The sequence below is a fragment of the Maricaulis sp. genome (assembly GCF_048270265.1).
In the GTDB taxonomy this organism is placed as follows: domain Bacteria; phylum Pseudomonadota; class Alphaproteobacteria; order Caulobacterales; family Maricaulaceae; genus Maricaulis.
Genome location: NZ_JBLWTD010000019.1, coordinates 1 through 56,638, shown reverse-complemented (window position 1 = coordinate 56,638; position 56,638 = coordinate 1). Strand labels below are relative to the sequence as shown.

Here is a 56,638-nt window from a genome sequence, read left to right as displayed (position 1 = left end):
CAAGCCGGGCGTCAGGACCTGGGTGACAGATGGATCAGCGTTGCAAAGGTGACGGCCACAAAACCAAGGAAAGAGAGTCCGAGGGTCCATGGAAGCCAGCGCTCGCCGGCCCAGAACAGGACCACCACCACCCCGACGAGCAGCAGCAAACCCAGGCCATAGGCCAGAATAACCTGCAGTGCAGCGCGCTCAGCCCGCACCAGATCCGGCGGGATCTGCCGGCGTGGCTCCGGGGGAATACTGATCGGTTTCCGGCTCATGATGCGAAACTAGCGCGATCAGAGCCGTCGGGCATGAGGGATTGCTCCGGGCCGCATCCCCTGCGGGACAGGGTCCGGAGCACAAACCCTACATGAACAGCGTCGCCGGATTCTCCAGCAGACCCTTGACCCGCTGGATCAGCATGGCGGCGTCATAGCCGTCGACGATGCGGTGATCGAAGCAGGAGGAGAGATTCATCAGCTTGCGCGGCACGACCGAGCCTTCGGCATTGTAGCGCGGCAGGGTCTGCATCTTGTTGACGCCGATGATCGCGACTTCCGGGGCATTGAGGATCGGCGTGGTGACCAGGCCGCCAACGGCGCCGAGCGAGGTGATGGTGATGGTCGAGCCGGTGAGTTCGTCCTTGGAGGCCTTGCCGGCCTTGGCGGCGGCGGCGAGACGGGCGAGCTCGGCAGCGATCTGCCAGATATCGAGCGCTTCGGCGTGCTTGATCACCGGCACCATCAGGCCATTGGGCGTCGCCGCGGCGATACCGCAATGCACACCCTGATATTTGGTCAGCAGCATGGCCTCGCCGTCGAAATGGGCATTGGCCTGCGGCGTCTCCGGCAGGGCCTTGGTCAGGGCCATGACGAGGAAGGGAATGAAGGTCAGCTTGGTCTGGTCGTCGGACTTCTTCGCATTGAGATGGGCGCGCAATTCTTCCAGCGCCGTGACGTCGATTTCCTCGACATAGGCGATGGAGGGAATGGTGCGCTGGGCGTGCGACATGTTCTCGGAAATGCGCCGGCGCAGGCCGATCAGCTTTTCCTCGGTCACCCCGGTGCGCGGGGCCCGCAGGCTCGTACCGCCGCCGGAATGGGCAACGAGACGGCCGCCCGAGGCGATGAAATCATCGAGATCATCATGGGTGATGCGGCCGGCCGGGCCGGTGCCGGGCACGGCGGCCAGATCGATTTCAGCTTCCAGGGCGCGCTTGCGCACGGCCGGGCTCGCCAAAGCGCGCTCGCCAACCGGGCGCGAGGCGACGGAGGGCGCCGGCGTTGACTTGGCGGTCTCGACCACAGGTGCGGGCGCGGTCTCGTCAATCTCAACCTTGGGGGCTTCGTCCTCGGCTGGAACGGCGCCGTCGACGGCGATGAACATGATCTCGGTGCCCACAGCGACAATATCGCCCGGCCCGCCGACCAGCTTGGTGACGGTGCCGTTGACGGCGCAGGGGATCTCGACGGTGGCCTTGTCGGTCATCACGTCGAGCACGTGCTGGTCTTCGGTGACGGTGTCGCCGACCTTCACATGCCATTCAACGATTTCGGCCTCGACAATACCTTCGCCGACATCGGGCATCTTGTAGCGGTATTCGCTCATGATCAGGCCTCCAGAACTTCGCGCATCGCGTTGATGAAACGCTGCGGACCGGGGAAATAGGACCATTCATGCGCGTGCGGATAGGGGGTGTCCCAACCGGTGACGCGCTTGATCGGAGCCTCGAGGGCAAAGAAACAGTCTTCCTGGATCTGGGCCGCCAGCTCGGCGCCGAAGCCCGAGGTGCGCGGGGCTTCCTGGGCGACGATGCAGCGCCCGGTCTTGTTGACCGAGGCGGCGATGGTCTCGATGTCATAGGGGACCAGGGTACGCAGATCGATGATCTCGGCATCAATGCCCGCCTGTTCCGCCGCCGCCAGGGCGACATGAACCAGGGTGCCATAGGTGACAATCGTCATCGCCGCGCCTTCGCGCACGATCTCGGCCTTGCCGATCGGCAGGCTGTAATGCGTCTCGGGGACCTCGCCCTTGGGGTGCTTGCCCCAGGCTTCCAGCGCCTTGCCGGCACCGCCGTCAAAGGGGCCATTATACAGACGTTTCGGCTCGAAGAAGACGATCGGGTCGGGGCTTTCAATCGCGGAGATCAACAGGCCCTTGGCGTCATAGGGATTGGACGGCATCACGACCTGGATGCCCGGGATCTGGGTGAAGAAGGCTTCCGGGCTCATCGAATGGGTCTGGCCGCCGCGGATACCGCCACCACACGGGGTGCGGATCACGACCGGTGCGGTATATGTGCCGGCGGTGCGATAGCGCAGCCGCGACAGTTCCGAGACGATCTGGTCAATGCCGGGAAAGATATAGTCGGCGAACTGGATCTCGGCGACGGGCTTGAGGCCATTGGCCGCCATGCCGATTGCCATGGCGACAATCGCCGCCTCATTGATCGGCGCGTCAAAACAGCGGTCGAGACCGTATTTCTCCTGCAGACCGGCGGTGACGCGGAACACGCCGCCGAAATAGCCGACATCCTCACCAAAGGTGAGCACGTTGGCGTCGCGTTCCATCATGTTGTCCATGGCCGAATTGAGGGCCTGGATCATGTTCATCTTGCTCATGGCCTAAACCCCCAGATCGCGGCGTTGACGGCGCAGGCGCCAGTCGGGCTCGGCATAGACATCCTCGAACATGGACTGCACCGGCGAAAGCGGGCCGTCATGCAGCGTGCCGAAGCTTTCGGCCTCCTTGTAGGAGGCGATCACGAGCTGATCGAGTTCCTTCTCCAGCGCCGCATGGCGCTCCTCATCCCACTGGCCCAGGCCGATGAGATGGTTCTTCAGACGCTCGACCGGATCGCCCAGCGGCCAGGCATCGCCCTCGCCCTTGGGACGGTAGCCGGACGGATCATCGGAGGTGGAATGCGCGTCGGCGCGATAGGTATAGCTCTCGATCACCGTGGCGCCATGACCGGCGCGGGCGCGCTCGGCCGCCCATTGCGTCGCGGCATAGACGGCGAGGAAATCATTGCCGTCAATACGCAGCGAGGCGAGGCCATAGCCGATCCCCTTGAGGGCAAAGGTCTGGCTTTCGCCGGCCGCCATGCCCTGGAAGGTCGAGATCGCCCACTGGTTATTCACGACATTGAGGATGACCGGCGCCCGGTAGGTCGAGGCCAGGGTCAGCGCACCGTGGAAATCGCCTTCGGCGGTGGAACCATCGCCGATCCAGCTCGCCGCGATGCGGTTTTCGCCCTTGTACTGGCAGGACATGGCGTAGCCGACGGCCTGCGGGAATTGTGTCGTCAGATTGCCCGAAATCGAGAAGAAATTGCCCTCGGCCCAGCTGTAATGCACCGGCAGCTGGCGGCCCTTGAGATTGTCGCGGCTGTTGGAGATGCAATGGCACATCATGTCGACGATATCGCGGCCGCGGGCGAACAGGATGCCCTGCTGGCGATAGGAGGGGAACACCATGTCGGCCTTGTCGAGCGCCATGGCGGCGGCGACGGCAACGGCCTCCTCGCCCATGGATTTCATGTAGAAGCTCATCTTGCCCTGGCGCTGCAGCTTCTGCATCCGCTCGTCATAGACGCGGGTCAGCACCATGTGGCGCAGGCCCTGGCGCAGCAGCTCGGGGTCGAGCTTGGGATCCCATTCGCCGACGGCCTGGTGATTATGGTCCAGGACCCGGATCAGGCCGGTCGCAAGATCAACGGTCTCCTGTCCCGCAATCGAGGGATCGGGACGCCGGGCCGTGCCGGCCGGCGGGATCTCGATATGGGAGAAGTCAGGCGTATCGCCGGGACGCGCATGCGGCGCCGGAACGTGAAATCGGGGATCAGTGTGTGCCATGAGCTCTCGCTGAAAACATCGGCATGACTTGCCTGGGAATACACGCGCATGACTGGATGCGTGCGTGGGCGTCTAACGCGGAAGCGCCTACCTTGTCTACTACTGGAACAAGGTGCCATTTCCGGGTTTGTTTTCGCAGAAATGTAGACTAATTTCCTCCAAATAGTGAAATTGAGGGAAAAATGCTCGCCAACCTTGATCTGATTGACGTCCGCATTCTCGAAGCGCTGCAGGAAGACGCAGGCCGCTCGGTCGCCGACATCGCCGAAATTGTCGGGCTCACTCCCTCGCCCTGCTGGCGCCGGATTCGCCGGCTCGAGACCGAAGGCATTATCAAGCGCCGCTCGGTCCAGCTCGACCGCCGCGCCCTCGGCCTGATGTTCACCGCCTATCTGGAAGTGAAGATCTCGCCGGCGCGCAAGGCCAATTACGTCAAGTTCGAAAAGGCGATCCAGAGCTTTCCGGAAGTCACCGAGGCCTGCATGATGACCGGCCCCTACGACTATCTGGTCAAGGTGGTGATGGCCGATATCGACGCCTATAACGAATTCATCTCCGAGCGCATGATCCCGCTCGATATCGTCGGCGATTTCCGCACTTCGGTGCAGGTGCGCAATATCAAGGACGGCAAGGGCCTGCCCCTGGGGCATATCCAGGGCTGAGACGGTTCGCTGCGCCTCTAGCGCAATCGCTGCATGCCCGGCCCGAAACCCTCGCTCGGGCGGGCTTCAAAGCCAAGGCCGGCATAAAAGCGTTCGCGCCCCTTGGCACACATCAGCATGACATGGGCATTCGGGAACTCGGCGTCGATACGCGCGAGCAGACGCTGCATCATGACTTTCCCGAGACCGCTGCCGCGCAGCTCCGGGGCGATGATCGCATCCTGGATATAGAGATAAAGCGGATCGCCGATCGCGCGAACGAAACCGGCAATGCGGCCATCACCGTCCAGCGCCGTGATGGCGAGCAGGGAGGCATCGAGCGCCGGCCCGGCTAGCGCGGGCGAGAGCTCGCCCCAGCCGCAATCGGCCCGCATCCGGATAAAGTCAGCGACCGGCGGCGGACGGTCCTCAAACCGGATTCCGTCCGCCGCCAGGCCGCTGTCGGTCTTCAAGGCTAGAGCCGCTCGATCGCCACAGCGGTGGCTTCGCCGCCACCGATGCAGAGCGAGGCGATGCCCTTGGTCTTGCCGTGCTTTTCGAGCGCGGCAATCAGGGTGACGATGACCCGGGCACCGGAGGCACCGATCGGGTGACCCAGGGCACAGGCGCCGCCATTGACGTTGACCTTGTCATGGCTGATGCCGAGTTCCTTCATCGCAATCATCGGGACGACGGCGAAGGCCTCGTTGATTTCCCACAGATCGACATCCTCGATCGTCCAGCCGGCGCGCTCGACGGCCTTGCGCATGGCAGGCACCGGCGCGGTGGTGAAATAGGCCGGCTCATGGGCATGGGCTGCGGTGGCAACGATGCGGGCAAGCGGCTTGAGACCGCGGCGTTCCGCTTCCGACTTGCGCATCAGCACCAGGGCTGCGGCGCCATCGGAGATGCCCGAGGCATTGGCGGCGGTGACGGTGCCGTCCTTGCCGAAGGCGGGGCGCAGGGACGGGATCTTCTCCGGCATGGCCTTGCGGGGCAGCTCATCGGTGTCGACCACGACATCGCCCTTGCGGGTGGTCAGGGTGACCGGGGTGATCTCGCGCTTGAAATCGCCATTCTTGGTCGCGCGCTGAGCGCGGGCCAGGGTTTCCAGCGCATAGGCATCCTGCTGTTCGCGCGTGAACTGGTGTTCCTGGGCGATCATGTCGGCATAGACGCCCATCGGCTTTTTCTCATAGGCGTCTTCCAGACCGTCCTGGGCCATGTGATCCTTGAGCACGTCATGGCCGTATTTCATGCCGGCGCGATGGGTCGGCAGCAGATGCGGCGCATTGCTCATCGATTCCATGCCGCCTGCGACGATGATATCGGCATCGCCGGCCAGCAGGGCCGAACGGCCCATGATGGCGGCCTGCATGCCCGAACCGCACATCTTGTTGAGCGTGGTCGCCTCGACCGATTTCGGAAGACCGGCCTTGATACCCGCCTGGCGCGCCGGGGCCTGGCCCTGGCCGGCACCGAGAACATTGCCCATGAAAATCTGGTCGACATCCTCACCGGCAACGCCGGCCTCTTCCATGGCGGCCTTGACTGCGATGGCGCCGAGTTCATTCGCCGACAGCGTCGTCAGTTCGCCGAGCAGGCCACCCATAGGGGTACGCGCCATACCGACAATGACGATTGGATCATCAACTGCACTCATCTGAAGTCTCCTCAGGGGCGGGTTCATGTGTAATTCTGGCGCGCATGATCAAAACATGCGGCACCGCGTCAAGTCTTTTCGCAGATGCAACATTGGCGTTGCGGACGCGGCCCCGGCGGCGAGCCTGGCTGGAAGCCCTGTGTCTGCTCACAGTTTTGATGATTTTCGCACTCGTGATTGGCACCGGCGCCGGTCTGTTCACATTTGCACGGCCCGCCGATTGGCCCGCCCTGATCATCACCGCGCTGATCGCCATCATCATTCCGGCGCTGGCCGAAGAGATGGTCTTCCGGGTCCTGATCGCCGGCCGGCGCGGCCGCTGGCGGGCGGGCCTGGCGCTGATCCTCTTCGTCCTCTGGCACCCGGCCCAGCTCTGGCTCGGCCTGCCCCTGGCCCAGCCCGTCTTCGCCAACCCCGCCTTCCTGACCATCACCGCAGCGCTCGGCCTTGCCTGCACGCTCAGCTGGCGCCGCTCCGGCTCGATCTGGCCGGCGGTGGCGATGCACTGGGCCGTGGTGGTGGTGTGGAAAGGGCTGGCGGGGGGCTGGAGCGGACGACCCGCAGCCGTCACACCGCCTCCCGCGCCGGCCGGCGCTGCAGCAGCAGCCGCAGGCAGAACGCGGTCTCGGCCAGGATCGTCAGGGCATAGGCCGGAGCAAAGGCTGTCGACCATTCCGGCGCGAGGAAACGCAATGTGCTGCCGGTGAGATAGACCAGGCCGGCCATCGCCAGCCCCGCACCAAACAGCTTCCCGAACAGGCCTGAGCGCCAGACCAGCACACCCATCATCACGCTGTTGACGCCGAAGAAGACCAGGCCGAGATCATAGCCATGGCCGTGCAGGTCAAGGAAAACCAGCGCGAGCGCGGGGGCATCGGCCATTCCGCCCGCACCGGACAGGATCAGCCATGCCGCCTGCAGGGCCATGAGATTGGCGGCGATCAGAACGGTCTGGATCAGCCGGAACACCATGGCCGAGAGCGCCAGCCCCGGCGCGGCCGCGCGGAAGATCAGATAAAGCAGGATCGCCAGCCCCGCATCGCAAAGCGCCATGACGAGATCGGCCGCGATCGCCAGCCGGAACTGGCCGGGCGCCGCCAGGATCGCTGCGGCGGTGCCATTGGCGTCGGTAAGATCGATCAGCGGGCCGCGCAGGCCGAGCTCGGCGCCGAGGCCGGCGATAATGATGATGAGGTAGAACAGGCCCGCCAGGCGCGCCCTGCGCGCGAGGTCGGGGGTCAGGGTGAGATGGGCCACGCGGGATATCCTTTCTTGAGCACTGGTCAGGCAGGCTTTGCCGGGGTTGAAACTGTGTGGACCGGGCCGGGATTGTTGGCACGCTGGCCGGCCCAGACCGAGCCGAGGACGATGGCTGCACCGAGCCCCTGCAGCAGTGACAGCGACTGGCCCAGCGCCGCCCAGCCAAGGATCACCGCCATCACCGGGCTCATCATTGCGAGCATGGAAACTGCGCCAGGGTCAAGCCGGGCGAGGCCGCGAAACCAGATCGCATAGGTCGCCGCGGCGCCGATCAGGCCCAGCCAGGCCAGACCGCCGAGATTGGCGAGGGTGGGCGGTGGCAGCGGCGGCTCCAGGATGAGGGCCAGCGGCAACAGCACCAGCCCCCCGGCAGTGAGCTGCCAGGCGGTGAAACTGAGCGCCGGGACAGGCGGCTGCCACTTCCGGCTCAGCACGGTGCCCGCCGCCATGGATGCCGCACCGCCCACCCCCGCCGCGATCCCGACCGGATCAAGCGCCGCCTCCGGGCCGATGAGCAGGAAGGCCACACCGAGAATGCCGCTCGCCGCCGCAGCAACGGCCCCCGCCCGCACCGGTGTGCCGAGCCAGCCACGAGCCATGAGGATGACCATCATCGCCTGCAGCGAGCCCAGCGTCGCGGCAACCCCGCCGGGCAGGCGGTAGGCGGCGACAAAGAGCAGCACCCAGAAGAGCGCGAAGTTGAAACTGCCCAGCAGGAAGACCCGCCCGAGCCAGGCGCGCGGCGGCAGGCTGCGTGTGACGGCCAGCAGCAACAGGCCCGCCGGCAGGGCGCGCAGTGCCGCGATGGTCACGGGATAGCCGGCGGGCATGAATTCGGTCGTGACGAGATAGCTGCTGCCCCAGACTGCAGGGGCCAGCGCCGTCAGTAGAATATCTCTGGTGCGTGACATGGGCCACATCTCCTGGTCAGGGTTCAGCGCAGCGCGTGACGCAGCTGCACTGCCAGTTCATCGCGCGATCCGTTGACGAGGCGGGTGCCGGTCTCGCGGATGATGAGGGCCGGGACGGAGCGGATCTGCTGCGCGCGGGCGAGCTGGCGGTCGGCCTCGACGGCGCGGGCGGTAGCCGGGTCGCTGAAGAAGCGGGCGAAGCCTCCCGCCTCCAGGCCGGTCTCGCGGGCCAGCTGGAGCACGGTATCGGGGTCGGCGATATTGCGGGCCTCGGCGAGATGCGCGCCCTGCAGCCGGTCAAACAGGTCCCAATGGGCACCCTGCCCGCCAAGCCGTTCGGCAGCCTTGCATGCCAATGCCGCCGTCATCCCGTGGGGATAGTCGAACGGGGCCGCGCGCATCGCCCCGATATCGATGAGTTCCGGCCGGTCACTCGCCTGGCGGCAGGCCGACCAGTGCCCGAGAATGGTCTCGCGGGCCTGAGCCGGCGCGCCCCAGCGCGCGGTCATCTCGGCCCGGCTCGCCTGCAGGACGAAGGTGTGGTGCCGGATATCGAGTTCGAATTCCGCCGCCAGGCTGCGCATCCGCGACGAGATGTTGAAACACCAGCAACACACCACGTCATGAAAGAAATCGATGGTCAGGGGGGCCGTCACGCCGCGTCCTCCTTCAGACTGACACCGGCCAGGCGCGCGGCGATCCGGGCGACATGCGCGCCCTGGAAGCGGGCACCGGCGAGGTCGATCCGTGTCGGTGCGCGCGAGCCGTCGGCCCCGGCGATTGTCCCCGCGCCATAGGGCGCACCGCCAATGATCCCGTCCGCCGAGGTCTGGCCGGCGAAGGTGTAGGGCATGCCGGCAATCAGCATGCCGAAATGCTGCAGCGGGATCTGGGTGGAGAGCAGGGTGGCCTCGTGACCGCCATGCTGCGAGCCGGTGGAGGCGAAGACCGCCGCGACCTTGCCGACAAGCGCGTTGCGCGCCCACAGCCCGCCCGCCTGGTCGAGGAAGGACTTCATCTGCCCGGCCATCATGCCGAACATGGTCGGCGTGCCGAAGATGATGCCGTCATAGTTTTCCAGGTCAGCGGGCGTGGCGAGCAGAGTGTCGTCGTCGATGAAGCCCGCCTTGCGCCGGATCTCCTCGGGGACGGTTTCGGGGACTCGGCGCAGATCGACCCGGGTGCCGGGCACGCTGCGGGCACCATCGACCTCGGCCTGTGCGAGGGTGCGCACATGGCCATAGCTGGAATAGTAGAGAACAAGAATCCGGGTCATCGGAATGGACCTTTTTGTTTCGGGGATCATTGGATCGGCAGCGCGATCGGCCGCATCGGTGCGGCATCGGCGCCGCGCAGCTTCAGCGAACCGCCGATGAAGGCGAACTCGTAGCGGCGCGCCTCGGCGAGGCCTTCAAGATTGACGAGCTCCATGATCGGAACTCCCATCTGCGCCAGCAGATAGGTGTGGACGGGCACGTAATTGCCGTCGATCTCGGAGGGGAAGACCTCGAAGCTGAGATTGTCGGCCCCGACGATCATGGCGCGCGAGTCCTCGGCGAGGAAACGGGCGGCCTCGAGCCCGAGGCCCGGCGGGTTGTCCATATAGCGGCGGGCGTCTTCATAGAGCGCCATGCGCCCGGTCCGGATCAGCACGACATCACCGGCCTGGAGCTCGACGCCCTGGCGCGCGAGCGCACCCTCGAGGTCCGCGCGGATCACACGGTAGCCGGCGGGCAGCATGTCGACACCCTTGAAGGCGGCGACATCAATCATCACGCCCCGCGCCACGATCGGCGGGATGGTTTCGGCACCCGTCACCTGCCAGCCCGTATCGCCGAGATGCGCGTCAGCGCTGAAATGATTGTAGATCTCGCCATCGAGGCCGAAATGATTCAGCGCGTCGATATGGGTTCCCGTGTGGGTGTACATCGAGACCGCCGAGCCGCTGTAGCTGACATGGCGATTGGCCGCCTCGCCCACCTGCAAGGGGTCGTCATTCACCGTCCCCCGCGGCGTGTGGGTCATCCAGATCTGGTAGCGGGGATCGCCGGCGGCATGCCATCCGGGCATGCCGATGAAATACTCCACGGAGAGGTCATAAACGGTACCACCGGTAATCCGGGACAGGATGGAGGCGCGCGAGCGCTCCGTCATCAGATTGAGCGCGCCGAGCTGGTCGCCCGGGCCCCAGGGGCTGGTTCCGACCGTGGCCGGCGTTTCGGCGACGGCGGCCGGAAGGGACAGGGCCAGGCCCAGAGCGAGGGGCAAGAAGGGTCGGGTCTGCATCGAAATCTCCCTGGCAGGTTTGACATGCCCGGGAGCGTGCAGCGGCAGGCGGCCGGGAATAACCGGGCCGCTTTGATTTCATTCTTTACGCTGGTTGAATAATCTCAGGACCGCAGTGCGGCGCGCAACTGGTCGAGAAAGGCCGTGACCTTCGCATCCATCCCGAGCCGCGAGGCGGTGACGGCGAAGACCTGCGGCGCCGGCAGCTCCCAGTCCGGCAGCACGCGCACAAGCTCGCCGCGCGCTTCGGGGGCGTTCGAGACAAAGTCCGGCAGGGTGCCGATGCCCTGCCCCGCGATCAGCAGGTCGCGCAGCACGAGACTGTTGCCGACCCGGACCTTGGGGTCGAGTTCGACGGTGTCCGTGCCCGAAGGCCCATGCAGGGTCCAGGAGGTGAGATGATCGGCGAGCAGGAAGCCGATCACTGCGTGCTGCGCAATGTCCTGCGGCGCCTTGGGGTGGCCGGCCCGTTCCAGATAGGCGGGGGCCGCGAAAATCCTCTGCCGCACCGTGCCGAGCTTGCGTGCCACCAGCGCCGAATCCGGCAGGGCGGCGCGGATACGGATCGAGACATCAAACCCGCCCTCGACCATGTCGACCACACGGTCATCAAGCGAGAGGGTGAGCGAGAGATCCGGATAGCTGTCGCGAAAGCCCGGAAGCATGGGGGCAATGACCGTCTGGCCGAAGGAGGCCGGGGCGTTGACCTTGAGATGGCCGCGCACGGCACCGGTGCCCTCGCGAATGCGCGTCTCGACCTTGGTCACGGCGTCGAGAATGCTGATCGCCTCGTCATAATACAGCCGGCCGGCATCGGTCAGCGACATGGAGCGGGTCGTGCGCGTGAGCAGGACACTGCCAAGGCTTTCCTCGAGCAGCTTGATCTCGCGGCTCAGAAGCGCCGGCGAAACGCCAAGATCCTCCGCCGCGCGGGCGAAATTGCCGCGCTCGACGATGCGGCGGTAGGCGTGCATGACGGAAAGCTTGTCCATTGCGGGCAGACACTCGGTCAGATTGATAGCCAGTCCCGTCGGGGCAGGACTTCGACCGGGTAGCACAAATCCCGATGCTCCGCGAATGGGTTGGCCCCAGCGGGCGTGACACCTACCCGATCAGCCGGTACCCGCTGCTCGCCGCTGCTGTCGCACTCGTCTTCGCGATCCAGCCGCCGCCCAGAACCCGGCCATCATCCTCGACCGAGTAGAAGACGCAGGCCTGGCCGGGAGCCACGCCTTCCTCGCCGCCGGGCAGGACGACACCGATCTCATCACCATCGACCGAAAAGGCCGCATCCACCGGCGGGCGGGTCGAGCGGACTTTTACCCGCACGGGGACGCCGTCTGCCAGGGCTTCATCGCCGAGCCAGTTGATGTCTTTCAGCGTGATGCGATCAACCGCCAAAGCCTCGCGCGGGCCGACCACGACCCGGGCCGTGGCGGCATCGAGCTTGACGACATAGAGCGGATCACCGATCGCGATCTTGAGACCGCGGCGCTGGCCGACCGTGTAGTTGATCACGCCTTCATGCGTGCCCAGAACGGTACCGTCGACATGGACGATCTCGCCGGGGCGCGAGACGCCGGGGCGGATTTTCTCGACGATATCGACATAGCGTCCCTGGGGCACGAAGCAGATGTCCTGGCTGTCCGGCTTGTCGGCAACGATCAGGCCGAAGGCCTCGGCCAGCTGGCGCGTCTGGTCCTTGTCGAGATGGCCGAGCGGGAAGCGCAGGAAATCGAGCTGTTCCGGCGTCGTCGCAAACAGGAAATAGGACTGGTCCTTGCCGGCATCATGGGCACGGCGCAATTGGGCGCCATTCGGCCCTTCGACGCGCTGGATATAATGGCCCGTCGCCATGCAGACGGCACCGAGCTCGCGCGCGGTCGTCAGAAGGTCGGCGAACTTGACGGTCTGGTTGCAGCGCACGCAGGGGATGGGCGTGAAGCCGGCCAGATAGGTATCGGCGAACTCCTCGATCACCGCTTCGCGGAAGCGGCTTTCATAGTCGAGCACGTAGTGGGGGAAGCCGCATTCCTCGGCGACGCGCTTGGCGTCATAGATATCCTGGCCGGCGCAGCAGGCGCCCTTCTTCTTGATCGCGGCACCATGATCATAGAGCTGCAGCGTCACGCCGACGACATCATAGCCGGCGCGGTGCAGTACGGCCGCTGTGACGGAGCTGTCGACCCCGCCCGACATCGCCACGACGACCCGGTGATCGGCGGGATTGCCGCCCAGGCCGAGCGGATCGCCGGCGAGGTCAAAATCGGAAAGAAGCGCATCGGCGCGCGCCATGGCGCGGCCGGTATCTGTTGCAGTCATATTCGCCTCCAGCGGGGTCAAGGCCCGCAGCAAACGGTTGAAGTTGGCGGAGGCTTACCTCAAAAAGTTCAGCAGTGAAACCTGTGTCAGCGAGGCGAAGGTCTTGGCCGAGACGTCGAGGGCGTTCTGGGCCGACTGAAACCGGGTCGCGGCCTCGGCCATGTCGACATCCTCGATATCGCTGATCATGCCGGTGAGGAAATCCTGCTGGTCGCGCTGGGCCTGCAGGGAGCTCTCGATCTGGGACTGGGCAACACCATTCATCCCGACCACGGCAATGATCCCGTCCTGGGCAGCGACGATGTTCTGCAACTCGCCGACGACGAAGGCCTGCTGCGCATCGGTCATCGGATCGACAAAGGGGCCGTTCGGCCCGGCCTCGAATTCGGCAATGCGCTTGAACGAGGCCATGATGTCGGTCGCGATATCGCTGGCGAGACGCCCGACCGTGACCGTGGTGTTCTCGTCGACCTGGACGGTCGGGGCGAGACTGTTGTTCTGGAAGGCGTCGGCCACGTCCGGCAGGGCCGCCAGCTCGGACAGCGAGCTGATCGTCATCGGGATGGTGTCATCCCGGGTGCCGCCAAACATATAGGCTCCCAGATGCTGGCTGTTGAGGGCATTGATGGCGCCGTAAAACGCGTCGGAGATCTCCTGCATCATGAAGGTGCCGTCCTTGGAGGTCATGGCCGAACGCAATTCGCCCACGGAATCGGACAGGCGCTCCAGCGCGACATTCTGTGCCTCAAGACGGGTGGCCGAACGCACCGCCGCTTCCTCATAGGCGACCGAGCGCGACAGGGCCCCGCGGCTCGCGGCAATGGTCTCGGCCTGATAGCCGACGCCCTTGAGGTCGGTGGCCTTCTTGCCGGTGCTGAGTTCCTGCTGCGCCTGGAACAGGGATTGCTGAGCGCGCATCAAGTCCAGCAGGGCCGATTGCGAAGCGCCAAATGTCGATATTCGCGTCATGATTCAACCACTTCCTAGACAATACCCATGAGGGTGTCGGTCATTTCCTTGGCCGCCTGCAGCATTCTCGCCGAGGCGTTATAGGACTGCTGATACAGCGTCATCGAGGCGAGTTCCTCATCGAGGCTGACCCCCTCGACATTGGACCGCTTGGTTTGTGCCGTCGAACGCAACACCTCGGCGGACGCCGCTTCGCTCTCGGCCCGTGCGGCCCGGGAGCCGACGCTGCCGGCCAGTCGTGCCGAATAGTCCTGCAGGCTGGAATTGGTCGCATTGATCGCACCCGCCGCATCAAAGCTGCGCGTGGTGGTCATGGCGTCCTGGAGCAGCTGGCCGCCGCGGCCATCGCCGGAGGAGAGCACGATATCACCGGCAACGGTCGCCGCGTCGATATCGAGTTGCCCCAGCGCCAGGCGCGATGAATCCGAGCGCACCGAGGCATTCACGGAAAAGATTTCCGCACGCCCGGCTGTGGCCTGAAGTCCGAGCCCGAACAGGTTGGAGAAGGACAGGCCGGTGCTGCCCCGCAATGTGTCGTCCGTGATGATATCGACCTCGAATTCGCCATAGCCGGTCTTTGGCACCGAGGTCAGCTGGCCGTCACTGTCGAGGGAATAGGTGGCATAGCGGCCGAGCCCGGTCGTCGGATTGTTCAGGGCCGTCACGACATCGGCGAAGGTTTCGCCCGTCACCATCGGTATATTGACCGTGCCGGCCGAGCGGCCATCCGGGGTTGTGACCTCGAAGGTCAGCGAGGTTCCGGTGGTGAACTGATGCGTGTCGGCACCCGTCAGGCCGGTTTCGAAAAAGCCGGGGCGGGTCGAGGAGATCAGGTCGTTGAGCCCGAAGAAATGCGCAAAACCGCGCCCGGCGCGGTCACTGGGCGCGCTGGCATCCTGCAGTGTCGCCAGACCATTGCTGGCCGAACTCGCGGCCAGGGTCAGGGCTCCATTGGTGAAGCTCGCCGTGCCGTCGCCGCCCAGCGCGGCATTGATCGCCGTCGTCAGACTGCCAACCGTGGTGCCCAGCGCGACGCCCGCGCCGCCATCGACGCTGAGTGTGCCGGCGTCAAAATCAATATCGATACGCTTGACCAGGCCGCCCGCAGCATCGGTCACCGCCAGGGTGGTGGCGCCGGTAAATCCGTGCAGATCCGTGGCAACCAGCCCGGTATTGCGACCGGCCAGGATCTGGGGGGCGGGATAGGCGACCGCGTCATTGTGCGCCTTGTTGAGCGCGTCGGCCGCGCCGGCGGTGAGTTCTGCCAGCTCATTGGCAATGTCCGGCAGGGTCTGGTCACGCAGTTCCAGCAGGCCGGCGAGCTTGCCGCTGTCGATATGACCGCTCAGCGAAGTGGGCTGGCCATTATTGGCCGGCTGCACATAGATCTCGCCATAGGCGACCCCATAGGCACCGCTGCCGGCGGCGACATATTCGAGCTGGGTGATGCCGGTCTCGACCAGGGCGACACCGTCGCCGGTGCGCACAACGAGACGACCGTCCGACTTGGTCTCGGTGCGGATATCGATATAGCCGGCCAGTTCATCGAGCAGTTCCGACTGCCGGTTGGCAATGCCGGAGGTATCACCGCCCGCAACGCTGACGCTCTGCATGCTGCCATTGAGCTCGCTGAGCTCGCTGAGAATTTCATTGGTCCGGTGTACGGCGGCCTGGATCTGGGTATCGGCATCCTTGCGTTGGGCCGTCAGCATTTCCGACAGGCGCCCGGCTTCATTGAAGAAGGCTTCCAGATCGGCGGCTGCGGAAAGTCGCGCCACCGATTGAGACGGGTCGACCGTCGCCTGGGACAGGCTCGAGAAGGCACGGCTCAACCGCGCGAACATCGAGCCCTCATCGTCGAGCTTGCCGAATTGCGACTGTACCTGGTTGAGGCCGTCAGCCTGGATCGTGGCGCTGGCCGCGGAGCTGATCGCGCCAATCGACGCGGCCTGGAGATAGACGTCGGCGATGCGCGAAATGCCCAGAACCTCGACGCCCATGGCAACGCCGCCGACATTGCGCGCCTGCAGCACGGGCTGGGTGCGCGCATAGCCGGGCGTGTTGACGTTGGCGACATTGTTGGAGGCCGCATTGAGGGCCGCCTGACTCGCCGTCAAACCCGACAGGGCATTCCCGATAATACCGTTCAGCGACATCTTGCCATCCTCATTCGATTGCCGATTTTGAAGCTCAGCCGGTCAATTCTGCCGACATCACGGCAAGGCTTGCCGGGCCGGAATGCTGTTTGCGCGCCCCGCCGAGGACGGAGACTTGATGTGCAACAACCTGTTTTCGCTTCAATAATCATGCAATTCCGCGTCTTTCTGACATCCGGAGCCCCAGGAGGCCCTGCAAGGTTAATCGCAAGCCGCGGGCCAAGTCGGCGGAACACCACGTCAAAGCGGCAGGCGGCCGCTTTCCGCCGCATGACGGCCTTGCCCTTCCGCCCGGCAGCTTCCGCCCACCACCGGGCACAAATCGCCGGGCCGAATGCGTCATTTACCTGTCTTACCTAGAAATTAATCTGACGTTTCAACGCACTAACCCATGCAGCCGGTGGCATGAAGCTTGCGGATCACTCTACCGACAAGGCACGCATTCAGTGCCGAACGAGTGGATAGAGTTCAACATGTCACCCAATGTTCCAGGCACAGACGTCAGCATGACGGCCATCCGGACGGAGTCGCACAAGCCGGCCCCGCGATCGGCGGCAGAGTCTGGCGAACCGGCCTTCGACGCACTCGTTGGACTCGCGGTGGCGGCCACGACCCCGTCCCGCTCCCGCCCGCCTTCACCGGCGGATGCTGGCCAGACGGCAGACCAGGGCGCGACGGACGGCCTTGCCGGTCTCGGTGCCGATGCGACCGGCGCAGGCCGGCCCGACGGCGCAGTTCCGCCCGCCGGCACGCCGGCAGCCAGCCAGCCAGCTGCGCCCGAAACAACGAACACCCCGCCCACGCCGGATGGCGCGGCGACGCCTGCAGCATCCGCACCGGAGCCGGGGATGACAGCCAATACGGCATCACCCGCCACCGGAGCACCGGCCACGGATCCCCGCGGTTCGGAGATGGCCGCCGCTGCGCCGGCACAGCCGGCCGCAGCACGCCCGGCCGTGAACCCGAATGCTTCCGGCGCCGTGCCCGGGAGCCAGGTGGCCGCGACCGCCGCCAAGCCCGCCAGTGCCAAGGCGCTCGCCGATTCCTCTGCCGCCAAGACCGAAGCCGCAGCAACCGCATCACCGGCCACTGCCACCGGGACCACACCATCCATCGACGCGCCCGGCATGGACCAGGGCGCACCGGCCGCCATGACCCTGCCAGGCGATACCGGAGGCGCGGCCGTTTCGCAGCCTCAGGAAACAATGTCGGCCGAGCCGCGCGCCGGGGCCCTTGCCCAGGCACAGGCATCGGAACAGACCCCGGGCCTGGCCCGTGCCGAGCCTCAGGCCCAGACCCAAGCGCAGGCGCAGGCGCAGGCCCAGGCGTCCGCGCCAGCCCAGCCCCAATCCCGGAACGCGGCCCCGACCGGAGCTGCCGAGCAGGCCATGCCTGAACCGGCCAGCCTCAAGGGCGATCAGCCGCCCGTGATGGCGACGCTGTCGACCGAGGATGCGACACAGCAGCCCGTTGTCGCGGCCAGCACGGCCGGCGCAGCGGCAGCCGCCGCCGTTCAGCCTGCCAGCCCCGAAGTGGCGGGCCGCCAATCCCACGCACGCCATGGCATGGACGAGCGCGACCGCGCCGGACCGGCCGCGCGCTCAAAGGGCAAATCCGCCGCGAGCCAGGCCGTACCGGCCAGCGCCCAGCCCCAGAACACCGGCGTCAAGCCACAGCCACAATCCGCCCCAGCCACCGGTTCCGCGTCACCGCTGCCGGATGTGACGGTGAATACAGGCGAACCCGCACCGGCCCAGACTGCGCCTTCCGCCGCTCTGGCGGCCGGGTCAGCCCGGCTTCCGGTGGTGACCGCAGACCCGGTAATGACCACCGGCACGGACACCACGGCAGCGGCGGCCAAGGCCGGGCAAACCACGACGGCGGACGCCGCCAATCCCAACTCACCGCGTTTCACGCCAGGCTCTGCCGCCCATCTCGCGGCGCAGATATCGCAGCGCTTCAACAATGGCTCGCGCGTGTTCGGCATCCGGCTTGATCCGGCCGAACTGGGCCGCGTCGATATCCGCATGGAGCTGACGCACAATAACCGGGTCCACGCCACCCTGACGGTCGAGCGCGGCGACACGCTGGCCGAGCTGCAACGCTCGACCCGTGATCTCGAGCGCGCGCTCAATGAGGCCGGGCTGGAACTCGCCGAGGACGGGCTGAGCTTCGAGCTCGGTGCCGGCAGCGGCGAACAAGACCCGGCCGAAGGCAAGACAGGCCAGCAATTCAATATCTATGGGCCGGACGATGGCGACGAGCAGATGCTCGCGGCCGAAATCGGCAGCGCCCCGGTCGATACCTACGGATTCCGACTGTCGCGACGCGATAGCGTCGATGTCAGGGTTTAGGAGAGAAGCACATGCCCAGTGAAATCAGTGCCATAACGGACTCGAGCCCGCAGCTCGCGAGCAGCCAGGCCAGCCTGGCGAACAATTACGAGATGTTCCTCTCCCTGCTCACATCGCAGATGAAGAACCAGGACCCGCTCGACCCGCTCGATTCCACCCAGTTCGTGGATCAGCTGGTTTCCTTTTCCGGGGTCGAACAGCAGATCGCCCAGAACCAGAATCTGGAAAGCCTGCTGATCCTCCAGTCGGCTACCGCGCAGACCTCGTCGGTGAGTTATATCGGACGTGTTGCGACCGCCGAGACGCCGCAGAGCCGCCTGCAAGGCGGCGCCGCCAGCTGGCAATACGAACTGCCGGAAAGCGCCAAGACCACCAGCCTGGTCATCAAGGATTCCAGCGACCGGGTCGTCTACCGGGGCTCCGGCGAGACGTCGACGGGCGTGCATGACTTCACCTGGGATGGAAAGACCACATCCGGCGCCGATGCGCCGGAGGGCATCTACACCATGGAAATCAGCGCGGTGGACGATGATGGCGGCTCGATCGCGGCCGAAATCCGCGCTTCCGCCCGGGTGACCGGAATCGACCTTTCAGGCTCCGAGGTCATGGTGGAAATGGGCGGCGTCGAAGTTCCGCTCTCCTCCATCCTCGCCCTGCAGGAATACCAGCAAGCAAGCTAAGCGGTCCCTGATCCGCACCGGATCGCCAGAATGGCGGACCGGCCTCACAAACCAGCAGAACGCTCCGGGAATAATCACAACAAGGAGCCTATCGTGAGCATCAATTCAGCCATGATCGCCGGCGCATCCGGTCTGATCGCAAACTCCAGCGCCCTCGCGGCCATTTCCGACAATATCGCCAATGTGAATACGGTCGGATACAAGCGCGCCAGCGCCGTTTTCACCCCGCTTTACCGTTCCCAGGGCACCGGCCAGCAATTCGCTGCCGGCGGCATCATGGGCTCGACCAAGCTGGAAATCAGCGAAGCCGGCCTGCTCGCCCCCGGCACCTCGGCGACCGATCTCGCCGTTTCCGGTGACGGTTTCTTCGTCGTCAGCGAGAACACCCGCGGTTTCACGACCACCGATCCGGTCGCCTTCACCCGCGCCGGCAGCTTCCATCCGGACTCCAACGGCTATCTGCAGAATTCCGCCGGTCTCTATCTCGCCGGCTGGCCGGTCCAGGCCGACGGCACGATCGATGCCGACCCGTCTGATCTGAGCTCGCTGGAAATCATCAATCCGGTCTCCGTCGGCGGTGCCGCTGAAGCCACCACCGAAGTCGGCCTCAGCGCCAACCTGCAATCAAGCCAGGCGATTTCGGCCTCCGAGGCGACCTATTCCGCAGCCGCCTCGGCGACAAACATGTCCTCAGGCGCCATTCCGGCCGATGTCGAATTCGGCATCCCGATCTATGATTCGCAGGGCTCCGTGCACACGATCACCCTGTCGATGCTGAAATCCTCGACGCCAAACCAGTGGCACGCCGAACTGCATGTCACACCGGCCAGTGAAGTCACCACCGGTGCCGGCCTGGTCGACGGCCAGATCGCGACCGGCGTCATCGCCTTCGACTCGAACGGTAATTTCGACGCCGCCAACAGCACCATCCCGAGCTCGCTCAGCTTCCTCGCCTCCAGCAACACCTCCGCCCTGGGCGCAACCAGCGTCCAGTGGGCCGCGGCCGAAGGCATCAGTGCACAGACCATCGATCTGGAGCTGGGCGGACCGTCCAGCGCCGGTGGCCTGACCCAGTTCGACAGCCAGAGCGCCCTGGCGGCCACCTCGGTCAACGGGACGCCCTTCGGTGATTTCTCCGGTGTCGACATCGATGCCAGCGGCATGGTCTACGCCAAGTTCACCAATGGTATCGTCAAGAAGATCTACCAGATCCCGGTTGCCACCTTCGCCAATGCCGACGGCCTGGAAGCCATTGGTGGCGGCGCCTATGGCGTCACCCGCGACTCCGGCTCCTACACGCTGAACACCGCAGGCATCGGCTCGGCGGGCAATCTCGCCTCGGCGACGCTGGAGAGTTCGAATGTCGATCTGGCAACGGAATTCACAAATCTGATCATCACCCAGCGGGCCTATTCGGCCTCGTCCAAGATCATCACTACCGCGGACGAAATGCTCAATGAAGCGATCAATATGAAGCGATAGACCGCTCCACAGCGGTAAGGCATTGACGGGTCCTGCCATGGCGGCAGGGCCCGTTTTTGTATGACCAAACCGGTCAATTTATATGAGCGCATTCGACTGGAGACGTTAAACCTAAATTTACCCAGTAGCTTAGGCTGATGTTAAAGCCCGCCCCGTATGTTGATCCTACAAACAAGCAACGGGGATCGGACATGCAGCCGCGCCTTCAAAAAAAAGAAAACTACGTAATCGGGCCGGATGGTAGCCCCCTTACTCTGGCAGACCTCCCGAATCCGGGCGCCCAGCGCTGGGTCGTTCGGCGCAAGGCAGAGGTGGTCGCGGCGGTTCGCGGTGGCCTGCTCTCGCTGGAAGAGGCCTGTGAGCGATATACGCTCACCGTCGAGGAATTCCTCGGCTGGCAAAGATCGATCGACAAGCACGGCCTCGCCGGTCTGCGCACGACTCGATTGCAGCACTACAGATAGCGCACACGCTTACTCAGACGTGCAAGAACGGCGGCCCCATCCCCCCGGAGCCGCCGTTTTCCTGTGTCCGCAGGAAAAAACACACCTGTCACAACTGCCCTGCCCGGCCGGATGCATCACTGATGCGCCGGCATTAAGTCCTCGTTTACGAGGTCGGTAGGAAAATTCTGCCCAGTGGTTCGCGCATGATGCGTGCAATTCAATTGGCAGGATAACTTGTGAACGCGCTTCTAGATCAGCTCAGGGCCTTCGGCATTGGCCGCCTGGCCGCCATCTTCGGTCTCGCGGCCGGCGTTGCCGCTGCGCTCGTCTATTTTTCCGGCAATGTCGGTGCCGGATCGCAGTCATTGCTCTATTCCGGTCTCGACCCGGCCGCCGCAGCCTCGGCAGCACAATTGCTCGACCAGGCCAATGTCGATTACGAAATCAAGGAAGGCGGGACCGCCATTTATGTCCCGCGTGACCAGGTTGACGAGGCCCGTGTCCGGGTCGCCTCGGGCGGACCGCTCAGCGGCGCCTCGGTCGGTTATGAAATCTTCGATCGCGAAGACAGTTTCGGCCAGACCAGCTTCGTGCAGAATCTCAACGCCAAGCGCGCCCTTGAAGGCGAGCTGGCCCGCACCATCCAGTCGATGGCCTTCGTTTCCAATGCCCGGGTTCACCTGAACCTGCCCGAACGCCGTCTGTTTGCCCGCGACCAGCAGGCCCCGACCGCCGCCGTGACCATCAGCACCAATGCAACGCTGAACGCGGAACAGGTCCGGGTGATTCGCAATATCGTCGCCAGCGGCGCCGGGCTGGAAGCCAACCACGTCTCCCTCGCGGATGATCGCGGCCGCCAGCTGGCCGGTGCCGGCGGCGAAGGTTCCGCTGTCAGCATCATGATGGACGAGCGCCAAAGCGGAATCGAAGCCCAGCTGCGGCAGAATATTCTCGACCTCGTCGAAGGCGTCGTCGGTCCCGGCGCGGCCCGCGTCCAGGTCACGGCGCAGCTCAATCGCCAGAGCGTTACCGAGAGCTCGGAAATCTACGACCCGGATGGCGCTGTCGTGCAATCACGCGACCGCAGCACCGAAACCAGCACCGATCTCGACGGCAGCAATGCCAATCGCGTCTCCGCCTCGGAAAACCTGCCCGATGCCGACGGTGGCGCGGGCGCAGCTGCCGGAAACAGCTCCAACCGGGAAATCTCGAACGACGCCGTCAGCTACGCCATTTCGAGCACCACCCGGACCCAGATCACTGAAGCCGGTTCCATCGAGCGCCTCTCGGTCGCCGTTGCCGTCGACGGCGTTCTCGAGACCCAGGAAGATGGAAGCGTCGTCTGGCGCGAACGGCCACAGGCGGAGATCGAGCGCATCGAGGCGCTGGTCCGTTCGGCCATGGGTTATGTCAACGAGGTTGGCGGCCGTCAGGACTCCGTGACGGTGTCGCAGATCGAATTCGCCCGCACCGACCCGCTGCTCGGCACGCCGGCGAGCTCCGGTCTGAGCTTCAGCAAGAGCGATTTCATGCGGATTGCCGAAATCGCCGTGATGTTCATCACCGCCCTGCTGGTCATTTTCCTGGTCGCACGCCCCCTGGTCAAAGGCGCTGGCGGCTCGGCAATGCCCGCCGGACTGGCCCTGGCCGGCGCCGGCGCAGGTGCAGGTGCAGGCACCGCCAGTCTGGAAAGCGCGGCCGCACCGATGGCGCTGCCCGGCGCCAACCCGGCTGCAACAGCGAGCGCGGGCGACGGCATCGACATCTCGAAGATCGACGGCCAGGTGAAAGCCTCCTCGGTCAAGAAAGTCGCCGGCATTGTTGAATCCCACCCCGAGGAATCGATCTCGATTCTGCGGACCTGGCTGCATGAGGGTTGATCATGGCCATTGATCGCAGCAAAGCCATTGAAGATCCCGGCAAGATGACCGGCCCGGAAAAGGCCGCAGTGATCCTGCTCGCCCTGGGCGAAGAGGATCATGGCCTGTGGAACCACCTCGATGAGGAGGAAATCCGCGAGGTCTCCTCGGCGATGTCCAATCTCGGCACCGTCACCGCGGCCGCCGTCGAGAAGCTGATCGTCGATTTCGTCGGCCAGATGTCCTCGACCGGGTCCTTGATGGGCTCGTTCGAAGCGACGCAACGCCTGCTGGGTTCATTCCTGCCCGGCGAAAAAGTCGACACCATCATGGAAGAGCTGCGCGGTCCTGCCGGGCGCACCATGTGGGACAAGCTGGGCAATGTGAACGAGGTCGTCCTCGCCAATTATCTCAAGAATGAATACCCGCAGACGGTCTCGGTCGTGCTCTCCAAGGTGAAGGCTGAGCATGCCGCGCGCGTGCTCGGCTCGCTGCCGGAGGATTTCGCCCTCGAAGTCGTCACCCGCATGCTGCGGATGGAACCGGTCCAGCGCGAGATTCTCGACAAGATCGAGGAGACGCTGCGCAATGAGTTCATGTCCAATCTGGCGCGGACTTCCAAGCATGACAGCCATGAGATGATGGCCAGCATCTTCAACAATTTCGACCGCCAGACCGAGAACCGTTTCCTCGCCGCGCTGGAAGAACGCAATCGCGACAGCGCCGAGAAGATCCGGTCCCTGATGTTCGTGTTCGAGGATCTCTCCAAGCTCGATCCGGGCGGAATCCAGACCCTGATGCGCGCCATCGACAAGGACCAGATGGGCCTGGCCATGAAGGGCGCATCGGACAGTCTGCGCGATCTCTTCTTCTCCAACATGTCCGAACGCGCCGCCAAGATCATGCGCGAGGACATGGCCGCACTCGGCCCGGTCCGCCTGAAGGATGTCGACACCGCCCAGCAGGGCATTGTCGCGCTCGCGAAAGACCTGGCTGCCAAGGGCGAGATTCTTCTCGCCGATGGCGGCGCCGACGATGAACTGATTTATTGAGGATGGCCGAGACCATGAGCCCGACGAAATTTGATTTCGACACCGAGTTCGATCGCGACGGCCAGATCCTGCGTGACGGGGAGAGCTATAAGCGCTTCTTCACCCAGGATGACATCGATTCCGCGCGGATGTGGGGCGTCGAGGAAGGCCGCGAGCAGGAAGAAGGCCGTTGCGCCGACTCGCTGCAGGCCATCAGCGCCCAGATGCAGATCATCCTGTCGCGCCTGGCCGCCGAGTCCGCCTCGCTGCGCGCCGGTGCCGCCCAGCTGGCACTCGTCGCGGCGCGCAAGATTGCCGGCGAAGCGCTCAATGCCTATCCGGTCGAGACCATCGAACAACTCGCGGCCGAGGCTGTCCAGGACCTCCGCGACGAGCCCCGCCTGTCGGTGCGCTGCGCGCCGGAACTGGTGGAAACCCTCGCCGAGCGGCTGGAACGCACGGCCCGCGATCTCGGTTTCGACGGCGCCATCCGGGTGCGCGGCCATTCCGAGATGAGCGGCGCCGATGTGCGCCTTGAATGGGGCACGGGCGCGATCGAACGCTCGGCCGAAGAAATCGACGCCCGTCTGGGCGAAGTCGTGGCGCGCTGGCTCGCCGCCGCATCCGAAGACGAATCCGCAACCCACGCCACGGCCGATCCCGCCGTCGGCGCGTCCGCGGCATAAGGAGGCTGACCATGCCTGATAATACGAGTTTCGACCTGCCCGAGCTTGAGAAAGACTCCTCCCCGGTCCCGGTCGACAACGGAGCGCCACGCGAAGGCATGATCGAGGAGGCCGCCAAGAGCGCCGCCGATCTGGCGCCGGTGTTTGACGTGCCGGTCAATATTTCAGCGGTGCTGGGCAAGGCGCAGATCGACGTCAATTCCCTGCTCAAGCTGACCGCCGGATCCGTGGTCGAACTCGACCGCAAGATCGGCGAGGCCATCGATATCTACGTCAATAATCGCCTTGTGGCGCGCGGGGAGGTCGTCGTTGTCGATGACCGTCTCGGGGTCACCATGACTGAAATCATCAAGGACGGGGACGCTGCGTAAGCGGCGCCTTGAGACAATGAACACAATGGAGCGGACATCATGCGAGTCCTGATCGTCGGAAGCCTGGGTGGGCAATTGCACACCGCCACCAAAATCGCGATAGACCGCGGCGCATCCGTGTCGCAGGTCGACACGATCCAGCAAGCGACGTCGCATCTGCGTGCCGGACGCGGCGCCGATCTGATCATGGTCGACCTGTCGCTCGACGTGCAGGCGCTGATCGCCGCGAATGAGGCCGAGCGCATCATCGTTCCGGTCGTTGTCTGCGGCGTCAATGTCCGTCCCGAAGCAGCTGCTGCCGCGATCCGGGCCGGTGCCAAGGAATTCATTCCGCTGCCACCGGATGCCGAGCTGATCGCCGCCATCCTGGAAGCCATTTCCGATGACGAACGCCCGATGATCGCCCGCGATCCATCGATGCAGACCGTCATCACCCTGGCCGACCGGATTGCCGGTTCCGACGCTTCGGTGCTGATCACCGGCGAAAGCGGCTCGGGCAAGGAGGTCATGGCGCGCCATGTCCACGCCAAGTCCAAGCGCGCCGGTGCGCCCTTCATCTCGGTCAATTGCGCCGCGATTCCGGAAAACCTGCTCGAATCCGAACTGTTCGGCCATGAAAAAGGGGCCTTCACCGGCGCCGTGGCCCGCCGGATCGGTAAATTCGAGGAGGCCGATGGCGGCACGCTCCTGCTCGACGAAATCTCGGAAATGGATACACGCCTGCAGGCCAAGTTGCTGCGCGCCATCCAGGAACGCGAAATCGACCGGGTCGGCGGCACCAAGCCGGTCAAGGTCAATATCCGCATCCTGGCAACCTCGAACCGTGACCTGCGCAAGGCCGTCGCCGAGGGCACATTCCGCGAGGATCTGCTGTTCCGCCTGAACGTCGTCAATCTGGCGCTGCCACCCCTGCGTGAGCGCCCGGCCGATATTCTTGCCCTGTCCGAGCATTTCATCCGCAAATATGCCGCCGCCAACCAGGTCGAGCCGCTGCCATTGTCGGAAGCGTCCAAGGCGCATCTCGTCGCCCGCGAATGGACCGGCAATGTGCGCGAACTGGAAAACGCGATGCACCGCGCCGTGCTGCTGGCGACCGGCCGCGAGATCACCCCGGACGCCATCCGCATGCCGGACGGTTCGGTCTTCTCCGGCTCCGGCAATACCGCCGTGCGCCAGGCCTCCGATGCTGCCAATGCCGCCCAGCGCGTCATGGTCGGCATGACGGTGGCGGAAGTGGAACAGGATCTGATCCTCGACACGCTCGATCATTGCCTCGGCAACCGGACCCATGCGGCCAACATCCTCGGCATCTCGATCCGCACCCTGCGCAACAAGCTCAAACTCTATACCGAGCAGGGCGTCACCGTTCCCCAGCCCAACCAGAGCGCCATGGGCGTCTCTGCCGCGTGATTGGATAAGTTTTGGCCGACACATCAGCTTCAGGCCCGTTAGGCGCCCGTAACGGCGCCTTCGATCCACAGGCCTTCCTGAACCGTGTGCTGAAGGGCGATGTCGCCCTGGCGGTCGGCATTCTCGGCATCCTGGTGATGCTGATCCTGCCGATGCCAAGCATTCTGCTCGACCTGGCACTGGCGATCTCGATCTCGATCGCCGTGCTGGTGCTGATGACGGCCCTGTTCATCAAGCGGCCGCTTGAATTCTCCGCCTTCCCGGCGGTGCTGCTGATCACCACCCTGTTGCGGTTGGGCCTGAACATCGCCTCGACCCGGCTGATCCTGTCGAAGGGGGCCGAGGGCACCGACGCTGCCGGCGAGGTCATCCAGGCCTTTGGCGCCTTCGTGATGCAGGGCAATGTCGTGATCGGCGTGATCGTGTTTGCGATCCTCGTGATCGTGAATTTCGTCGTCATCACCAAGGGTTCCGGCCGCATCGCGGAGGTCGCGGCGCGCTTCACCCTCGACGCCATGCCCGGCAAGCAGATGGCCATCGATGCCGATCTCTCCTCCGGACTGATCACAGAAAACGAGGCGCGCCAGCGCCGCAAGGATCTCGAAGGCGAGAGCAATTTCTTCGGCGCCATGGACGGTGCCTCGAAATTCGTGCGCGGCGATGCCATGGCCGGCCTGATGATTACCGGCATCAATCTGATCGGCGGCATCATCATCGGCGTCGTGCAGTCGGGCATGCCCTTCGCGGAAGCCGCCGGCACCTATTCCAGCCTGACGATCGGCGATGGCCTCGTCTCGCAAATCCCGGCCCTGATCATCTCGGTTGCCGCCGGCCTGCTCGTCTCCAAGGCGGGTGTCGATGGCCAGGCCGACAAGGCCCTGTTCGGCCAGATGGTCGCCAATCCGGCCGGCCTCGGCCTCGTCTCCGCTGTCACCTTCATCGTCGGTGTCCTGCCCGGCATGCCGTTCATCCCCTTCGCCCTGATGGGGCTGGGAACCGGTGCGCTGGCCTGGTTCAACCGCGATATCGTCGAACGCAAGGCGGCAGAGAAAGAAGCCGAGAACGCGGCTGAAGTCGAAGCCCATGCGCCCAAGAGCGGCGAAGCGCCGATCGAGGACAGCCTGGCGATGGACGAGCTCAAGATCGAGCTGGGCTATGGCCTGCTGCCGCTGATCAATGATGTCGATGGCCGCAAGCTGACCGACCAGATCAAGGCCCTGCGCCGTTCTCTGGCCGAGGAAATGGGCTTCATCACGCCCGCCGTGCGCATTGTCGACAACATGCAGCTGGGCAATCTGGAATACGCCATCCGGATCAAGGAACTCGAAGCGGGCCGCGGCATGCTTCAGCTTCACAAGCTCCTGGTCATGGATCCGGCCGGCATGCAGATCGAGCTGCCCGGCGAACACGTCAAGGAACCGGCCTTCGGCCTGCCCGCGACCTGGATCGACGAAAACCTGCGCGAGGAAGCCTCTTTCCGCGGCTATACGATTGTCGAGCCGGCCGCCGTCCTGGTCACCCATCTGACCGAGCTGCTGCGCGACAACATGTCGGACCTGCTGTCCTATGCCGAGGTCGAGAAGCTGATCGAGAAGCTCTCCAAGGAGCACCGCAAGCTGGTCGACGATATCGCACCGTCGCAAATCAGCCGCGCCGGCATCCAGCGCGTCCTGCAATCCCTGATTCGCGAACGCGTCTCGATCCGCGATCTGCCGACCATTGTCGAGGGCATCGCCGAATCAAGCGCCTCGACCAACCGGATCGAGCCGATTGTCGAACATGTCCGCAGCCGTCTTGCGCGCCAGATCTGCCACAGCAACAAGGCGCCAAACGGCACGCTGCCGGTGCTCGCCCTTACCCCGCAATGGGAACAGGCCTTCCTGGAAGCCCTGATCGGCGAAGGCGAGCGCAAACAACTCGCCCTGGCACCGTCAAAACTTCATGAGTTTGTCGCTGCAGTTAGAAACTCTTTTGAAACCGCATCGGCACAGGGTCATGTACCTGTACTGCTGACGAGCCCCGTGATTCGTCCGTATGTGCGTTCGCTGGTGGAGCGTTTCCGCCCGCAAACGGTGGTGATGTCGCAGAACGAGATCCACCCGAGCGCACGACTGAAGACCTTGGGGCATGTCGGCTGACCGACCAACAATTGACCCGGTAGTGATCCTCGATGCGTTTGAAAACCTTTGCAGCCCAGACTCTGACTCAAGCCATGGCGGATGTGCGCCGGGAAATGGGCGCGGAAGCCGTGATCATTGCCACCTCGGACGGCCCCAATGGCGGCGTCCAGGTGCGGGCGGCGAGCGAGATGTCCTACCATCCCGACCCCGTCGAGCCGGTGCGCGAGCGGACCCAGCGCCTCAATGACGCGGCGGAAATCGCGCGCGGGGACCTCGAGGACGAACATCTCGACCAGGTCATCCGCGCCCTCGGCTTTCACCGCGCCCCCGGGGCCGCAGCCCAGTCGCTGATCAAGGCGGCCCAGGATTTCGCCGATGGCCATGCCGTCGGACGCCTCGCCCATGCCATCGAGGCGCGTTACGCCTTCCAGCCCCTGCCCGCCATTCCCGAACATGCCGTGCTGTTTGCCGGCACGCCCGGCGTCGGCAAGACCTCGGCCCTGGCCAAGACCGCCGCACGGTCCATCTCGGCCGGTTCGGTCCCGACGCTGATCTCCTGTGATGGTGAACGTGCCGGCGCCGATGCGCGCCTGCACGCCCTGGCCCAGAAAATGGGGGCCCATTTCATCGCCGTCGATGATCCGCGCGAGCTGGCAGACGCCATGCGCGAATTCGACGGTCCGGCCCTGATCGACAGTCCGGCGGTCAATCCGTTCGAACTCGACGATCTCGACATGACCCTCGCCTTTGCCGACTCCAGCAATGCGGAAATCGTCTACGTCTTCGATGCCGGCCTGACGCCGGAAGATGCCGAGGACGCCGCCTCCCTGTTCGCCTCGATCGGGGCGAGCCGCTGTATTCCGGTCAAGCTGGACTGCGCCCGCCGTCTCGGCGCCCTGCTCGGCGTCGGCGAGACCGGTCTCGCCTTCGCGCAGATTTCTTCCACCCCATTCATCGGCGGCGGACTGGCCCCGGCCACGCCGCTGCGGCTGGCCCGTGCGCTGGTCGAAAACCGTGCTCACCCCTATGAGGAATCCGATTGATCATGAAACTCGCCTCGGCTCCCCATAATCGCGCCGCCGGGCGCGTCCTCGCCATCGCGTCAGGCAAGGGCGGCGTCGGCAAGACGGCGCTCGCCATCGGCATGGCGCGTGCCCTGTCCCTGATGGATGAGCGCGTCTTGCTGATGGACGGCGATCTCGGCATGGCCAATATCGACGTCCAGCTCGGCCTCCAGCCGCGCGCGGATATCGTCAATGTTCTCAGCGGCAAGACCTCGCTTGAAGACGCGGTCTGTCCGGCCGTCGGCGGCGCTGCCGAGCGCGGCGGGTTTGATGTCATTTCCGGGCGCTCCGGCTCCGGGGCCCTGGCCAATCTTTCCGGCCCGGGCCTGACCAAGCTGGCAACCGGCGTTGCAGCGCTGGCGCTGTCCTATGACCGTGCCATCCTCGATCTGGCTGCCGGCGCCGACCGCGCCACGGTCCGCCTGGCCCTGACGGCCGATGATGTGCTGATCGTGCTCAATGACGAGCCGACCTCGCTGACCGATGCCTATGCCTTTGTGAAAACCCTGCGCCTGCACGATGAAGGTGCCTCACCGCTGGTCGTGGTCAATAACGCGCCGAATGCGAATGCGGCGCGCGAGGCCTTCGGGGCCTTCCGCAAGACCTGCGAAGCCTTCCTCAGCTTCACCCCGGTCCTGGCCGGGATCGTGCGGCGCGATGCAACGGTGCCGGCGGCGATCCGGACCCAGACCTGTGTTTCGGTGCGCGCGCCGGATTGCGACGCCGCCAAGGATTACCAGGCACTTGCGGGAATACTCGCACGCGGGCGCGAAGCCGCGTAGATTGCATGAACTGGCAATCCGGGGGGAGCTGAAACGCCATGTATGATTCATTTTACGACCGCCTGATAAACGGTTTCACCGGCTATGACTGGTGGCTGATTATCGTGCTGTCGCTGGTTGCTGCGCTGATCATGCGCAAATGGCCGCAATGGCCGGCCGCCGCCGCCATCATGTTCATCATCGATGCGATCGCGCCGTTCTTCTATCGCTGGGCGATCGGTATTCCGCCCAATTTCGCGTTTGATTTCGCCTTTTCGCGGCTCGATGAGCGCGGCGGCGTGGTGGTTCTGCTGCGGCTGGCGATCTATTTCGTCCTGATCGGAGCCATCTTCTTTTCCAAGCGCCGCATCGGCCAGCGCTGAACCCGGGCGACAGCGAGCCTGGCCTGATGCGCCGGCCCGCCGTCATCATTCATCCCGAACCTGAAGCGATCAATTGGCCCGGTGGTGCCGGATCTGGGCGATCTCGTCGAGTTCGTCCTGTTCGGCGGCACGCACGGCCTTTTCGATACGCGCCAGGCGGCGTTCTTCCAGCACTTCGAACTTCTTGAGTTCCTGGAAGGCGTCGCCGAGGCGGTCGCGCAGGGCTTCGGCCTGGACCTCGACCTCATCGAGCGAAGAGCGGATATTCTCTTTTCGCTTGATGACGGCCTGGGCATAGGAGCCATAGGCGAGATAGCCGTCACGCGATTGCGTCGCGACAGCCTGTTCTTCAGGAACTGAAGCCTCGAGCCGCTCGATCTGGTTGAGCAGCGCAGCCTTCGAGCGGTCCAGCTCGGCCATCTGTTTCTGCAATTCCTCGACCTTGAACCGGGCCAGCCGGATCAGGGGTTCGTGTGAACGTGTCATGAGGGTCTTCCTTCACCATCCAAAATCCCGGCCAGGGTCGCGAATGTCGACGGGATATCCGCCGCTTCGTCTTTTCCCTGGCCCAGGAATGCTTCCAACGGTTCGTTGAGAGCAATTGCCCGGTCTAGCGCCGGGTTCGATCCGGGGGAGTAGGCTCCCAGCCGGATCAATTCTTCCATATCGGCATAGGCCGACAACATCTTGCGTGCCTCGGTGACCAGCGGCCGCTCGGCTTCGGCAAACACTTCCGGCGCCGTCCGGCTGACCGATTTGAGCACGTCGATCGCGGGGAAACGGCCGCGCTCGGCAATCGCCCGGCTCATCACGACATGGCCGTCGAGAATACCGCGCACGGCGTCCGCGATCGGCTCGTTATGATCATCGCCATCCACCAGCACGGTGAACAGGCCGGAGATCGTGCCGGTCTTGCCGCCATCGGCGCGTTCCGGGCCGGGCCCGGCGCGCTCGAGCAGGCGAGGCAGCTCGGCGAAGACGGAGGGCGTATAGCCGCGCGTCGTCGGCGGTTCGCCGGCCGCAAGGCCGATCTCGCGCTGGGCGAGGGCAAAACGGGTGACGCTGTCCATCAGGCAGAGCACGTCCTTGCCCTGGTCGCGGAAATATTCGGCGACGGTGAGCGTCAGATGCGCCGCCTGGCGGCGGGCCAGGGCCGGTGCGTCGGAGGTTTCGGTAACGACGACCGAACGCGCCCGGCCTTCCGGCCCGAGCACATCATCGACGAATTCGCGGGCCTCACGGCCCCGTTCGCCGATCAGGCCGATGACAATCACGTCGGCGTCACAGGCTCGCGCCAGCATCGACATCAGAACCGATTTGCCGACGCCGGAGCCGGCGAAGATGCCGAGCCGTTGACCACGGCGCATCGGCACGAAAGCATTGAGCACACGCACGCCCATATCCATGCGCTTGCCGAGGCGGGCGCGGCCATGGGCCATGGGCGGTTCGCCCTTGAGCGGATAGGCATGAGCGCCTTCGCTGAGCGGGCCACCGCCATCGAGCGGACGGGCGAAACCGTCAACCACGCGGCCGAGCCAGCTGGTGGAGGGACGCACACGAGCCGCTTCCGGCTGCAGGATCACCTTGGCGCCGGGGCGGATACCCTCGAGCGGACCGAAGGGCATCATCAGCGCGGTCTGGCCACGAAAGCCGACAATCTCGCATTCCGAAGTGCCGCGCCCGGTGACGATGGTGGCATGCGCCCCGAGCGAAAGCCCGGAGACCGGCCCCTCGGCCTCGACCAGCAGACCATTGAGCGCCGTGACGCGTCCTTCCAGGACACGCGCATCGAGCCGTTCAATACGATCTGTGAGGGTCTGCATCATGCGGACATCATGCCTTTCAGGCGGGGCTAGTGAGCCGATTCGGATTCACCCTACGCCATTGCGGTTGCTTCCACGTAAACGCGGCAGTGCAAATGCGGGGCATCCTGCAGGATACGAATTGTGGCCGGTGCCCGGTTGGGCCCTTGATGGTGCCCTGTGGTGCCTTCCTGTGACGTTAGCCATGCCCTTGTGTGCGCTTCAGTTGCCCTCCGGGTCGGAGTTTGGGCGGGAAATGTTGCGTAAAAACAGAGATTTGAAACTTTCTCGCCTGGTATATTCCGATTTTTCCGATTTTCACGCCTCCTGCCTCGCGTCTGACGCCAGCAGTATAGGCGCGCATGGGAAGGGGATGGATAAGCAGGCCGGGGTGAATGAGGGACGTGTACCTCTTCATGAAAGGTGGCGGGCTGCGATGCCCGGCTTCGATAATTTCGCAAATTTCACGCGCCGCCTTTCATCGCGCGAGTGCCCTACTGCGATGCAAGGTGACACCTTACTCTTATAACGTGTATTTTGTGATAATACCAAGCCGCTCCGGGGCGCTGATGCAAACGGCAGCCTTGTTCGTGCCCCCCTGACAAGTTATATGTATACACATATGGAAACACGATGGGCGGGCCGGTGAGGCGGGAGTGCCGCTGGGTCGGCTCCAGCCTGAGAGATCTCAAGGCCATGCCTGACGCCGTCATCGACGGCATCGGGTTTGCGCTGCACCAGGTCCAGACGGGCAGGACGCCCGCCAATGTGAAAGCCTTGAAGGGGTATGGCGGCGGGGGTGTGCTGGAAGTATTGGAGAGCCATGACGGGAATGCCTATCGCGCCGTTTACACCGTCAGATTTGCGGGCGCCGTTTGCGTTCTCCATGCCTTCCAGAAGAAATCCAGGACGGGCCGCAAAACGCCGCGTCAGGAGATGGACAAGGTCACGGCCAGGCTCAGGATGGCCGAGGCGGACCACGCCAGGCGGCAACAATCAGCACACCGCGACCCAGGTTGAGGTGTCAAAGGGGAGTACCGGGAACTATGCCGGAAACAAGCGAAGATGAGGTCCTGACGGGCAGCGGCAATGTGTTCGCCGACCTCGGCCTGCCCGACGCCGAGGATCATGCGCTGAAGGCCGATCTGGTGCTGCGCCTGCGCGACATCATCGCCGGACAGGGCCTCACCCAGACCGCAGCGGCCGCCCGGATGGGCCTGAAACAGCCCAATCTGTCCAGACTACTGGCCGGACATTTCCGCGGCGTCTCCGTCACCCGGCTGCTGCGAATGCTGACCGCGTTGGGCGAGGACGTGACCATCCAGACCGCGCCGGCAAACGCTGCAGCCGGACAGCTCCGTCTCCAGCCCCGGGAGCCGGGAGCCTGCGACATCGCCGCAGCCTGAGCGCTGACGGTGGCTGAGGGAGGAGAGCCTTGGGGATGCGCCTCTCTTCATGAAAGGTGGCAGGCTGCGTGCGGGCCAGGCCCCGCCCTGAAAACCATGCCGGGATCCGGCCAGACAGGAGTTGAGACGTCAAGGGTCCCGACCGCGATGCGGCGCCTATGGCGCCCTTGACGTCTCAACTCCAGTCTGGTGCCCTGCTTGGCAAGGGTTTCAGGGATGGGTTTGGCTGGCGGGGAGCGAACTTCAATAGTCGCCATCGATATAGTGAATCGCACAAGAAAAAATGGGTGTATCCCCGCCCATTACCTGTGTTAGATTTTTTCTACTCCAATTCCCCAATGTCTAGATGGCGCATACTCAAATGCGAGATTCCAAAGAGGTTTACGCGGACGCCCAGCGCTGGCGCTTGGAGGCGGCGTCCGTCATCGTCGGAGCAGCCATCGCGTTGCTCGATTTCTGGCAATGACCAGCAGGACCGTGGACTTCCACATCGGCTTTCCGCCCTCTAAATCGAGAGCACCTTCAAACCACTACGAAATCAACTGAATGAACGAAAGCCTTCCACCTATATTGCCAGCAAATGGGCCCGCGCAACGACGTGGCCGGCACGCGCCGTCTGCGATGTGGGATTGGGGGAACTATCCAAGTTGGAAGGATACGATTTGGGAGCTTCTATCCGAAATCGTGGATGAACGAGTGCGCAACGCATTCGTTGAATCGCCACCAGAGTACGTCGTCAGCGACGACCTCGACTGGTTAAACACTTCAATCAAGTCCGTACACGGAGTCGAACTCGATTCTAAGGCCTTTCTAGTCGACCGGCTCATGCAGCACTTTGGGACACTTCGGGCAGTGCATGGCACACGCACAAATGACGTAAAACAATACTATCGTCACGGAATTTGGCCACTCGACCCCATTGTTGCCCACAGACGTGCTCAGCAACTCTTTCTAAATGAGAAGCACCCTGAATTGAGCCATGAGCATCTTACTCGGGCGATTGATGCAGTCGGCGTCTCCAATCGAGAAGGCCGTGTCTGGTTTGAAGGAAATGAGCTCCTACTTCTCAGTCAATGCAGTCACTACATGGTCTACGGGCCAGAGTATCTCACTGCGATCGCAGCACACCTGGAAGGTCCGAGAGACTACCGCAAGGTATTGAAGGAGTATGGCGAACCAACCCTTTTTAGGTGCGACGTTCCCCTTTCTTTGATGCACTATGAAACGGTAGCGTCCTTTGCAGGGAAGGCCATCGAGCAGGTATTTCAAAACTTACTTGATGGCGACACTTTTGAACCCGACCTGTGGCGGGGAGCTAGTTTTTGCATCCGAACCACCCTGCCACCTAAAAGCATCGTTGAGCACTATCATCCCCAAGGGCTGCGCGACACCTTCTGCTAGAAATGACGCCGACAGCGTGAGGGGTGAGGGGATGCCCCCCCCACTAATCGGGTACGCACGCCATCCATCGCTCCCCCCTTTAGACAGTCGGCCCGAGGGACTAGACCCTGCCCTCAAAACCACGCTAGGATCCGACCTGACTGGCATGGAAATTTGTCCCTAATATGAGTGAGTGTCCGCAATTCCGGAGGGCGGTGTGGGGGCAGGCACGCGGACCAAAAACACACTCCCCTCACCCCACACCACCCCCGCGGCTCACAAGGAAATCAATCAGCCGGCGGGTGAGGTTTTTCTGGGGGCCTATGTCGGGCCAGACGGCGTAGATGCCGAGCAGGGGGAGATTCCATTGCGGCAGGACGCGGACGAGTTCGCCGCTGGCGAGTTCGGCTTCGACTTCGCCCAGCGGCAGGTGTTGCACGCCGAGGCCGGCGAGGATGGCGGACTTGGCTGCGGTGATGGAGTCGACCTCGATGCGGAAATTCTCCGGCTCGAAGACCACGGAGCGGCCCTTGTGTTCCAGCGTCATCCGGTCGGGCAGCATGGAGAGCGCGACAAAGCTGCAGCCGGCCAGATCCTCGATCGTGCGCACCGGCGGGCGGGTGGCGAGGTAATCCGGTGAGGCGATAAGGACACGGGCGAAATCGCCGATGCGGCGGCTCTTGAGACTGCTGTCGGCGAGCACGCCGAGCCGGATCGCCAGATCGAAACCTTCCTTGACCAGGTCAGCCGGCTTGTCGCTGCTGTGCAGAGAGATCGCGACCAGCGGGTGCAGCCGGGCAAATTCCCACACGCTCTGGCGCAGATGCGTGCGCTCGCCGAAGGCCGGCATGGTGATGCGCAGGGCGCCGACGGGCTGGTCGCTGGTCTGGCTGAGCGCATCGAGCGCCGCCTCGCCGGCCTCGACCATGCGGCGCGCCGGTCCGAGCGCGGCCTGGCCCTCCGGGGTCAGCGACATGGAGCGGGTCGAGCGGAAGAAGAGCGTGACGCCGAGCTTGGTCTCGAGGCGTGAGAGATGGTGGCTGATCACCGAGGTCGAGAGCTTCAGCCTGCGCCCGGCCGCGCTCAGACTGCCGGCATCGGCGACAGCAACGAAGACGGCGAGGCCGCGATAATCCTCGATCATCTTTCCACTTTCTCGAAATATGATTTCATCATTCATGGGCTAATCGCAAAGGCGCGGCGTGTCTATCTTCCTTGCAACACCCGAGGAGAGTTTCATGACCAGCCATACAGCCACCCTGACCACCGCCCGCGCCAGCACCTATCTGCAACAGCTCTGCAAGCATTTCGGCCACAAGGTCGAGGTCGAGTTCACGCCGACTGACGGGCGGGTCACCCTGCCCATGGGCGTCTGCACCCTGCACGCCGACGAGACCGCGCTGGCGCTCACCGTCAGCGGCGAGGCGGAAAACCTCGCCCGCATGGAAAAGGTGATCGGCGACCACCTCGCCCGCTTCGCCTTCCGTGAGGACTTCACCCTGGACTGGCAAGCCGCCGCCTGATCGCCCGCCTCCCCCCATCGCGACACCCCAGCCGGACGCGCGCGTCCAGAAAAGACAGGATCATCATGACCATCGCCATCACCGCCGTGTCCGGACATCTGGGCCAGGCCATCGCCCGGACACTCATCGATATGCCCGGCATTGGCCCTGTTGTCGGGCTCGCGCGCACGCCGGCCAAGGCGAGCGGACTGGGCATTGAGGTCCGTCCGGGCGACTATACCCGGCCCGACCAGCTCAAGACCTCGCTGGCCGGCGTCGACACGCTCTTGCTGGTCTCCGGCATGGACGCACCGGATGCACGCATCCAGCAGCACCGCAATGTCATCGAGGCGGCCAAGGCGGCCGGTGTGAGCAAGATCGTCTATACCAGCATCCAGGGACCGGAGACCGGCACGACCTTCTCGCCGGTGGTGCAGAGCAATCGCCAGACCGAGGCCGATATCCGCGCCAGCGGCCTGGCCTGGGCGATCGGCCGCAACGGCATCTATATCGAGCCCGATATCGAGTATATCGACAGCTACAAGGCGCGCGGCGAAATCGCCAACAGCGCCGGCGACGGCAAATGCGGCTACACGACCCGCGCCGAACTGGGCCATGCCTATGCCAGCCTGCTGACCGGGGCGCACCTGGATGGCCAGACCGTCAACCTGCACGGCGAGGCCATCACCCAGACCCGGCTCGCCGCCCTCATGAACACGGCCTTTGGCACGCAGCTCGTCTATCGCGCGCTGACACCGGCCGAGTATCTCGCCGACCGCACCGCAGAACTGGGGGAATTCCTCGGCAGCATCATCGCCGGCATCTATGACGGTATCCGTCTGGGGGCCTATGACAATCCGAGCGATTTCGAAGCCGTGACCGGACGCCCCCACCAGGACTGGGCTGCATATTTCCGGTCGCTTTCATCCTGAACGGCCGGATTTTCCCCGTCGCGGCCCGTTCGCCGCGTGCAAATCGGGCCGATGCCCGCCTTCGGACGCCATGCGCACGGACTCGAAACAGGGATTCGCACCAGAGGGCCGGAAAAATGCCCTGTGGATAAGAAAAAGAGGCCGGATACGGGAAAATCTCCGCCCGATTTTCAGCCCTGGCAGGGAAATTCGCCGCCCGGCGCCGCATACTTTATGCGTGACAATAATCGCAGTTGCCCAATTTTTTCAGAGTCATGGCCGCACGACCGCCGCGCTAACCCCCCATTCGTTAACGCTAATTGCGAATCAAGCTTAACCCCCGAAGAATCGCCGGGCTGACGATTCCACGACCGGGTCAAGCCGCAGTTAACTTTCGTTAAGGGTTTCCTCGTAGCGTCAGAATAAGGTTAATCAGACTACACACCGGGCGGGATTGATTCGTTCGGGTACCAGACCGGAGGCGAACCATGCGGGTTCTTCTAATTGAGGACGACCGGGCAACCGCGCAGTCCATCGAATTGATGCTGAAGTCAGACGGCTTCAACATCTACACGACGGATCTTGGCGAGGAAGGTGTCGATCTCGGCAAGCTGTATGATTACGACATCATCCTGCTCGATCTGAACCTGCCCGACATGACCGGTTTTGACGTTCTCAAAACCCTTCGCGTTTCCAAGATCGATACGCCGATCCTGATCCTGACCGGCAATGCCGATATCGACAACAAGGTCCGTGGCCTTGGATGCGGTGCCGATGACTATATGACCAAGCCCTTCCACAAGGATGAGATGATTGCGCGTATCCACGCCATCGTCCGCCGCTCGAAGGGCCATTCGCAATCGATCATCAAGACCGGTTCGATTGCGGTCAATCTCGACGCCAAGACGGTCGAAGTGGACAGCCAGCGCGTCCACCTCACCGGCAAGGAATACCAGATGCTCGAGCTGCTCTCCCTGCGCAAGGGAACGACGCTCACCAAGGAGATGTTCCTGAACCATCTCTATGGCGGCATGGACGAGCCCGAGCTGAAGATCATCGACGTCTTCATCTGCAAGCTTCGCAAGAAGCTCGCGGCCGCCACCCAGGGCGAACACCATATCGAAACCGTCTGGGGCCGTGGCTATGTGCTGCGTGACCCGATGGAAGAAAAAGTCGCTGTCTGATCTGCCCAGCTGATCTGATAGCCACGGTCTGATTGAAGAGCCCGGTCCTCTCGACCGGGCTTTTTCATGCCCGCCTCCCCTGTTCAGGGGCTTTCCGGCGGTTGGCGTCCGGCTAGTCTGGCTTGCAAACAGCGAGGCGCCCCATGAAACACCATCGATTGAGCCTGACCGCCCTTACCCTTGCCATTGTGACAGCCGGGCAAGCCCTGGCGCTCCAGGATCCGCCCGGCGAACCGGGAAGTCCGCGCCCGCGCATCGTGGAAATGGAGACATTTTCAGCCCCCGAACTGATGGCCGAGCTCACTGGGCTCGAGGCTGCCGCCGGTGGACGGATCGCCTTCGGCGATCCCGACGGGCTGCTGCAGCGACTTGAAGCGAAACATCAGCGGCTGACAGCCCTCGCAGATGCCGAAGGCGGCGAATGGGGGATGGGCTTCGACATCCTGTTCTCGACCCGCACCCCCGATCCCCGTCCCTGCGACGACCACACCCCGGTCCTGGTGGTTTCACGCCAGGGCACCGAATTGGCGGGCACGGCTTGCCGCCTCTATACCATTCAGGACGGGTTGCCGATGTTGACGCTGGATCAGCTTCTGGACGCCCCTTTCGAGGGCCAGACCATCCATATTCACCTCGTCACGAGCATTACCGCCGAGCAGGACGGCCTGCTGGAGCGGGGCAATGAAGTCCTGTCAGCGATGGCGACCGATATCTTGCGCGCCCTCATCCTGGCCAACCCTCCCAGCAGCGGGGAGGACTGGGTGATGTGGCGGGACGCCCTGCAGACGCTGACGGACCGTGCGGACGGCTTCATCCGCTTTGATGCACCGGACGCGCTGGCCCATTCGATCGCGGCAGCGGTGACCGTGATCCTGGAGGAGGCCGGCGTCGAGGATACCGATTGGGGCTTCACCTTCGGGGTCGATGGCGCGCAATCCTTCGCGGATGGTGGCCTGTTTGAGCCCGACAGGCTTGCCGCCGCGCGACGTCCGGAATCCGCCGCATGGTGCCTGCCCGACGTGAGTTTCGAAGTGACCGGTCCCACCGGCATCGACCACACCTGGCATCAATGCGCCGGCACGCCGCCGGACGAGAATTCCGACACCGTCATCGTCCGCAAAATCTGGACCGAGGAACGCACAAGCCGGGTCTATCGCTGGCTCGAACTCACCGTGTTCGGCTCAACCGAAACGCCGGACGAACGCCCGTCGGTGGACCGTTTCACGCGGGAGACGCTGGCCCTGATGGCGAATGACATCATCATCGCGCCCCGCGCACCTGCGGCCAGTGGCGAATAGGCCCGGTCCCCTGACCAGGCTTTTCTGGCCGCCTCCCCTGTTCAGGGGCTTTCCGGCGCGCGGCCACCCTCTATGCTCACTCCGGAAACAGGGAGAGTCTGCATGAAACATGATCGTATAATGCTCGCGACACTGGCGATCTCGATCCTGACGGCCGGGCAGGCCGTGGCGGTCCAGGACGTATCCGCCGCATCGGCGGCCCCGGAGGGCTCGCTGGACTGGCTCGGCCAGGTACAGAGCCTGACCGACCCTGAGGCCGGCCTGATCCACATTGACGCGCCGGATGCGCTGGCCCGCGAACTCGAAACCCTGTCCACAGACATGCAGGCCGCAGTCGCGCTGCATGATGCCCGCTGGGGAATGAGTATCGGAGTTGAAGGCGCGGAAGCCCTCGCCCGCAATGGCACCTATGATTTCGACCGGATCGATGAAGTCGCCCGGCCGGCAACGCCGGACTGGTGCCACCGGGACGCACCCTATGTCGCGATCGATGCGGCCGGAAACCGGCGGATCTGGCAGCAATGCTCCGGTACGCCCACCGGAGAGGATGCCGACGCCATATCGGTGCGCCGCTTCTGGATCGAGGACACAGTGGCTGGAGACTATCGCTGGCTGGAATTCATTGCCGTCAGCTCAACCGACACCGGCAGCGTACTGGCAGAACTCGACACGTTTTCCCGCGAAGCCCTCGGCGCCATCGCCCGAAGCATCGTCATCTTCCCGGCTGACGGCGAATAAGAAGTCCCGGCCCGGCCGCAATGAAAAACCCCGGAACCAGATGGGTCCGGGGTTTTTCATCTTGAACTCAGCTCGGTCAGGCGGCGATCAGGCGGCCGCGGTCTTGAGCGCGGCATTGCCGGCCTGGGCATAGAGCCCGCGACGGCCTTCAACCGGTACATAATCGCTCGACAGGCCGACCACCGTCTCGGCGGCGCCCATCACCAGATAGCCGTCGCTGGCGGTTTGCTGCGATAGGCGCGAGAGAACCTTCTTTTTCGACTCGGCGTCGAAATAGATCAGCACATTGCGGCAGAAGATGACGTCGAACTTGCCCATCGGGCCGAAGCTGTCGAGCAGGTTCTGTTTCTGGAAGGTCACCATCTGGCGGATATTCGGCTTGATGCGCCATTGATCGCCGGTCTGGTCGAAATGCGTCACCAGGCGCTGGATCGCCAGGCCGCGCTGGACCTCGAACTGGCTGTAGAGACCGGCCTTGGCCTTTTCCAGCACGCGCGGCGCCATGTCCGTCGCCACGATCTCGACGCGCAGTCCACCGAGGCGGGCGCGCTCTTCCTCGAGGATCATCGCCAGGGAATAGGGTTCCTGGCCGGAGGAACAGGCCGCACACCAGATCCGGATCACACCATTATTGCCGCGGGCACGGGAAAGGACCGGCAGGATGTCCTGCTTGAACAGGTCAAAGGGCGTGTTGTCGCGGAAGAAGAAGGTCTCGTGTGTGGCGAGCGCCTCGGTGATGGCCCACAACAACCGGTCACTGCTTTCACGCCGCGCCGCCGAGATCAGTGCCTCGATCGAGGCATAGCCCTCGGCGCGGGCCAGCGGCGCCAGCCGGCTTTCCAGCAGATAGCCCTTGTCAGCCGACAGAACCAGGCCAGAGCGCTTGTAAGCCTCGGCCGCGACGTAGAGAATTTCCTGTTTTTCCAACATTCGCCTACATTCCACCCTTGGCGCGCCGGACGATGTCCGACCCGATTTCCGATAGCGGCAGTATCTGATCTGCCAGTCCGGCCTCGGCGACTGCGCCAGGCATGCCCCAGACGATGCTCGTTGCTTCGTCCTGGGCGAGTATGGTTCCGCCAGCCGCGCGCAGCGCACGCACGCCCTCGCGTCCGTCATGCCCCATCCCGGTCAGGATGACGCCCAGCGCCTTGCCACCGGTCGCTTCCGCGACGGAATGGAAAAGCGGGTCGACGGCGGGGCGGCAGAAATTGATCGGCGGCGACTGGTCGAGCACGGCGTAATAGCCAGCCGAATCCCGCCGCACGGTAAAATGAAAATCGCCGGGGGCGACATAGACATGGCCCGCCAGAAGGCGCTCGCCATTCTCGGCTTCCTTGCACGGCAAATTGCTGGCCTTGGCCAGGTGCTCGGCGAGGATCTTGGTGAAGAGCGCCGGCATGTGCTGGGCGATGACAATCGGCGCGGCCAGGCCAGCAGCGCATTTGCTGATCACCAGGCGCAGCGCTTCGGGACCGCCGGTGCTTGAACCGATGGCAATGATCGCCGGCGGCGCGACCGAACGCGGTGTCGCTCCACGCGAGATCGGGGCGGCAGCCACGGGCCGGAAGGCACGCGGTGGCGTTGTTGTTGCCGGTGCGGGTGCTGGCGCTGCCGTTCCGGGCACCGCACGCAATCGGGGAGCCGGGGCCGGTGCCGGGCGGGCCGTTTTCGGGCGCGGCGCCAGGGCTTTCAGCTTGGTGAGCAGATCGCGGCGGAATTCCTCGGCGCCGGCCAGGCGTCCGGCCTGGGGCTTGGGTGCATAATCGGCAGCGCCCATGGACAGGGCGCGGATCGTCACCTCACCGCCGCGGCGCGTCAGGGTCGAGGCCATGACGATACGGCAGCCGGGCACGGTCTTGAGCAGGATGGGCAGGGCGGCGAGCCCGTCCATTTTCGGCATCTCGACATCGAGCACGATCAGGTCAGGACGCAATTCCCCGGCCTTGCGGATACCCTGCTCGCCATCAGTGGCGGCCCCGACAAGCACCAGATCCGGATCTTCCTCGATCCAGCGCGTCATCAGGCCACGCGCGACCGCGGAATCGTCGATCACCAGCACGCGAGCCATGGCCTGCGCGGAATCCAGCTGTGGGGCGGGTTCTGTCATCAGGTTTTCCTACGATGCCCGCAGCAGACCGGTTTGCTGGAACTTGGACGCGATGATGTCGCCATCGAAGGGTTTCATCACATATTCGTCGGCGCCGGCGCGCAGCGCTTCGGTGATGTGGGCCATGTCATTTTCGGTGGTGCAGAACACCACGATCGGCCGGTCACCGGTTTCCTCGCGGCGCAGCGCCTTGACGAAATCGAGCCCGTTCATGATCGGCATGTTCCAGTCGAGCAGGATGGCGTCCGGCATTTGCTCCCGGCATTTTTCCAGCGCCTCGGCACCGTCCCCTGCTTCCATGCAGGCAAATTCGAGCTCTTCGAGTATTCGGCGGGCGACCTTGCGTATCACACGCGAGTCGTCGACAACGAGACAGGTCTTCATTCGCTTGCCCTTCCCTAGGCCGCTTCGCTTTTGACTGTGCTGCCGATTACGGCCGACACATCCAGAACTGCGAGCAATTCTTTTTCGAGCCGGTGCACGCCCTTCACCATGGAACGCCAGCGGGCGTCGACATGGGCGGGGACCGGCTCAAGCTCGGCGCGCGGGCGCCGCAGGACTTCACCGACAGAGTCGACAATCAGCCCGAAAATCTCGCTGCCGCGCTCGACACCGAGTGCCATGCCGGCATCGGCGGCATCGCGTGGCGGCAGGCCGAGGCGCCGGCGCGCATCGATCGCCGTGACAATGCGGCCGCGCAGATTGAGCAGACCGGCCACTTCAGGCGGAGCCAGCGGAACAGCCGTGACGGACTGGGGCGCGAAGACTTCGCGAATGGCGTTGACCGGGGCGCCGAACAGCTGGTCGCCAATACGCACGGAGACGTATTCGATCATCGCATCGGCACTCAGTTCGGATGGATCGTCGTAATGATCGGTCATGCGACCTTCTCCTCATGGGACACTTCATCGAGCGCCGCGATCAGGGCGCCGCGATCCGACCGTGGCAGCACGACCGTGAGCCCTTCGGCCCGGGTATCTTCCGGCCAGTCGGTGACAGCGAGGGCCGGCAGGCTGGCCCACAGGCCCTGGGCGCGGATTTTTTCCAGCGCAGCCGGATCACCGACCAGGGCGTCGAATTGTTCGCCAGCCTCGGCAATCGCCTGGACTTCATGCATGCCGCCCGTCGGGGTGACATCATAGCCGGCGGCGGCCAGCAGCGGCGCAATCATGCGGCGCGCAAAGGCGTCGGCATCGACGAGCAGGACCCGGCGGCGGCGCTTGGTGGCGCGGCGCTGGATATTGCCCGCCTGGGCCTGTTCGAGATGCCAGGCGATGTCGACGACATCGGTCGCCTTGCCCTTGATGATGGCGGAACCGATGATGCCCGGCTTGTCGGAGCGCATTTGCAGGTCGACCCGTTCCTCGACGACATCGACGATCTGGTCGACGGCGAGGCCGATGGCGCCATGGCCCTCGGAGAAGACCAGCACCGGCTGACGCTGGGTCCCGGAGGTGCCGATCTCGCCGCCCAGCGGCACGATTGGCATCAGGCGGCCGCGATACTGGACCACGAGCCGGCCATTGGTGGTCTCGATGGCGTCGGTCTGGAATTCCTCCAGCCGGGTGACCAGTGCCAGCGGCACGGCCTTGGCCTCGCTGCCACCGGCGCGGACGAGCAGCAGGCGTTGCGTGTTCTGCATTTCCGAAGCAGCGGTCGCGGCGGAATCGAAGCGGACCTCGTCCTCCATGCTGGAGACGATTTCTCCGGCCAGACCATTGGGGTCGAGGATCATGATCACCGTACCGTCGCCCAGGATGGTCGCGCCGGAATAGGCCCCGACGCCGCGCAAGGCATCGGAAAGCGGTTTGACGACGATTTCCTCGGTGTCGAGGACATTGTCGACGATCAGGCCGACATTGCGGCCACCGGCGTCAAGCACAACGACAAAACCGGTATCGTCCCGTGCCCCTGCGCCAGCCTCGCTGACGCCAAGCACTTCCTGCAGATCAACCAGCGGCATCAGACGGTCACGCAGGCGCATGACCCGGGCTCCGCTGAGCGACTCGATCGCATGCTCCGAGCCGGCACCGACACGGACCAGTTCGCGCACGGCGAGCTGGGGAATGGCGAAGCGCTGATCATGGCTGCCAACGATCAGGGCCGAGACAATGGCCAGGGTCAGCGGGATCTTGATCTTGAAATGGCTGCCCTTGCCGGCGGTCGAGGTGACATCAACGACGCCGCCGATCTGTTCGATATTATTGCGCACCACATCCATGCCGACACCGCGGCCGGACAGGTTTGTGACCTTGGCTGCCGTGGAGAAGCCCGGCGCGAAGATGAAGCGGTGGATCTGCTGCTCGGTCATTGCGGCGAGCTCTTCATGGGTCGTGAGACCCTTTTCGAGCGCCTTTTCACCGATGCGGGCGGTGTTCAACCCCATGCCGTCATCGGCGATGGAGATAATGATGTGGCCGCCTTCATGGAAGGCTTTGAGCGTGATGGTGCCCTTTTCCGACTTGCCGGCCTTGATCCGGTCGGCCGGCATTTCCAGGCCGTGATCGGCGGAATTGCGCACCATGTGGGTGAGCGGATCCTTGATCAGTTCCAGCACCTGGCGATCCAGCTCGGTATCGCTGCCATCCATCACCAGTTCGATCTTCTTGCCGAGATCGGTGGAGACGTCGCGAATGATGCGCGGCAGTTTGCGCCAGGCATCGCCGATCGGCTGCATACGGGTCTTCATGACCCCGTCCTGCAACTCGCCGGTAACGGCAGAGAGGCGCTGCAGCGGGACCTTGAGATCCTCGTCTTCCAGGCCACGAACGGTCTGCATCAACTGGTTCCGCGTCAGAACCAGTTCGGAAACCGTAGTCATCAAGGCATCGAGCACATCGACGCCGACCCGCACGGTCTGCTGCATGCGCGGCGCACCGTCACCACCCGCCGGGTGGTCATCGCTGCCCTTGAGCTCGGCGACCGCCGATTGCAGGGCCTCGACGGGGCTCATATCAGCAGCCGGGGCGGCGGGCGCGACGTCCGCTTCGGGCTCGGCGGCGTTGAAGGCGGCTTCCAGCTCGGCGACCGAGACTTCACCGGGACGCAGTTCGCGGCCCAATTCCGGATCGAAATCGCCAACACCGATATGTGCGACTTCCGGTGTCTCGCCGGCATCGGCTTCGGCTTCGGGCAGTTCGACTTCAGAGACGGTATCTCGGAAGGCAGCTTCCAGATCAGCGAGGGAGACTTCGCCCGGGCGCAGTTCGCGGCCCAGATCGGCGTCCCAGCCTTCGGGCACGGTCTCGGCCGGCGCATCCGGCTCGACCACACGGCCCATGGCGGCATCTTCCAGCCGGCCAATCAGCTCAAGGTCTTCACCGGCCGGTTCATTGCCGGTCTCTTCAATACTGCTCAGGATGACCTTGATCTGGTCGATGGATTGCAGCACCAGCGTCACCATCGGCGGCGTCACCGCCAGGTCGCCATCGCGGAACTTGCCCAACAGGGTCTCGCCGGCGTGAGCCACGGCTTCCAGGCGCGGCAGACCGAGAAAGCCGCAGGTTCCCTTAACCGTGTGGAGGAGGCGGAAAATATTGTCGAGAATGGCCCGGTCTTCCGGATTATTCTCGAACCGGACCAGCTCCGCATCAATGACATCCAGGCTTTCGCCCGTCTCTGTCAGGAATTCGCTGATCAGATCGTCCATGGCCGTCCTCTTACCGTCTAAATGCCTGTCAGGGCTTCATCAGACGGTAAGTTGACACGGGCTTGGTTAACGGACTGTTGGCTTCAGGCCGAGGAAAACCAGCTTTCATTTCATAGGTTATGACCGGAACGGAATACGCTCTAGGCAGCCGCAGCCGGTGCCTGGACCAGCGCAACGAACTCGACCCGTTCCTCGTCGGCATGAGCGCTGACGCGCCCGCCGGCATTGCGGGCGATCAGACCGGCAAAATAGGGCTGAATCGAGCGGCCATCATATCCCCCTTCAGGCGGCTGGCCTTCCAGTGCCGTGACGGCGTCGGCATTGAGCCGGGCGCGCGGACCTTCCGAGACAATGCGGATGCGGGCACCGCCACCGCTCTCGGTCGCCTCGATGGTCACCGTGCCGCCACGCGGGACGGATTCAACAGCGAGAACGCAGAGGTTCAGCAGAAGCCGCGCCGCCGCCTTCTCGAGCCCGGGCGTTTCAACCTTCCAGACAATGGCCGGTTTGGAGGGCGCAAACATCGCCTCGGTCAGGCGCCGCAATTCGCGGGTATCGAGCGTCGCCGGAGCCGAACCGCCAGCGCCATAGGCGAGACGGGCGAATTCCAGCTTCGCCTGGGCCTGGCGCGAACTGTCGCGGACCAGGTCCATCGCATCCTCGTGCATGTCGGCGGAGGATTCATCGTCGAGCACGCTCAGCGCCGCGCTCAGCGCGGACACAGGGCTGACGAGGTCATGACACAGCCGCGCGCAGAGCAGAGCGGCAAGTTGGTCGGCGGCCATTTCGGCGGGGCGTTGATCTTGCATGGAGCAATCGATACACGATTCTCCGGCCATCCGACCCTGTTTCGCAGCTGAATTGCGCAAGAAGCGTGGAAAGGACTTGGCAACCGTATTGGTCCAAGACATGATTCAGTCGGGCTATCGGGGTGCCCCTGCAGGGAATGCGGCTTTGCTGCCGTCCGGTGCGGGATTTGCTTGAGATGACGCGTCATGGAACGAAGCATCGGAGTAACGAGATAGCCATGCCTGGATTTGACGTAACCCGAGCCGATCAGCGCCGCGCCCGTGGTCTGGTCGTTTGTGCCAGCCTGGTGCTGTCTGCCGCCCTCCTTACCGGCCTGATGACGTCGCGCGAAACCCGCAGCGATGCCGCCGGCCTGGCCCTGCCGGCCGCCGCTGTGGCCGTGATGGATGTCAGTGATACCGCGCGCGACAGCAGCAACGCCTCCGGCGAGCTGCCGCTGCGCGCCGAGACCACCACGCTGGCCATGCCACTCAATCCGGCCCGTCTCGATGCCACGGCCTTCAGCTCCTGCACCCAGTGCCCGGTCACCATCCAGGTCGAACGCGAAGTGCCCCGCGGTGGCACACTTGCCGGCCTGCTCGAGGATGCCGGTGTCGACAATACCGATGCGGTCCGCGCAATCCGCGCCCTTAACCAGGTGTTCGACCTGCGCTATCTGCGCGCCGGTCAGAGCCTCAATCTCTATCTCGAGACCGAGCCCGACACCTCTGTCGAGGCCGATGAGGAAACCGAGAGCCGCCTGCGCCTGACGGGCATCTCCTTCCGCCCCGATGTCGAGCGTTCGATCACCGTCGCGCGCATCTGGGGCGATGAATACCGCGCCCGCGAAACCATTGCCGAGTTCGAACGCCAGGTCGTGCGCTCCTCGGGCAACATCACATCCTCGCTCTATGTCGACGCGCTCAATGCCGGTGCCACCGACCGTATCGTGGTCGAACTCGCCGGCGTGCTGGCCTATGCGATCGACTTCCAGCGCTCGATCCAGCCCGGCGACGGTTTCGACATCCTGTTCGAGCGCTTCGTGAATGAAGAAGGCAATACGGCGCGTACCGGCGATATTCTCTATGCCCGCTATGAAGGCCGCGGCGAACCCAAGGAATTCTTCCGCTTCGAGACCTCCGATGGCGGCATTGGCTATTACAGCGCCGAGGGTGCCAGCGCCCAGCGCCTGCTGATGCTGACTCCGATCAATGGGGCCCGCCTCTCCTCCTCCTTCGGCCGCCGGCGTCACCCGATCCTGGGCTATACCCGCGCCCATAACGGCACCGATTTCGCCGCTCCGACCGGCACGCCGATCTTCGCCGCCGGCAATGGCGTCGTCGAACGCGCCAACCGCTTCGGCAGTTTCGGCAATTACGTGAAGATCCGCCACGCCAACGGCTTCGAGACCGCCTATGCCCATCTCAACGGCTTTGCCCGCGGCATCCGCGCCGGCAGCCGCGTCACCCAGGGCCAGGTGATCGCCTATGTCGGCACAACCGGCCGCTCGACAGGGCCGCACCTGCATTATGAGGTTCATCAGAACGGCCGCCCGGTCAATCCGATGACGCTGGACCTGCCGACCGGCCGCCAGCTGACCGATGCCGACATGCCGGCCTTCATCGCCGAACGTGACCGCATCATCGCCATCCGTGACGGCGCCCGGCCCGCCAATGCCACCGATGCGCCGCTGATGGCGCAAGCGGGCGATGGCGCGCAATAGGCACCGGCGCAGTATTCCAGCTTCAGCTTGACTTGATCCCCGTGGCGCGGCAAAAGCCCCGCCACGGGTCTGGAGATGCCCGCCGCTCGCAGGCGCAAGCCATGGTGAAATCTCCGAAGTGACCAACTCCGTCGACCCAGTGTCATGCGGTGTGATGGCAAGGCGAGCCCCGTCCGAAATACGCATGCAGTCACTGAGACAGGCGACGACATGTCCATTATCCAGACCCTCCCCGCGCTTGAGGTCCTCAAGGCCCAGGCCAAACGCTTGCGCCAGAGCCTGACGGCCGAAGGCAATTTCATCTCCCACAGCGAAGCGCTCGAATTGCTGGCCCACCAGCATGGCTATCGCGACTGGAACACGCTCCACGCCGCCGCCGGCAACCGCCCGGCCAGCCCGCTGGCGCTCGGGGCCCGTATCACCGGCCTGTATCTCGGCCAGCCCTTCAAGGGCGAAATCATCGCCCTGGCCCAGCTCAATCACGGCAGCCATTACCGGCTCACCATCGATTTCGACGAACCGGTCGATGTCGTGACCTTCGACAGCTTCTCGGCTTTCCGCAAACGGGTGAATTGCACGGTGGGCGCCGATGGCAAATCACCGGCACTGACCGGCGATGGCAAGCCGCAGATGGTGATTGCGGTTTAAGGGAAGAGGCCTCTTCCAATCCCACCACAAACAGCTTCCCCGGAATCGGGCCAATTCCGGGGAAATAAACTATTGTATTCGTTGGGGCAGAGGCCCTCGGCGTGGCCAGAGCCATCACCGGTCATTGCCATGAGTTGACTCAATACCAACTAGTTGGTATGTTCGTTGAGACAGGAAAGGACGACATGTCAAAGCCAGCGAAAAAACTGGATGCCAGGGCGAAACTGCTTGATGCGGCGGTGTCGGTGATCCGCAGCAAGGGGTATTCGGCGACTACGGTCGATGCGCTTTGTGCGGCCGCGGGTGTCACCAAGGGTGCCTTCTTCCACCATTTCAGGAGCAAGGATGAGCTCGCCGTCGCGGCGGCGGAGCATTGGTCACAGATGACCGGCGCCCTGTTTACCGATGCGCCCTATCACGATCATGCCGACCCGCTCGCCCGCGTCCTCGCCTATCTCGACTTTCGCAAAACCCTCCTGCAGGGCGATCTGCCTGATTTCACCTGCCTGGTCGGCACTATGGTGCAGGAGACCTATGAGACGGCGCCTGCGATCCGCGAGGCCTGTGAACGCAGTATCACCGGCCACGCCGCGACGCTGGAAGCCGATATCGAGGCGGCGATGCGCGCGCGCTGCATGACACCCGACTGGACGGCGAAATCGCTGGCCCTGCACACCCAGGCCGTCATCCAGGGCGGCTTCATCCTCGCAAAGGCCACTGGGGCAGCCGCGATCGCTGCCGACAGTATCGACCATCTGCGCCGCTACATCGAAATGCTGTTCAGCGCCCCAGCAAGGCAATCACCCCGGGAGCCGGGAAAGGAGACAGACTGTGAGACACATTAAAATCATCGAGCACATCTCGCTCGACGGCGTGATCCAGGCACCTGGTGGGCCGGGCGAAGATTACGAAGGCGGGTTCGAACATGGCGGCTGGGCCTTCCCGCATTTCGACCCGGCCATTGGCGAGGCGATCGACGCGGCGCATGGCGGGGGCTTCGACCTTCTGCTCGGCCGGCGCACCTATGATATTTTCGCAAACTACTGGCCAGACCAGACCGGCCCGATGGCCGATACGCTCAATGGCGCCAGGAAGTTCGTCGTCACGCACAGGCCGGACAGCCTCGACTGGGGACCGGCCGAAGCGCTCGGCGCGGATGCCATTGAAGGCATTGCACGCGTCAAGGCAGCGTCCGGCCCCGATCTGATCGTCTGGGGCAGTTCGACCCTGACACCGCTCCTGATCGAACAGGGGCTGGCGGACGAGGTTTTGCTCCTCGTCTTTCCTGTCCTGCTTGGAACGGGCAAGCGCTTGTTCTCGGACAGGGTCGCACCGAGCGAGCTCGCCCTGGTCGATACGAAGACGGTATCTTCCGGGGTGATCATCAGCACTTACAAACCAGCTGGCGCCCTGCGGACGGGGAGCTTCGCCGACGCTGCAGATTGAGTCCGTTTTTGATCAAACTTCGCGAGCACCAGGGGCGACACTCGCCCATCAATGGAGAAATGAAATGAGCTATATCGACGGATTCGTGATCGCCGTGCCGACCGCGAACAAACAAAAATTCATCGATCACGCCGAGTTCGCCAATGGCGTGTTCATGGATCTTGGCGCCCTGCGCGTGATGGAATGCTGGGGCGATGATGTGCAGGACGGAAACGTCACCGATTTCCGCAAGGCTGTGCAGGCGAAGCCGGACGAGACAGTCGTCCTTTCCTGGATCGAATGGCCCGACAAGGCGGCGCGCGATGCCGGCATGGCGAAAATGATGGAGTGGATGGAGAATCCCGAAACCGCCGACCCACGCATGGATCCCGTGCGCAATCCGATGCCCTTCGACGGCAAACGGATGATCTTTGGCGGCTTCTCACCGGTGGTGGAGCTGCCGGGCAACGACAATGGCTGATCAGAACAGGCGCCGGTGGGAGCGGCCTCTCCCTCGCAGCAAAACCAAACCGTGGTCATCCCGGACAAATGCCCGGACGCGGCAGCGATCCGGGCGCAGATCCGGGATGACAACGTTATTGTTTTTATCGAGATTTGTGGGCGCACGTGCGGGCACACCCCGCCATAGAACCTACGCGGACAAAAAAGCGGCCGGAAAGCGCATCGCTCTCCGGCCGTTCTCCATTCAAGTCTCCGAAGAGCCTTAGTTCACCACAGCCTTCAGCGGCCGCTTCTCGCCAATGGCGACGCCATTGATCGTCAGCGCGCCAGCTTCGCTTGAGACCACGATATTCTCGCCGTCCTTGATGGTGCCTTCCAGCAGCATGCGGGCGAGCGGGTCTTGCAGGTCCTTCTGGATCACGCGCTTCAATGGACGGGCCCCGTAGGCGGGGTCATAGCCCTTGGCGGCAATCCAGTCGCGGGCGCTGGCGTCCAGTTCGATCGTCATGCGGCGATCAGCCAGGAGTTTTTCCAGACGCTTCATCTGGATATCGACAATGGCGCCCATATCCTCGCGAGCGAGCTTGTTGAACAGGACGATTTCATCGACCCGGTTGAGGAATTCCGGACGGAAATGCAGGCGCACGGCCTCCATCACCATTTCGCGGGCATCCTCGGAATTCTCGACGGCCTGCAGATGCTCGGCCCCGAGATTGGAGGTCATGATGATGATCGTATTGCGGAAATCGACCGTGCGGCCCTGCCCGTCAGTGAGACGGCCATCATCGAGAACCTGCAGCAGCACGTTGAAGACATCCGGGTGTGCCTTCTCGATCTCATCGAGCAGGATTACCTGATAGGGCCGGCGGCGAACCGCCTCGGTCAGCGCACCGCCCTCCTCATAACCGACATAGCCCGGAGGCGCGCCGATCATGCGCGAGACGGAGTGCTTCTCCATGTATTCCGACATGTCCATGCGGGTGACCGCGTGTTCATCGTCGAACAGGAAATTGGCCAGCGCCTTGGTCAGCTCGGTCTTGCCGACACCCGTGGGGCCGAGGAACATGAAGGAACCGATCGGACGCGCCGGATCCTTGAGGCCCGCGCGGGCACGGCGCACCGCATCGGAGACGGCTTCCAGCGCCGTTTCCTGGCCGACAACGCGGCCGTGCAGGGCTTCTTCCATGCGCAACAGCTTGTCGCGCTCGCCTTCGAGCATCTTGTCGACGGGCACACCGGTCCAGCGCGAGACGATCTGGGCGATCTGCTCGTCATCGACGACTTCCTGCATCGTCTGCTGACCGTCATCACTGGCGGTCTCGGCGAGGGCCAGACGGCTCTCGAGATCGGGCAATTGGCCGTACTTGATCTCCGACGCACGGCCGAGATCACCGCGCCGTTCGGCATCGGCCAGCTCGGCACGGGCCAGCTCGATCGATTCCTTCAGCGTGGTCGCACCGGCGAGTTTTGCCTTTTCGGCGCGCCAGGTCGCGGTCAGCTCGGCGGACCGGGATTCCAGTTCCGCCACTTCCTTGGTAATCGCAGCAAGGCGCTCCTTGGAGGCCTCGTCGGACTCCTTCTTCATCGCTTCCGCTTCGATCTTGAGCTGGATGGCCCGGCGATCAATCTCGTCGAGCTCTTCCGGCTTGGAGTCGATCTGCATGCGCAGACGGGCCGAGGCCTCGTCCATCAGGTCGATCGCCTTGTCGGGCAGGAAGCGGTTGGTGATGTAGCGATTGGACAGGTTGGCGGCCGCAACAATGGCGCTGTCGGCGATGCGCACGCCATGGTGCACTTCGTATTTTTCCTTCAACCCGCGCAGGATGGAGACCGTATCTTCCACGGTCGGCTCCTCGACCATGACCGGCTGGAAACGCCGGGCCAGGGCCGGGTCTTTTTCGACATGCTTGCGGTATTCGTCCAGCGTGGTCGCACCGATACAATGCAGCTCACCGCGTGCCAGGGCAGGCTTCAGGAGATTGGACGCATCCATGGCGCCATCGCCCTTGCCGGCACCGACCAGGGTGTGCATCTCGTCGATGAAGAGAATGATCTGGCCATTGGCGCTGGTGACCTCATTGAGAACGGCCTTGAGCCGTTCCTCGAACTCGCCGCGGAATTTCGCACCGGCGATCAGGGACCCCATATCGAGCGCCAGCAGACGTTTTTCCTTGAGGCTTTCGGGCACATCGCCATTGACGATGCGCAGGGCCAGGCCCTCGGCGATCGCCGTCTTGCCGACGCCGGGCTCACCGATCAGGACCGGATTGTTCTTGGTCCGGCGCGAGAGCACCTGGATGGCACGGCGAATTTCCTCGTCGCGGCCAATCACCGGGTCGAGCTTGCCTTCGCGCGCCACCTCGGTGAGGTCGCGGGCGTATTTCTTCAGCGCTTCATAGGTGTCTTCCGACGACGCACTGTCAGCAGTGCGGCCCTGGCGCAGATCATTGATCGCGGTATTGAGGCCCTGCGGCGTGACACCGGCGGCCTTGAGAATATCAAAGGCCTTGGTGCCCGATTGCAGGCTCAGCGCCTGCAGCAGACGTTCGGCGGTGACGTATTCATCACCGGCCTTGGTCGCCGCGGTCTGGGCCGCATCAAACAATTTGGCCGTCGGCGGGGCCATATAGAGCTTGCCCTCACCGCCTTCGACCTTGGGAAGGCTTGCGAGCGCAGCGGTAACGCCGTCAATAACCTGATGCGCGCTGCCGCCGGCCGACTTGATCAGATTGGTCGCGAGACCGGCCGTATCGTCGAGCAGCGCCTTGAGCACGTGCTCGGGCGTGAATTGCTGGTGGCCGGCCTTGATGGCCAGCGTCTGGGCGCCCTGGACAATGGTCTTGGCGCGGTCTGTATATTTGTCGAATTCCATGTCGATCCCCCGGAAAAGGCGAGATAAGATGCGGTCAGACGCCTTCGAAAAGCGCGCCGGAACCGCGGGTTGCTCTGGATGTAAGTGTTGCACATGCGTCACACAAGAGGCCGGGCCGCGACAGATTGACCATATTTCCGCAAGGGTTTCTTTCGACCATGCCGAAGCTTACCGCAATTACCCGCTTTCCGGTAAAAGGCTTCGGCCCGGACAGGCTTGAGCAGGTCGAACTGACCGCCGGACAGGCCCTGCCTCTCGATCGCGCCTGGGCGATCGAGAACGGCCCCGGCTCCTTCGACCCGGCCCGGCCGGCGCATGTGAAGAAGAAGCATTTCCTGATGCTGGCCGGCCAGACCGCACTGGCGCAATTGCAGACCCGCTGCGACACGGCCGGGCAAGGCTTCACCACCCACTGGCCCGATGGCGAGACGATCACCATCACGCTTGGCGATGCCGCCAGCCACGGCCCGCTCTTCGCCCGGCTTGAAGCCCTGCTCGGCGAACAGGTGCGCGGGGCGCTCAGATTTGCCCATATCCCCGGTCAGGCCCTGACCGATATTCCCTTGCCGCACATCTCCCTGATCAATGCCGCCTCGGTGCGCGATCTCGAGAGGCGCACCGGCCACGCCATCGACCCGGTCCGCTTTCGCGGCAATCTCCTGATCGACGGCCTGGAACCCTGGGCCGAGTTCGACTGGCTCGGCCAGGATATTTTGATTGGTGATGTCAGACTGCGCGGCCAGAGCCGCATCCGCCGCTGCGTCGCCACCAGCATCAATCCCGTCACAGCGAAATGCGATCTCGATCTGCCCGCTGCGCTGATGACGCATTTCGGGCATGCCGATTGCGGGATTTATATGAGCGTCGAGACAAGTGGTGCCGTCACGATCGGGGATGGCGTCGAGCTGCCGGGGCCTGGGCAAGCTTGACGCCCTGCGCCCGGCGCAGTATCCAGCGCGCCGGTCCCCGGTTGCCCGCCGCTCGCAGACTTCGGTCACGGTGAATTTCCGGCATGATCTTTTCCTCCCGGCGCAATCGCTGCGGTGGCAATGCGAGCCCCATCCTCCAAGCTACGCGTCCGGAGTTGATGAGATGAGCAATACCTATACTCACGGCCCGCTCGGGCCGATGTTCGTGCGTACGGCACTACCGATCATTTTCCTGATGGCGATGAATGGTCTGCTGACCGTCGTCGATGCGATCTTTCTCGGCGTGTTCGTCGGGGCCGAAGCGTTGAGCGCGGTGACGCTGATGTTTCCGCTCTTCATGCTGATCGTCGCCCTCTCCTCGCTGGTCTCCAATGGCATGGCCTCGGTGCTGGCGCGGCATCTCGGCGCCAATGCCATCGGTCAGGCCCGGGCCGAATTCGTCGGCGCGCACGGGCTTTCCCTGATCGTCTGCCTGATCCTGGTCGTCCTGTTTCTCGCCGGAGCCGGGCCACTGACCCTGGCGGCCGCAAACGGGTCGGAGGCACTGGCGCGGATGGGCCATGTCTATCTGAGCATTGCCGTCTTCAGCTCGCCGATCGCCTTCGCCCTGGCGGTGCAGTCCACCGCGCTGCGGGTCGAGGGCAAGGTCGGGCTGATGGCAATGACCGGCCTGCTGGTGACGCTGGCCAATCTGGCCCTCAACTACGTGCTGATCGCCGTGATGGGGCTTGGCGTGGCAGGGTCGGCGCTGGGAACGGCGATCGCCCAGGCCATTGCCCTGCTGGTGATCCTGGGCTTCCGCATGGGCAAGACCTCGCCCCTGCGCCTCGCCGGCCTCGACTGGTCGCGCCTCAGCACCGGCTGGCCGGGATTTCTGGCGCTGGGTGCACCGCAAAGCCTGTCATTTGTCGGCCTGTCGCTCGGATCCGGCGCGGTGATCTTCATGCTGCAAACCGTCGATACCGGTCACTACGACACCACGGTCGCGGCATATGGCATCGTGATGCGCATTCTCTCCTTCGCCTTTCTGGTGCTGATGGGAATGAGCCAGGCCCTGCAGGCCATCGTCGGCAATAATTACGGGGCCGGCCTGTGGCGGCGCTCGGACCGGATTCT

54 protein-coding genes and 1 pseudogene are annotated in these 56,638 nt (G+C 64.1%); 30 read left to right on the top strand and 25 right to left on the bottom strand.

Annotated features, from left to right (window positions below):
• Positions 1-11: 11 nt before the first annotated feature.
• From ACN0YF_RS10885 to ACN0YF_RS10870, 4 genes are all read right to left on the bottom strand, one after another.
• Positions 12-260, bottom strand: a complete 249-nt coding sequence (locus ACN0YF_RS10885; RefSeq protein ID WP_417483388.1) for a hypothetical protein — start codon at positions 258-260, stop codon at positions 12-14.
• A gap of 88 nt (positions 261-348) precedes the next feature.
• Entirely contained in the window at positions 349-1,590 is a 1,242-nt protein-coding gene (locus ACN0YF_RS10880) for a dihydrolipoamide acetyltransferase family protein (RefSeq protein ID WP_417494390.1), read from the bottom strand.
• Between the two features lie 2 nt (positions 1,591-1,592).
• Positions 1,593-2,606, bottom strand: coding sequence for an alpha-ketoacid dehydrogenase subunit beta (locus tag ACN0YF_RS10875; RefSeq protein WP_417494389.1), 1,014 nt, complete (start codon positions 2,604-2,606; stop codon positions 1,593-1,595).
• Between the two features lie 3 nt (positions 2,607-2,609).
• Positions 2,610-3,839, bottom strand: coding sequence for a 3-methyl-2-oxobutanoate dehydrogenase (2-methylpropanoyl-transferring) subunit alpha (locus tag ACN0YF_RS10870; RefSeq protein ID WP_417483391.1), 1,230 nt, complete (start codon positions 3,837-3,839; stop codon positions 2,610-2,612).
• 182 nt (positions 3,840-4,021) lie between these two features.
• On the opposite strand from ACN0YF_RS10870, the gene ACN0YF_RS10865 reads away from it, so the two are divergent.
• On the top strand, positions 4,022-4,501 hold the full coding sequence (locus ACN0YF_RS10865) for an Lrp/AsnC family transcriptional regulator (RefSeq protein WP_417483392.1): 480 nt from the start codon (positions 4,022-4,024) through the stop codon (positions 4,499-4,501).
• Positions 4,502-4,518: 17 nt separating this feature from the next.
• Here the strand turns inward: ACN0YF_RS10865 and ACN0YF_RS10860 are convergent, their stop codons facing one another.
• Entirely contained in the window at positions 4,519-4,953 is a 435-nt protein-coding gene (locus ACN0YF_RS10860; RefSeq protein ID WP_417494388.1) for a GNAT family N-acetyltransferase, read from the bottom strand.
• A 2-nt stretch (positions 4,954-4,955) separates the two neighbouring features.
• Positions 4,956-6,143, bottom strand: coding sequence for a thiolase family protein (locus tag ACN0YF_RS10855; RefSeq protein WP_417494387.1), 1,188 nt, complete (start codon positions 6,141-6,143; stop codon positions 4,956-4,958).
• A 44-nt stretch (positions 6,144-6,187) separates the two neighbouring features.
• Between ACN0YF_RS10855 and ACN0YF_RS10850 the strand changes: the two are divergent.
• A pseudogene (locus ACN0YF_RS10850) lies at positions 6,188-6,646 on the top strand (type II CAAX prenyl endopeptidase Rce1 family protein); the annotation flags it as partial.
• A gap of 64 nt (positions 6,647-6,710) precedes the next feature.
• Here ACN0YF_RS10850 and ACN0YF_RS10845 read toward each other — a convergent pair.
• The 9 genes from ACN0YF_RS10845 to flgK all read right to left on the bottom strand — a co-directional run bounded on the left by ACN0YF_RS10845 (position 6,711) and on the right by flgK (position 16,047).
• Positions 6,711-7,400 (bottom strand): DUF4386 domain-containing protein, encoded by a 690-nt coding sequence (locus ACN0YF_RS10845; protein WP_417494386.1) that lies wholly within the window; start codon positions 7,398-7,400, stop codon positions 6,711-6,713.
• Between the two features lie 26 nt (positions 7,401-7,426).
• The gene (locus ACN0YF_RS10840; protein WP_417494385.1) at positions 7,427-8,314 is read right to left on the bottom strand and encodes an EamA family transporter; all 888 of its coding nucleotides are present in this window, start codon (positions 8,312-8,314) and stop codon (positions 7,427-7,429) included.
• Between the two features lie 23 nt (positions 8,315-8,337).
• Positions 8,338-8,970: a DsbA family oxidoreductase gene (locus tag ACN0YF_RS10835; protein WP_417494384.1), complete on the bottom strand. Its 633-nt coding sequence runs from the start codon at positions 8,968-8,970 to the stop codon at positions 8,338-8,340.
• Positions 8,967-9,590, bottom strand: coding sequence for an NAD(P)H:quinone oxidoreductase (gene wrbA / locus ACN0YF_RS10830; protein WP_417494383.1), 624 nt, complete (start codon positions 9,588-9,590; stop codon positions 8,967-8,969). The genes ACN0YF_RS10835 and wrbA overlap by 4 nt, the downstream gene beginning before the upstream one ends.
• A 26-nt stretch (positions 9,591-9,616) precedes the next feature.
• Positions 9,617-10,600 carry a cyclase family protein gene (locus ACN0YF_RS10825; RefSeq protein ID WP_417494382.1) on the bottom strand — a complete coding sequence of 328 codons (984 nt, stop codon included), beginning with the start codon at positions 10,598-10,600 and terminating at the stop codon, positions 9,617-9,619.
• A 104-nt stretch (positions 10,601-10,704) separates the two neighbouring features.
• Entirely contained in the window at positions 10,705-11,592 is an 888-nt protein-coding gene (locus ACN0YF_RS10820) for a LysR family transcriptional regulator (RefSeq protein WP_417494381.1), read from the bottom strand.
• Positions 11,593-11,704: 112 nt separating this feature from the next.
• A complete protein-coding gene (gene mnmA, locus ACN0YF_RS10815; protein WP_417494380.1) occupies positions 11,705-12,922 on the bottom strand; it encodes a tRNA 2-thiouridine(34) synthase MnmA in 1,218 nt (405 codons plus the stop codon).
• A 54-nt stretch (positions 12,923-12,976) separates the two neighbouring features.
• Positions 12,977-13,891: a flagellin gene (locus ACN0YF_RS10810; RefSeq protein ID WP_417483404.1), complete on the bottom strand. Its 915-nt coding sequence runs from the start codon at positions 13,889-13,891 to the stop codon at positions 12,977-12,979.
• A gap of 14 nt (positions 13,892-13,905) precedes the next feature.
• On the bottom strand, positions 13,906-16,047 hold the full coding sequence (gene flgK, locus ACN0YF_RS10805; protein WP_417494379.1) for a flagellar hook-associated protein FlgK: 2,142 nt from the start codon (positions 16,045-16,047) through the stop codon (positions 13,906-13,908).
• Between the two features lie 473 nt (positions 16,048-16,520).
• On the opposite strand from flgK, the gene ACN0YF_RS10800 reads away from it, so the two are divergent.
• From ACN0YF_RS10800 to ACN0YF_RS10740, 13 genes are all read left to right on the top strand, one after another.
• Positions 16,521-18,401, top strand: coding sequence for a flagellar hook-length control protein FliK (locus ACN0YF_RS10800; protein ID WP_417494378.1), 1,881 nt, complete (start codon positions 16,521-16,523; stop codon positions 18,399-18,401).
• Positions 18,402-18,412: 11 nt separating this feature from the next.
• Positions 18,413-19,081, top strand: coding sequence for a flagellar hook assembly protein FlgD (locus tag ACN0YF_RS10795; RefSeq protein WP_417483407.1), 669 nt, complete (start codon positions 18,413-18,415; stop codon positions 19,079-19,081).
• 93 nt (positions 19,082-19,174) lie between these two features.
• Positions 19,175-20,563, top strand: a complete 1,389-nt coding sequence (locus ACN0YF_RS10790) for a flagellar hook protein FlgE (protein WP_417483408.1) — start codon at positions 19,175-19,177, stop codon at positions 20,561-20,563.
• A gap of 191 nt (positions 20,564-20,754) precedes the next feature.
• Complete coding sequence (locus ACN0YF_RS10785; RefSeq protein ID WP_417469044.1) at positions 20,755-21,027, top strand: DUF1153 domain-containing protein; 273 nt, start codon at positions 20,755-20,757, stop codon at positions 21,025-21,027.
• Positions 21,028-21,245: 218 nt separating this feature from the next.
• The gene (gene fliF / locus ACN0YF_RS10780) at positions 21,246-22,889 is read left to right on the top strand and encodes a flagellar basal-body MS-ring/collar protein FliF (protein ID WP_417494377.1); all 1,644 of its coding nucleotides are present in this window, start codon (positions 21,246-21,248) and stop codon (positions 22,887-22,889) included.
• A 44-nt stretch (positions 22,890-22,933) separates the two neighbouring features.
• Positions 22,934-23,920, top strand: coding sequence for a flagellar motor switch protein FliG (gene fliG, locus ACN0YF_RS10775; RefSeq protein ID WP_417483420.1), 987 nt, complete (start codon positions 22,934-22,936; stop codon positions 23,918-23,920).
• 14 nt (positions 23,921-23,934) lie between these two features.
• Positions 23,935-24,585, top strand: coding sequence for a hypothetical protein (locus ACN0YF_RS10770; protein WP_417483410.1), 651 nt, complete (start codon positions 23,935-23,937; stop codon positions 24,583-24,585).
• A gap of 98 nt (positions 24,586-24,683) precedes the next feature.
• Positions 24,684-24,956, top strand: a complete 273-nt coding sequence (gene fliN, locus ACN0YF_RS10765; protein WP_417483421.1) for a flagellar motor switch protein FliN — start codon at positions 24,684-24,686, stop codon at positions 24,954-24,956.
• Between the two features lie 39 nt (positions 24,957-24,995).
• Entirely contained in the window at positions 24,996-26,366 is a 1,371-nt protein-coding gene (locus tag ACN0YF_RS10760; RefSeq protein WP_417483411.1) for a sigma-54 interaction domain-containing protein, read from the top strand.
• Positions 26,367-26,377: 11 nt separating this feature from the next.
• Positions 26,378-28,504 carry a flagellar biosynthesis protein FlhA gene (flhA, locus tag ACN0YF_RS10755; RefSeq protein ID WP_417483412.1) on the top strand — a complete coding sequence of 709 codons (2,127 nt, stop codon included), beginning with the start codon at positions 26,378-26,380 and terminating at the stop codon, positions 28,502-28,504.
• 74 nt (positions 28,505-28,578) lie between these two features.
• A complete protein-coding gene (locus ACN0YF_RS10750) occupies positions 28,579-29,529 on the top strand; it encodes a flagellar biosynthesis-like protein (FlhF) (protein ID WP_417494376.1) in 951 nt (316 codons plus the stop codon).
• Between the two features lie 2 nt (positions 29,530-29,531).
• Complete coding sequence (locus tag ACN0YF_RS10745; protein ID WP_417483414.1) at positions 29,532-30,332, top strand: AAA family ATPase; 801 nt, start codon at positions 29,532-29,534, stop codon at positions 30,330-30,332.
• 38 nt (positions 30,333-30,370) lie between these two features.
• Positions 30,371-30,694 (top strand): hypothetical protein, encoded by a 324-nt coding sequence (locus tag ACN0YF_RS10740; protein WP_417483415.1) that lies wholly within the window; start codon positions 30,371-30,373, stop codon positions 30,692-30,694.
• A 69-nt stretch (positions 30,695-30,763) separates the two neighbouring features.
• Here the strand turns inward: ACN0YF_RS10740 and ACN0YF_RS10735 are convergent, their stop codons facing one another.
• On the bottom strand, positions 30,764-31,180 hold the full coding sequence (locus ACN0YF_RS10735; RefSeq protein ID WP_417483416.1) for a flagellar FliJ family protein: 417 nt from the start codon (positions 31,178-31,180) through the stop codon (positions 30,764-30,766).
• Positions 31,177-32,517, bottom strand: coding sequence for a flagellar protein export ATPase FliI (gene fliI / locus ACN0YF_RS10730; RefSeq protein WP_417494395.1), 1,341 nt, complete (start codon positions 32,515-32,517; stop codon positions 31,177-31,179). Before fliI ends, ACN0YF_RS10735 begins: the two co-directional genes overlap by 4 nt.
• Before the next feature lie 612 nt (positions 32,518-33,129).
• Between fliI and ACN0YF_RS10725 the strand changes: the two genes are divergently transcribed.
• The 3 genes from ACN0YF_RS10725 (at position 33,130) to ACN0YF_RS10715 (ending at position 35,303) form a co-directional block, all read left to right on the top strand.
• Positions 33,130-33,516: a type II toxin-antitoxin system RelE/ParE family toxin gene (locus ACN0YF_RS10725; RefSeq protein ID WP_417494375.1), complete on the top strand. Its 387-nt coding sequence runs from the start codon at positions 33,130-33,132 to the stop codon at positions 33,514-33,516.
• 26 nt (positions 33,517-33,542) lie between these two features.
• Positions 33,543-33,902 carry a helix-turn-helix domain-containing protein gene (locus ACN0YF_RS10720; RefSeq protein WP_417494374.1) on the top strand — a complete coding sequence of 120 codons (360 nt, stop codon included), beginning with the start codon at positions 33,543-33,545 and terminating at the stop codon, positions 33,900-33,902.
• Positions 33,903-34,448: 546 nt separating this feature from the next.
• Entirely contained in the window at positions 34,449-35,303 is an 855-nt protein-coding gene (locus tag ACN0YF_RS10715; RefSeq protein WP_417494373.1) for a hypothetical protein, read from the top strand.
• Positions 35,304-35,535: 232 nt separating this feature from the next.
• Here ACN0YF_RS10715 and ACN0YF_RS10710 read toward each other — a convergent pair whose 3' ends face one another.
• Positions 35,536-36,426: a LysR family transcriptional regulator gene (locus tag ACN0YF_RS10710; protein ID WP_417494372.1), complete on the bottom strand. Its 891-nt coding sequence runs from the start codon at positions 36,424-36,426 to the stop codon at positions 35,536-35,538.
• Positions 36,427-36,520: 94 nt separating this feature from the next.
• On the opposite strand from ACN0YF_RS10710, the gene ACN0YF_RS10705 reads away from it, so the two are divergent.
• The 5 genes from ACN0YF_RS10705 (at position 36,521) to ACN0YF_RS10685 (ending at position 40,915) form a co-directional block, all read left to right on the top strand.
• Positions 36,521-36,805, top strand: a complete 285-nt coding sequence (locus ACN0YF_RS10705; protein ID WP_417494371.1) for a DUF2218 domain-containing protein — start codon at positions 36,521-36,523, stop codon at positions 36,803-36,805.
• Positions 36,806-36,867: 62 nt separating this feature from the next.
• Entirely contained in the window at positions 36,868-37,716 is an 849-nt protein-coding gene (locus ACN0YF_RS10700; RefSeq protein WP_417494394.1) for an SDR family oxidoreductase, read from the top strand.
• A gap of 467 nt (positions 37,717-38,183) precedes the next feature.
• Positions 38,184-38,879 (top strand): response regulator transcription factor CtrA, encoded by a 696-nt coding sequence (gene ctrA, locus ACN0YF_RS10695; RefSeq protein ID WP_091766370.1) that lies wholly within the window; start codon positions 38,184-38,186, stop codon positions 38,877-38,879.
• 143 nt (positions 38,880-39,022) lie between these two features.
• Entirely contained in the window at positions 39,023-40,177 is a 1,155-nt protein-coding gene (locus ACN0YF_RS10690; protein WP_417494370.1) for a hypothetical protein, read from the top strand.
• A 102-nt stretch (positions 40,178-40,279) separates the two neighbouring features.
• Positions 40,280-40,915: a hypothetical protein gene (locus ACN0YF_RS10685; protein WP_417494369.1), complete on the top strand. Its 636-nt coding sequence runs from the start codon at positions 40,280-40,282 to the stop codon at positions 40,913-40,915.
• Positions 40,916-41,002: 87 nt separating this feature from the next.
• On the opposite strand, the gene ACN0YF_RS10680 is transcribed toward ACN0YF_RS10685, so the two are convergent.
• The 6 genes from ACN0YF_RS10680 to chpT form a co-directional block, all read right to left on the bottom strand.
• A complete protein-coding gene (locus ACN0YF_RS10680; protein WP_417483460.1) occupies positions 41,003-41,845 on the bottom strand; it encodes a CheR family methyltransferase in 843 nt (280 codons plus the stop codon).
• A gap of 4 nt (positions 41,846-41,849) precedes the next feature.
• On the bottom strand, positions 41,850-43,025 hold the full coding sequence (locus ACN0YF_RS10675; protein ID WP_417483459.1) for a protein-glutamate methylesterase/protein-glutamine glutaminase: 1,176 nt from the start codon (positions 43,023-43,025) through the stop codon (positions 41,850-41,852).
• Positions 43,026-43,034: 9 nt separating this feature from the next.
• Positions 43,035-43,409: a response regulator gene (locus tag ACN0YF_RS10670; protein ID WP_417483458.1), complete on the bottom strand. Its 375-nt coding sequence runs from the start codon at positions 43,407-43,409 to the stop codon at positions 43,035-43,037.
• A 14-nt stretch (positions 43,410-43,423) separates the two neighbouring features.
• Complete coding sequence (locus ACN0YF_RS10665) at positions 43,424-43,906, bottom strand: chemotaxis protein CheW (RefSeq protein ID WP_417483457.1); 483 nt, start codon at positions 43,904-43,906, stop codon at positions 43,424-43,426.
• Positions 43,903-46,674 (bottom strand): chemotaxis protein CheW, encoded by a 2,772-nt coding sequence (locus ACN0YF_RS10660; protein WP_417494368.1) that lies wholly within the window; start codon positions 46,672-46,674, stop codon positions 43,903-43,905. Before ACN0YF_RS10660 ends, ACN0YF_RS10665 begins: the two co-directional genes overlap by 4 nt.
• A 140-nt stretch (positions 46,675-46,814) precedes the next feature.
• Complete coding sequence (gene chpT, locus ACN0YF_RS10655) at positions 46,815-47,459, bottom strand: histidine phosphotransferase ChpT (RefSeq protein ID WP_417494367.1); 645 nt, start codon at positions 47,457-47,459, stop codon at positions 46,815-46,817.
• Between the two features lie 242 nt (positions 47,460-47,701).
• Here chpT and ACN0YF_RS10650 point away from each other — a divergent pair, with 242 nt between their 5' ends.
• The 5 genes from ACN0YF_RS10650 to ACN0YF_RS10630 all read left to right on the top strand — a co-directional run bounded on the left by ACN0YF_RS10650 (position 47,702) and on the right by ACN0YF_RS10630 (position 51,740).
• A complete protein-coding gene (locus tag ACN0YF_RS10650; protein ID WP_417494366.1) occupies positions 47,702-49,186 on the top strand; it encodes a peptidoglycan DD-metalloendopeptidase family protein in 1,485 nt (494 codons plus the stop codon).
• A 210-nt stretch (positions 49,187-49,396) separates the two neighbouring features.
• A complete protein-coding gene (locus ACN0YF_RS10645) occupies positions 49,397-49,834 on the top strand; it encodes a glyoxalase superfamily protein (RefSeq protein WP_417494365.1) in 438 nt (145 codons plus the stop codon).
• 185 nt (positions 49,835-50,019) lie between these two features.
• A complete protein-coding gene (locus tag ACN0YF_RS10640) occupies positions 50,020-50,679 on the top strand; it encodes a TetR/AcrR family transcriptional regulator (protein ID WP_417494364.1) in 660 nt (219 codons plus the stop codon).
• Positions 50,666-51,280 carry a dihydrofolate reductase family protein gene (locus ACN0YF_RS10635; RefSeq protein ID WP_417494363.1) on the top strand — a complete coding sequence of 205 codons (615 nt, stop codon included), beginning with the start codon at positions 50,666-50,668 and terminating at the stop codon, positions 51,278-51,280. Before ACN0YF_RS10640 ends, ACN0YF_RS10635 begins: the two co-directional genes overlap by 14 nt.
• 64 nt (positions 51,281-51,344) lie before the next feature.
• Entirely contained in the window at positions 51,345-51,740 is a 396-nt protein-coding gene (locus tag ACN0YF_RS10630) for a DUF1428 domain-containing protein (protein ID WP_417494362.1), read from the top strand.
• A gap of 243 nt (positions 51,741-51,983) precedes the next feature.
• Here ACN0YF_RS10630 and clpB read toward each other — a convergent pair whose 3' ends face one another.
• The gene (clpB, locus tag ACN0YF_RS10625; RefSeq protein WP_417494361.1) at positions 51,984-54,593 is read right to left on the bottom strand and encodes an ATP-dependent chaperone ClpB; all 2,610 of its coding nucleotides are present in this window, start codon (positions 54,591-54,593) and stop codon (positions 51,984-51,986) included.
• Positions 54,594-54,751: 158 nt separating this feature from the next.
• Here clpB and ACN0YF_RS10620 point away from each other — a divergent pair, with 158 nt between their 5' ends.
• On the top strand, positions 54,752-55,522 hold the full coding sequence (locus ACN0YF_RS10620; protein WP_417494360.1) for an MOSC domain-containing protein: 771 nt from the start codon (positions 54,752-54,754) through the stop codon (positions 55,520-55,522).
• A 163-nt stretch (positions 55,523-55,685) separates the two neighbouring features.
• On the top strand, positions 55,686-56,638 hold a 953-nt coding region (locus tag ACN0YF_RS10615), incomplete at its 3' end, for an MATE family efflux transporter (RefSeq protein WP_417494359.1).

Excerpts from the sequence above, each read along its gene's own strand:
- ACN0YF_RS10885 (WP_417483388.1), bottom strand. The coding sequence starts at position 260 with ATGAGCCGGAAACCGATCAGTATTCCCCCGGAGCCACGCCGGCAGATC.
- ACN0YF_RS10880 (WP_417494390.1), bottom strand. The coding sequence starts at position 1,590 with ATGAGCGAATACCGCTACAAGATGCCCGATGTCGGCGAAGGTATTGTC.
- ACN0YF_RS10875 (WP_417494389.1), bottom strand. The coding sequence starts at position 2,606 with ATGAGCAAGATGAACATGATCCAGGCCCTCAATTCGGCCATGGACAAC.
- ACN0YF_RS10870 (WP_417483391.1), bottom strand. The coding sequence starts at position 3,839 with ATGGCACACACTGATCCCCGATTTCACGTTCCGGCGCCGCATGCGCGT.
- ACN0YF_RS10865 (WP_417483392.1), top strand. The coding sequence starts at position 4,022 with ATGCTCGCCAACCTTGATCTGATTGACGTCCGCATTCTCGAAGCGCTG.
- ACN0YF_RS10855 (WP_417494387.1), bottom strand. The coding sequence starts at position 6,143 with ATGAGTGCAGTTGATGATCCAATCGTCATTGTCGGTATGGCGCGTACC.
- ACN0YF_RS10840 (WP_417494385.1), bottom strand. The coding sequence starts at position 8,314 with ATGTCACGCACCAGAGATATTCTACTGACGGCGCTGGCCCCTGCAGTC.
- wrbA (WP_417494383.1), bottom strand. The coding sequence starts at position 9,590 with ATGACCCGGATTCTTGTTCTCTACTATTCCAGCTATGGCCATGTGCGC.
- ACN0YF_RS10825 (WP_417494382.1), bottom strand. The coding sequence starts at position 10,600 with ATGCAGACCCGACCCTTCTTGCCCCTCGCTCTGGGCCTGGCCCTGTCC.
- ACN0YF_RS10820 (WP_417494381.1), bottom strand. The coding sequence starts at position 11,592 with ATGGACAAGCTTTCCGTCATGCACGCCTACCGCCGCATCGTCGAGCGC.
- mnmA (WP_417494380.1), bottom strand. The coding sequence starts at position 12,922 with ATGACTGCAACAGATACCGGCCGCGCCATGGCGCGCGCCGATGCGCTT.
- ACN0YF_RS10810 (WP_417483404.1), bottom strand. The coding sequence starts at position 13,891 with ATGACGCGAATATCGACATTTGGCGCTTCGCAATCGGCCCTGCTGGAC.
- flgK (WP_417494379.1), bottom strand. The coding sequence starts at position 16,047 with ATGTCGCTGAACGGTATTATCGGGAATGCCCTGTCGGGTTTGACGGCG.
- ACN0YF_RS10800 (WP_417494378.1), top strand. The coding sequence starts at position 16,521 with ATGTCACCCAATGTTCCAGGCACAGACGTCAGCATGACGGCCATCCGG.
- ACN0YF_RS10795 (WP_417483407.1), top strand. The coding sequence starts at position 18,413 with ATGCCCAGTGAAATCAGTGCCATAACGGACTCGAGCCCGCAGCTCGCG.
- ACN0YF_RS10785 (WP_417469044.1), top strand. The coding sequence starts at position 20,755 with ATGCAGCCGCGCCTTCAAAAAAAAGAAAACTACGTAATCGGGCCGGAT.
- fliG (WP_417483420.1), top strand. The coding sequence starts at position 22,934 with ATGACCGGCCCGGAAAAGGCCGCAGTGATCCTGCTCGCCCTGGGCGAA.
- ACN0YF_RS10770 (WP_417483410.1), top strand. The coding sequence starts at position 23,935 with ATGAGCCCGACGAAATTTGATTTCGACACCGAGTTCGATCGCGACGGC.
- fliN (WP_417483421.1), top strand. The coding sequence starts at position 24,684 with ATGATCGAGGAGGCCGCCAAGAGCGCCGCCGATCTGGCGCCGGTGTTT.
- ACN0YF_RS10760 (WP_417483411.1), top strand. The coding sequence starts at position 24,996 with ATGCGAGTCCTGATCGTCGGAAGCCTGGGTGGGCAATTGCACACCGCC.
- ACN0YF_RS10750 (WP_417494376.1), top strand. The coding sequence starts at position 28,579 with ATGGCGGATGTGCGCCGGGAAATGGGCGCGGAAGCCGTGATCATTGCC.
- ACN0YF_RS10745 (WP_417483414.1), top strand. The coding sequence starts at position 29,532 with ATGAAACTCGCCTCGGCTCCCCATAATCGCGCCGCCGGGCGCGTCCTC.
- ACN0YF_RS10740 (WP_417483415.1), top strand. The coding sequence starts at position 30,371 with ATGTATGATTCATTTTACGACCGCCTGATAAACGGTTTCACCGGCTAT.
- ACN0YF_RS10735 (WP_417483416.1), bottom strand. The coding sequence starts at position 31,180 with ATGACACGTTCACACGAACCCCTGATCCGGCTGGCCCGGTTCAAGGTC.
- fliI (WP_417494395.1), bottom strand. The coding sequence starts at position 32,517 with ATGCAGACCCTCACAGATCGTATTGAACGGCTCGATGCGCGTGTCCTG.
- ACN0YF_RS10725 (WP_417494375.1), top strand. The coding sequence starts at position 33,130 with ATGGGCGGGCCGGTGAGGCGGGAGTGCCGCTGGGTCGGCTCCAGCCTG.
- ACN0YF_RS10720 (WP_417494374.1), top strand. The coding sequence starts at position 33,543 with ATGCCGGAAACAAGCGAAGATGAGGTCCTGACGGGCAGCGGCAATGTG.
- ACN0YF_RS10715 (WP_417494373.1), top strand. The coding sequence starts at position 34,449 with ATGAACGAAAGCCTTCCACCTATATTGCCAGCAAATGGGCCCGCGCAA.
- ACN0YF_RS10710 (WP_417494372.1), bottom strand. The coding sequence starts at position 36,426 with ATGATCGAGGATTATCGCGGCCTCGCCGTCTTCGTTGCTGTCGCCGAT.
- ACN0YF_RS10705 (WP_417494371.1), top strand. The coding sequence starts at position 36,521 with ATGACCAGCCATACAGCCACCCTGACCACCGCCCGCGCCAGCACCTAT.
- ctrA (WP_091766370.1), top strand. The coding sequence starts at position 38,184 with ATGCGGGTTCTTCTAATTGAGGACGACCGGGCAACCGCGCAGTCCATC.
- ACN0YF_RS10690 (WP_417494370.1), top strand. The coding sequence starts at position 39,023 with ATGAAACACCATCGATTGAGCCTGACCGCCCTTACCCTTGCCATTGTG.
- ACN0YF_RS10685 (WP_417494369.1), top strand. The coding sequence starts at position 40,280 with ATGAAACATGATCGTATAATGCTCGCGACACTGGCGATCTCGATCCTG.
- ACN0YF_RS10680 (WP_417483460.1), bottom strand. The coding sequence starts at position 41,845 with ATGTTGGAAAAACAGGAAATTCTCTACGTCGCGGCCGAGGCTTACAAG.
- ACN0YF_RS10675 (WP_417483459.1), bottom strand. The coding sequence starts at position 43,025 with ATGACAGAACCCGCCCCACAGCTGGATTCCGCGCAGGCCATGGCTCGC.
- ACN0YF_RS10670 (WP_417483458.1), bottom strand. The coding sequence starts at position 43,409 with ATGAAGACCTGTCTCGTTGTCGACGACTCGCGTGTGATACGCAAGGTC.
- ACN0YF_RS10665 (WP_417483457.1), bottom strand. The coding sequence starts at position 43,906 with ATGACCGATCATTACGACGATCCATCCGAACTGAGTGCCGATGCGATG.
- ACN0YF_RS10660 (WP_417494368.1), bottom strand. The coding sequence starts at position 46,674 with ATGGACGATCTGATCAGCGAATTCCTGACAGAGACGGGCGAAAGCCTG.
- chpT (WP_417494367.1), bottom strand. The coding sequence starts at position 47,459 with ATGGCCGCCGACCAACTTGCCGCTCTGCTCTGCGCGCGGCTGTGTCAT.
- ACN0YF_RS10650 (WP_417494366.1), top strand. The coding sequence starts at position 47,702 with ATGCCTGGATTTGACGTAACCCGAGCCGATCAGCGCCGCGCCCGTGGT.
- ACN0YF_RS10645 (WP_417494365.1), top strand. The coding sequence starts at position 49,397 with ATGTCCATTATCCAGACCCTCCCCGCGCTTGAGGTCCTCAAGGCCCAG.
- ACN0YF_RS10640 (WP_417494364.1), top strand. The coding sequence starts at position 50,020 with ATGTCAAAGCCAGCGAAAAAACTGGATGCCAGGGCGAAACTGCTTGAT.
- ACN0YF_RS10630 (WP_417494362.1), top strand. The coding sequence starts at position 51,345 with ATGAGCTATATCGACGGATTCGTGATCGCCGTGCCGACCGCGAACAAA.
- clpB (WP_417494361.1), bottom strand. The coding sequence starts at position 54,593 with ATGGAATTCGACAAATATACAGACCGCGCCAAGACCATTGTCCAGGGC.
- ACN0YF_RS10620 (WP_417494360.1), top strand. The coding sequence starts at position 54,752 with ATGCCGAAGCTTACCGCAATTACCCGCTTTCCGGTAAAAGGCTTCGGC.